General features: G+C 73.4%; 45 protein-coding genes and 3 pseudogenes (2 of these 48 cut by a window edge). 27 read left to right on the top strand and 21 right to left on the bottom strand.

All coding sequences use genetic code 11. The annotated features are described in order from the left end of the window. The 3 genes in view from AB0I21_RS22865 to AB0I21_RS22855 are tightly spaced (at most 54 nt apart) and all read right to left on the bottom strand, a layout consistent with a single transcriptional unit that may run on beyond the window. Window positions 1-2,225, bottom strand: partial view of an ABC transporter permease gene (locus tag AB0I21_RS22865; RefSeq protein WP_360563940.1) — the 5' portion only. Its footprint begins 268 nt before the window's first position; 2,225 of the gene's 2,493 nt are visible here — the first part of the coding sequence; it begins with the start codon at window positions 2,223-2,225; its stop codon lies beyond the left edge, outside the window. Then, window positions 2,222-2,980, bottom strand: coding sequence for an ABC transporter ATP-binding protein (locus AB0I21_RS22860; protein WP_360563938.1), 759 nt, complete (start codon window positions 2,978-2,980; stop codon window positions 2,222-2,224). The genes AB0I21_RS22865 and AB0I21_RS22860 overlap by 4 nt, the downstream gene beginning before the upstream one ends. A gap of 54 nt (window positions 2,981-3,034) precedes the next feature. Next, window positions 3,035-3,274: a hypothetical protein gene (locus AB0I21_RS22855; protein WP_360563936.1), complete on the bottom strand. Its 240-nt coding sequence runs from the start codon at window positions 3,272-3,274 to the stop codon at window positions 3,035-3,037. Between AB0I21_RS22855 and AB0I21_RS22850 the strand changes: the two genes are divergently transcribed. Further along, window positions 3,167-3,634, top strand: coding sequence for a ThuA domain-containing protein (locus AB0I21_RS22850; RefSeq protein WP_360563934.1), 468 nt, complete (start codon window positions 3,167-3,169; stop codon window positions 3,632-3,634). The two genes, AB0I21_RS22855 and AB0I21_RS22850, sit on opposite strands and share 108 nt — an antisense overlap. A 17-nt stretch (window positions 3,635-3,651) precedes the next feature. On the opposite strand, the gene AB0I21_RS22845 is transcribed toward AB0I21_RS22850, so the two are convergent. Together AB0I21_RS22845 and AB0I21_RS22840 are read right to left on the bottom strand one after the other, a co-directional pair. Beyond that, a complete protein-coding gene (locus tag AB0I21_RS22845) occupies window positions 3,652-5,970 on the bottom strand; it encodes an EAL domain-containing protein (RefSeq protein ID WP_360563932.1) in 2,319 nt (772 codons plus the stop codon). A 140-nt stretch (window positions 5,971-6,110) separates the two neighbouring features. After that, window positions 6,111-6,566 carry an NUDIX domain-containing protein gene (locus AB0I21_RS22840; RefSeq protein WP_360563930.1) on the bottom strand — a complete coding sequence of 152 codons (456 nt, stop codon included), beginning with the start codon at window positions 6,564-6,566 and terminating at the stop codon, window positions 6,111-6,113. An 85-nt stretch (window positions 6,567-6,651) separates the two neighbouring features. Here AB0I21_RS22840 and AB0I21_RS22835 point away from each other — a divergent pair, with 85 nt between their 5' ends. Further along, the gene (locus AB0I21_RS22835; protein ID WP_360563928.1) at window positions 6,652-7,203 is read left to right on the top strand and encodes a hypothetical protein; all 552 of its coding nucleotides are present in this window, start codon (window positions 6,652-6,654) and stop codon (window positions 7,201-7,203) included. Window positions 7,204-7,222: 19 nt separating this feature from the next. On the opposite strand, the gene AB0I21_RS22830 is transcribed toward AB0I21_RS22835, so the two are convergent. After that, window positions 7,223-7,630 (bottom strand): hypothetical protein, encoded by a 408-nt coding sequence (locus tag AB0I21_RS22830; RefSeq protein ID WP_360563926.1) that lies wholly within the window; start codon window positions 7,628-7,630, stop codon window positions 7,223-7,225. 467 nt (window positions 7,631-8,097) lie between these two features. Further along, window positions 8,098-9,186, bottom strand: a pseudogene (locus AB0I21_RS22825) (PLP-dependent aminotransferase family protein); the annotation flags it as partial. A gap of 209 nt (window positions 9,187-9,395) precedes the next feature. On the opposite strand from AB0I21_RS22825, the gene AB0I21_RS22820 reads away from it, so the two are divergent. The 5 genes from AB0I21_RS22820 to AB0I21_RS22800 all read left to right on the top strand — a co-directional run bounded on the left by AB0I21_RS22820 (window position 9,396) and on the right by AB0I21_RS22800 (window position 12,526). After that, complete coding sequence (locus AB0I21_RS22820) at window positions 9,396-9,905, top strand: SigE family RNA polymerase sigma factor (protein WP_360563924.1); 510 nt, start codon at window positions 9,396-9,398, stop codon at window positions 9,903-9,905. Continuing rightward, a complete protein-coding gene (locus AB0I21_RS22815; RefSeq protein ID WP_360563922.1) occupies window positions 9,902-10,987 on the top strand; it encodes a hypothetical protein in 1,086 nt (361 codons plus the stop codon). The genes AB0I21_RS22820 and AB0I21_RS22815 overlap by 4 nt, the downstream gene beginning before the upstream one ends. An 82-nt stretch (window positions 10,988-11,069) precedes the next feature. Then, window positions 11,070-11,411 carry a metalloregulator ArsR/SmtB family transcription factor gene (locus AB0I21_RS22810; protein WP_360563920.1) on the top strand — a complete coding sequence of 114 codons (342 nt, stop codon included), beginning with the start codon at window positions 11,070-11,072 and terminating at the stop codon, window positions 11,409-11,411. A 3-nt stretch (window positions 11,412-11,414) separates the two neighbouring features. After that, window positions 11,415-11,906: an SRPBCC family protein gene (locus tag AB0I21_RS22805; RefSeq protein ID WP_360563918.1), complete on the top strand. Its 492-nt coding sequence runs from the start codon at window positions 11,415-11,417 to the stop codon at window positions 11,904-11,906. Next, window positions 11,906-12,526 carry a dihydrofolate reductase family protein gene (locus tag AB0I21_RS22800; protein ID WP_360563916.1) on the top strand — a complete coding sequence of 207 codons (621 nt, stop codon included), beginning with the start codon at window positions 11,906-11,908 and terminating at the stop codon, window positions 12,524-12,526. The genes AB0I21_RS22805 and AB0I21_RS22800 overlap by 1 nt, the downstream gene beginning before the upstream one ends. 60 nt (window positions 12,527-12,586) lie before the next feature. Here AB0I21_RS22800 and AB0I21_RS22795 read toward each other — a convergent pair whose 3' ends face one another. Both AB0I21_RS22795 and AB0I21_RS22790 read right to left on the bottom strand, forming a co-directional pair. Then, window positions 12,587-14,335, bottom strand: a complete 1,749-nt coding sequence (locus AB0I21_RS22795) for an exo-alpha-sialidase (protein ID WP_360563914.1) — start codon at window positions 14,333-14,335, stop codon at window positions 12,587-12,589. 179 nt (window positions 14,336-14,514) lie between these two features. Continuing rightward, entirely contained in the window at window positions 14,515-15,255 is a 741-nt protein-coding gene (locus AB0I21_RS22790) for an FCD domain-containing protein (protein WP_360563912.1), read from the bottom strand. A gap of 209 nt (window positions 15,256-15,464) precedes the next feature. On the opposite strand from AB0I21_RS22790, the gene AB0I21_RS22785 reads away from it, so the two are divergent. From AB0I21_RS22785 to AB0I21_RS22725, 13 genes are all read left to right on the top strand, one after another. Then, a complete protein-coding gene (locus AB0I21_RS22785) occupies window positions 15,465-16,190 on the top strand; it encodes a FadR/GntR family transcriptional regulator (protein WP_360563910.1) in 726 nt (241 codons plus the stop codon). A 404-nt stretch (window positions 16,191-16,594) separates the two neighbouring features. Continuing rightward, window positions 16,595-18,205, top strand: coding sequence for an ABC transporter substrate-binding protein (locus tag AB0I21_RS22780; RefSeq protein ID WP_360563908.1), 1,611 nt, complete (start codon window positions 16,595-16,597; stop codon window positions 18,203-18,205). 109 nt (window positions 18,206-18,314) lie between these two features. Continuing rightward, window positions 18,315-19,277: an ABC transporter permease gene (locus AB0I21_RS22775; protein WP_360563907.1), complete on the top strand. Its 963-nt coding sequence runs from the start codon at window positions 18,315-18,317 to the stop codon at window positions 19,275-19,277. Further along, a complete protein-coding gene (locus AB0I21_RS22770; RefSeq protein ID WP_360563905.1) occupies window positions 19,274-21,217 on the top strand; it encodes a dipeptide/oligopeptide/nickel ABC transporter permease/ATP-binding protein in 1,944 nt (647 codons plus the stop codon). The genes AB0I21_RS22775 and AB0I21_RS22770 overlap by 4 nt, the downstream gene beginning before the upstream one ends. Next, window positions 21,214-22,272 (top strand): ABC transporter ATP-binding protein, encoded by a 1,059-nt coding sequence (locus tag AB0I21_RS22765; protein WP_360563903.1) that lies wholly within the window; start codon window positions 21,214-21,216, stop codon window positions 22,270-22,272. Before AB0I21_RS22770 ends, AB0I21_RS22765 begins: the two co-directional genes overlap by 4 nt. Then, a complete protein-coding gene (locus AB0I21_RS22760) occupies window positions 22,269-23,249 on the top strand; it encodes a dihydrodipicolinate synthase family protein (RefSeq protein WP_360563901.1) in 981 nt (326 codons plus the stop codon). Before AB0I21_RS22765 ends, AB0I21_RS22760 begins: the two co-directional genes overlap by 4 nt. Then, complete coding sequence (locus AB0I21_RS22755) at window positions 23,246-24,196, top strand: ROK family protein (protein WP_360563900.1); 951 nt, start codon at window positions 23,246-23,248, stop codon at window positions 24,194-24,196. The genes AB0I21_RS22760 and AB0I21_RS22755 overlap by 4 nt, the downstream gene beginning before the upstream one ends. Window positions 24,197-24,224: 28 nt before the next feature. Beyond that, window positions 24,225-24,914 carry an N-acetylmannosamine-6-phosphate 2-epimerase gene (locus AB0I21_RS22750; RefSeq protein WP_360563898.1) on the top strand — a complete coding sequence of 230 codons (690 nt, stop codon included), beginning with the start codon at window positions 24,225-24,227 and terminating at the stop codon, window positions 24,912-24,914. After that, window positions 24,911-25,861 (top strand): alpha/beta hydrolase, encoded by a 951-nt coding sequence (locus AB0I21_RS22745; RefSeq protein WP_360563897.1) that lies wholly within the window; start codon window positions 24,911-24,913, stop codon window positions 25,859-25,861. The genes AB0I21_RS22750 and AB0I21_RS22745 overlap by 4 nt, the downstream gene beginning before the upstream one ends. A 106-nt stretch (window positions 25,862-25,967) precedes the next feature. Then, window positions 25,968-28,358, top strand: a complete 2,391-nt coding sequence (locus AB0I21_RS22740) for a glycoside hydrolase family 3 C-terminal domain-containing protein (protein ID WP_360563895.1) — start codon at window positions 25,968-25,970, stop codon at window positions 28,356-28,358. Between the two features lie 99 nt (window positions 28,359-28,457). After that, window positions 28,458-29,477 carry a helix-turn-helix domain-containing protein gene (locus AB0I21_RS22735; protein ID WP_360563893.1) on the top strand — a complete coding sequence of 340 codons (1,020 nt, stop codon included), beginning with the start codon at window positions 28,458-28,460 and terminating at the stop codon, window positions 29,475-29,477. A 25-nt stretch (window positions 29,478-29,502) separates the two neighbouring features. Further along, complete coding sequence (gene gap / locus AB0I21_RS22730; protein WP_360563891.1) at window positions 29,503-30,513, top strand: type I glyceraldehyde-3-phosphate dehydrogenase; 1,011 nt, start codon at window positions 29,503-29,505, stop codon at window positions 30,511-30,513. A gap of 30 nt (window positions 30,514-30,543) precedes the next feature. Next, window positions 30,544-31,482 carry a hypothetical protein gene (locus AB0I21_RS22725; RefSeq protein ID WP_360563889.1) on the top strand — a complete coding sequence of 313 codons (939 nt, stop codon included), beginning with the start codon at window positions 30,544-30,546 and terminating at the stop codon, window positions 31,480-31,482. A 13-nt stretch (window positions 31,483-31,495) separates the two neighbouring features. Here AB0I21_RS22725 and AB0I21_RS22720 read toward each other — a convergent pair whose 3' ends face one another. After that, window positions 31,496-32,686: a cytochrome P450 gene (locus AB0I21_RS22720; RefSeq protein WP_360563887.1), complete on the bottom strand. Its 1,191-nt coding sequence runs from the start codon at window positions 32,684-32,686 to the stop codon at window positions 31,496-31,498. Between the two features lie 161 nt (window positions 32,687-32,847). Between AB0I21_RS22720 and AB0I21_RS22715 the strand changes: the two genes are divergently transcribed. Beyond that, window positions 32,848-34,248: a glutamate decarboxylase gene (locus AB0I21_RS22715; RefSeq protein ID WP_360563885.1), complete on the top strand. Its 1,401-nt coding sequence runs from the start codon at window positions 32,848-32,850 to the stop codon at window positions 34,246-34,248. 266 nt (window positions 34,249-34,514) lie between these two features. Here AB0I21_RS22715 and AB0I21_RS22710 read toward each other — a convergent pair whose 3' ends face one another. Together AB0I21_RS22710 and AB0I21_RS22705 are read right to left on the bottom strand one after the other, a co-directional pair. Further along, entirely contained in the window at window positions 34,515-34,964 is a 450-nt protein-coding gene (locus tag AB0I21_RS22710; RefSeq protein WP_360563884.1) for a DUF4440 domain-containing protein, read from the bottom strand. 262 nt (window positions 34,965-35,226) lie between these two features. Then, the gene (locus AB0I21_RS22705; protein ID WP_360563882.1) at window positions 35,227-36,153 is read right to left on the bottom strand and encodes an oxygenase MpaB family protein; all 927 of its coding nucleotides are present in this window, start codon (window positions 36,151-36,153) and stop codon (window positions 35,227-35,229) included. Window positions 36,154-36,391: 238 nt separating this feature from the next. On the opposite strand from AB0I21_RS22705, the gene AB0I21_RS22700 reads away from it, so the two are divergent. Next, window positions 36,392-37,219, top strand: a complete 828-nt coding sequence (locus tag AB0I21_RS22700) for a DUF1214 domain-containing protein (protein ID WP_360563881.1) — start codon at window positions 36,392-36,394, stop codon at window positions 37,217-37,219. Window positions 37,220-37,292: 73 nt separating this feature from the next. Here AB0I21_RS22700 and AB0I21_RS22695 read toward each other — a convergent pair whose 3' ends face one another. From AB0I21_RS22695 to AB0I21_RS22675, 5 genes and pseudogenes are all read right to left on the bottom strand, one after another. After that, complete coding sequence (locus AB0I21_RS22695; protein ID WP_360563879.1) at window positions 37,293-37,916, bottom strand: hypothetical protein; 624 nt, start codon at window positions 37,914-37,916, stop codon at window positions 37,293-37,295. Window positions 37,917-37,920: 4 nt separating this feature from the next. Further along, the gene (locus tag AB0I21_RS22690; RefSeq protein ID WP_360563878.1) at window positions 37,921-39,930 is read right to left on the bottom strand and encodes a hypothetical protein; all 2,010 of its coding nucleotides are present in this window, start codon (window positions 39,928-39,930) and stop codon (window positions 37,921-37,923) included. 36 nt (window positions 39,931-39,966) lie between these two features. Beyond that, window positions 39,967-40,275: pseudogene (locus AB0I21_RS22685) on the bottom strand (DUF6326 family protein); the annotation flags it as partial. 82 nt (window positions 40,276-40,357) lie between these two features. Next, window positions 40,358-40,786, bottom strand: a pseudogene (locus AB0I21_RS22680) (sensor domain-containing protein); the annotation flags it as partial. A gap of 49 nt (window positions 40,787-40,835) precedes the next feature. Continuing rightward, on the bottom strand, window positions 40,836-40,970 hold the full coding sequence (locus AB0I21_RS22675) for a hypothetical protein (RefSeq protein WP_360563876.1): 135 nt from the start codon (window positions 40,968-40,970) through the stop codon (window positions 40,836-40,838). Window positions 40,971-41,167: 197 nt separating this feature from the next. Here AB0I21_RS22675 and AB0I21_RS22670 point away from each other — a divergent pair, with 197 nt between their 5' ends. Together AB0I21_RS22670 and AB0I21_RS22665 are read left to right on the top strand one after the other, a co-directional pair. Then, window positions 41,168-45,451, top strand: a complete 4,284-nt coding sequence (locus tag AB0I21_RS22670) for a response regulator (protein WP_360563875.1) — start codon at window positions 41,168-41,170, stop codon at window positions 45,449-45,451. A gap of 101 nt (window positions 45,452-45,552) precedes the next feature. Beyond that, window positions 45,553-48,507 carry a fibronectin type III domain-containing protein gene (locus AB0I21_RS22665; RefSeq protein ID WP_360563874.1) on the top strand — a complete coding sequence of 985 codons (2,955 nt, stop codon included), beginning with the start codon at window positions 45,553-45,555 and terminating at the stop codon, window positions 48,505-48,507. Between the two features lie 43 nt (window positions 48,508-48,550). Here AB0I21_RS22665 and AB0I21_RS22660 read toward each other — a convergent pair whose 3' ends face one another. The 3 genes from AB0I21_RS22660 to AB0I21_RS22650 all read right to left on the bottom strand — a co-directional run bounded on the left by AB0I21_RS22660 (window position 48,551) and on the right by AB0I21_RS22650 (window position 52,201). Then, window positions 48,551-49,540, bottom strand: a complete 990-nt coding sequence (locus AB0I21_RS22660) for a hypothetical protein (RefSeq protein ID WP_360563872.1) — start codon at window positions 49,538-49,540, stop codon at window positions 48,551-48,553. A gap of 487 nt (window positions 49,541-50,027) precedes the next feature. Next, complete coding sequence (locus AB0I21_RS22655) at window positions 50,028-50,213, bottom strand: hypothetical protein (RefSeq protein ID WP_360563870.1); 186 nt, start codon at window positions 50,211-50,213, stop codon at window positions 50,028-50,030. 536 nt (window positions 50,214-50,749) lie between these two features. Further along, on the bottom strand, window positions 50,750-52,201 hold the full coding sequence (locus AB0I21_RS22650) for an alpha-amylase family protein (protein WP_360563869.1): 1,452 nt from the start codon (window positions 52,199-52,201) through the stop codon (window positions 50,750-50,752). A 166-nt stretch (window positions 52,202-52,367) separates the two neighbouring features. Here AB0I21_RS22650 and AB0I21_RS22645 point away from each other — a divergent pair, with 166 nt between their 5' ends. From AB0I21_RS22645 to AB0I21_RS22635, 3 genes are all read left to right on the top strand, one after another. Further along, complete coding sequence (locus AB0I21_RS22645; RefSeq protein ID WP_344500351.1) at window positions 52,368-53,390, top strand: putative sulfate exporter family transporter; 1,023 nt, start codon at window positions 52,368-52,370, stop codon at window positions 53,388-53,390. A gap of 59 nt (window positions 53,391-53,449) precedes the next feature. Further along, window positions 53,450-54,358, top strand: coding sequence for a LysR family transcriptional regulator (locus AB0I21_RS22640; RefSeq protein WP_360563867.1), 909 nt, complete (start codon window positions 53,450-53,452; stop codon window positions 54,356-54,358). 154 nt (window positions 54,359-54,512) lie between these two features. Beyond that, on the top strand, window positions 54,513-56,885 hold the full coding sequence (locus AB0I21_RS22635) for an Hsp70 family protein (protein WP_360563865.1): 2,373 nt from the start codon (window positions 54,513-54,515) through the stop codon (window positions 56,883-56,885). A 261-nt stretch (window positions 56,886-57,146) separates the two neighbouring features. Here the strand turns inward: AB0I21_RS22635 and AB0I21_RS22630 are convergent, their stop codons facing one another. After that, window positions 57,147-57,671, bottom strand: the 3' end of a protein-coding gene (locus AB0I21_RS22630) for a glycosyltransferase 87 family protein (protein WP_360563863.1). It continues 750 nt past the right edge of the window; only the last 525 of its 1,275 coding nucleotides appear in the window; the start codon falls outside the window, past its right edge; the stop codon is at window positions 57,147-57,149.

Here is a 57,671-nt window from a genome sequence, read left to right as displayed (position 1 = left end):
CGCAGGTCGGCGTATTCGCGGCGGCGGGCCGTGGCGGCGATCGCGAACGTGTTGACGACGGCGATCGCGGTGAACCCGAGCGAGATGACGACCATGAGCTCCCAGGCGCCCTGCTGGTTCGACGCGTCGCCGGGCGGCGCGGCGTCGAGCGTCGGGGTGATCCGCAGCCCTGGGAACTCGGCGAGGATCCGTTCGTCGGTGCCCGGCGTGTACCGGAGGCCGGCCGTGCGCACGAGCCCGCGCGGGTCGTGGGCGGCGACGAGGTCGGCCGGCAGCACGAGGTCGCCGAAGCCGCGGGATCGCCCGTACACCATGGAAAGGCGCAACCGTTGCTGCTGGCCGTCGGGAAGCCACAGCGGGACGAGGTCGCCGACGTTCCAGTTGTACTGCCGGACGAGTGCCGCGCTCGCCGCGAACCCGTCGGCGGTGTACGCGCCGGCGACGACGCCGAGGTCGAGGGCGGCGTCGGTGCCGGTGACGAGGAGGCCCTGCGCCGGGTAGTCCTCGGGCTTGCCGCCCTGCGCGACGATCACCCGGGTCGGCAGCTGCGCGGCGGCGCCGGTCACGCCGGGCACCGCGGCCAGGCGGCGCACGGCGTCCAGCGGCAGCCCGCCGGCGCCGGCGACCTGGGCCGTGGCGGGCGCCGAGCGGGCCACCTGCTCCTGCCCGGCCAGCCGGCTCGACAGGGCGCCGTTGAGCAGCATGACGGTGTTGATCGCGAACATGAGCACGAGCGGGACGGCGACGGCGGACACCCGGCGGTACTCGGCGCGGGCGACGAGCCCGGCCAGCCCGAACGGCCGGGCGACGAGCGTGGTCAGCAGGCGGACGAGCAGCGGGCCGGTGGCGGCGACCGCGCACAGCAGCAGGGCGGAGGAGATGAAGCTCATCCCCATGCCGAACGGCCCGTCCAGCGGCACGAACGTGAGCACCGCGACGGCGCCCGCGGTCGCGACCAGCGCGGCGAGCACCCGCACGACCAGGCCGCCGGTCGGGGCCGTCGCCGTCTCCACGAGGGCCTGGGTCGGCGCGATCCGGACCGCCCGCCGCCCGGCGATCCGCGCCGCGACGAACGTGACCAGGACCCCGGCGGCCGCCGCGAGCAGCAGCACCGGCACGCTGGCGCGGACCTCGAACTGGGCCGGCACCGCGCCGAGCGTCTGGAACCGGGCGGCGACGACCTCGGCGAAGAGCACGCCGAGCGGGGCGGCCGGCAGCGCGGCGACGGCGGCGAGGACGACGCTCTCCAGGCCGAGGACGCGGCGCAGCTGCTTCGGGGTGGCGCCGATCGCCCGCAGCAGCGCCAGCTCGCGCAGCCGCTGCCGGACGCTGAGCGTGACGGTGCCGGTGAGGACGAAGACGGCCGCGAACGCGGTGATGCCGATGACGAACCCGAAGATCGAGATCGGGCCGATGTAGTCCGGCAGCGCGCCGGGCAGGTCGGCGCGGACCCGGTCGGCGCCGGTGAGGACGTCGGCGGCACCGGCGGCGGCGCGGATCTGCGCCGGATCGAACGTGCCGAAGATCCCGACCGCGGTCGGCCCGGGCAGCCCCGACACGGCGGCGACATCGGCGTCGGCGAGGAACAGCGCGCCCTGCGCGGGCAGCCCGTCCCGGCCGGCGGGTGCCGCGACGCCGCTGACCCGCACCGTGCGGGCCCCGGTCCGGGTGGTGACCCGCAGCTCGTCGCCGACCGCGACGTGTCCTCGTGCCGCGAGGTCCGCGTCGATCACGGCCTCACCGGCGCCCGGCTTGTCGCCGTTCTTCATGGTGTACGGGGTGAGCACCGCCGACGCCCAGCCGTGCCCGATGACGGGCGCGTCGTCGGCGCCCCGCAGCGGGCGACCGTCCTTGGTCGTCGCCTGCACCGGGAACGCGTAGTCGGCGACGGTCGCGGTGACACCTGGCACGGCGCCGATCCGGCCGGCAAGGTCGACGGGCAGGGTGCCGGCGCCGGTCAGCCGCTCGGTCTTGACCTTGCGCTTGACCTTGGTCTTGCCTTCCTTCTTGTGCTTGGTGGTCACCGTCTCCAGGCTGATCTCCCGCTCACCCGCCACGACCGCCGAGGTGGCGGCGAACCGGTCCGCCGGGGGTTTCGCGGTGAGGACGGAGAACAGCAGCAGCCCGCCACCGGCGAGCAGCGCCACGGCGAGGAGCGCGGCGACGAACGTACCCACGAATGCGCCACGGTGCCGGCGCAGGGTGGCGATCGCGAGGCGGATCATCGGGCGCTCCCGGTCATCGTCGTGGCCTTGCGGTCGGTGACGGCGGTCATCTGGGCGGCGACCCGGGCCGCCGACGGGTTCGCCAGCTCGGTGACGATCCGGCCGTCGGCGAGGAAGACCACCCGGTCGGCCCGCGCGGCGGCCGCCGGGTCGTGGGTCACCATGACGACGGTCGTGTGCAGGCCGTCGACCGCCTCACGCAGCAGGTCGAGCACCTCCCGGCCGGTCGTCAGGTCCAGCGCGCCGGTCGGCTCGTCGGCGAAGATCACCTCGGGCCGGGCGGCGAGCGCCCGTGCGAGGGCCACCCGCTGCCGCTGCCCGCCGGACAGCTGCGCGGGCCGGTCGTCCTCCCGTCCGGCGAGCCCGACCCGGCGCACGACCTCCCGCGCCCACGCCCGGTCCGGCCGCGCCCCGGCGAGCCGCTGGGGCAGCAGCACGTTGTGCCAGACGGAGAGGGAGTCGATCAGGTTGTACGACTGGAAGACGAACCCGACCAGCTTCCGCCGGGCCTCGGTGAGCCTCGGCTCCCGCAGCCGCCCGATCTCCTGACCGGCCAGCAGCACCCGCCCCGAGTCCGCCCGGTCCAGCCCCGCCGCGCACTGCAGCAGCGTGGACTTGCCGGAGCCGGACGGCCCCATCACCGCGTTGAACGTGCCGGCGGTGAACGCCACCGACACCCCGTCCAGCGCCCGGACCCCGGCGCCCGGGTACGTCTTCGTCACGTCGAACAGCTCGACGGCCACCGTGTTTCGCATGGATCTCAGGGTGGTCGGCCGCGTCCGATACGGGCACACGGCCGGCCCTGATCTTCACGGTAGGGCTGTCCCTACCATCCCCGGCGGCGGGTCAACGGGTCCTCCAGTCGACGCGGCCCTGGTAGGTGAGGACGAGCACGGCCCCGGTGAGCGCGGCCGGGTCGAGGCGGCCGTCGCGCGTCCGTAGTGGCCGGGGTAGTCGTCGTCGAACAGCTTCTCGGACAGGTTGAACACGCACTCGCCGGTCTGGACGAGGTCGCGCAGGGCGAGCGGGTCGAGTTGGGCGAGCGACACGAGTGGTACGACTTCCAGACCAACCCCCGCGGTGCCGTGCACGTGCTCACGTCGGTCGACAACACGTCCTACACCGGCTCGACGATGGGCGGCGACCACCCCACCACGTGGTGCCAGAACTACGACGGCGGCCGGTCCTTCTACACCGCGCTCGGGCACACCGCCGAGAGCTGCACCGAGACCGCGTTCCTGCACATCCCGCTCGGCGGCATCCTCATCACCGCCGGCGCGGCCACCGTGATCAGCCTGCGGGCCCGGGCCGACAACAGGTATGTCACCGCCGAGAACGGTGGCGGCTCGCCGCTGATCGCCAACCGCACCGCGATCGGCCCCTGGGCGCAGTTCGACCTCATCGGCTGAGCCGGGGCGGGCGTCCGCTACGTCGCGGCGGCGGTCGCCGGTGCGGCGGTCAGCAGCCGGTCGACGGCGTCCGCGGACATCGGGCGGGCGAAGTGGTAGCCCTGCGCGGTCCGGTAGCCGAGCGCGGCGAGCCGCTGCGCCTGCTCCGGCACCTCGATCCCTTCCGCGACGACGTCCAGCCCGACCACCCGGGCCAGGGCCAGCACCGCGGCCGGCATGGCGCCGGCGCGTCCCGGGGCCGAACGCTGCACGAACGACCGGTCGAGCTTGATCTCGTCGACCGGCAGGTGCTGCAGCAGCGTGAGCGACGACTGGTCGGTGCCGAAGTCGTCGAGGGCGACGCGGACGCCCATCCGGCGCAGCGCCTCCAGGTGTGTGACGGCGCCGCCCAGCGCCACGGCGGTGCTCTCGGTGATCTCGAGGGTGAGCCGGTGCGGCGCGAGGCCCGTGTCGGTGAGCACCGCGGCGACCCGGTCGGTGAAGGAGGCCTCGGCGAGCTGACGCGCCGAGACGTTGACGTTGACGGCGGCCGGTGCCAGCGGGCCGTGCTCGGCCGACCAGGAGGCCAGCTGCCGGCACGCCTCGCGCAGCACCAGGTCGCCGACCGCCATGATGAGACCGGTCCGCTCGGCGACCGGGATGAACTCCGCCGGCGGAAGCGTCCCGCGGGTGGGGTGCGCCCACCGCACCAGCGCCTCGACGGCGGTCATCCGGCCGCTGTCCAGCGACACGATCGGCTGGTACTCCACGAACAGCTCGCCGTTGTCGACGGCCTGGCGCAGCTGGGCGCCGAGCGCGGCCGAGCCGGCCACCGCACCGGCCATGCCGTCGGTGTACGGCAGGCAGTTGCTGCCACCGCCGTGCTTGGCGGCGTACATCGCGATGTCGGCGCGGCGCAGCAGCTCACCGGCGTCGTCGCCGGGCCGGCCGCCGGCGATGCCGATGCTGGCGCGCACGAGCAGCTCGTGCCCGTCGGCCACGACCGGTTCGCCGAGGGCGGCGATCATCCGCTGCGCCACCTGCTCGGCGACGGCGGGGGTGACGTCGTCGAGGATCACCACGAACTCGTCGCCGCCCAGGCGCGCCACCACATCGCCGGGGCGGACGGCCGCGACGAGGCGCCGGGCCACGGCGAGCAGCAGCGCGTCGCCGGCCGCGTGGCCGAGCGTGTCGTTGACGGTCTTGAAGTCGTCGAGGTCGACGAGCGCGACGCTGACGCCGTGCCCGGTCGCCGACGACAGCGCCGCGGCGAGCCGTTCGTTGAACAGCGCCCGGTTGGGCAGCTGGGTGAGCGCGTCGTGGGTCGCGTTGTGGTCCAGGCGGGCGACCAGGCGGGCGTTCTCGCGGAACACCGTGATCTGCCGCCACACCACCAGCGCGGTCAACGCCACGGCGGCCACCGCCGCGAGGCGCTCGTCACCGTCGTCGGTGAAGATGGCGACCAGCAGCAGCGTGTCGACGGCGGCCACGGCGAGGTAGGGGAGGTTGCTCGACGGCCGGGTGCCCGTCTGGCGTCGCCGGCCCGGTGCGGGAGGCTCCTGCCACTGCCGTTTCGCCGCCGCCGTCGCGCAGATCATCACTACGGGGACGGTGATCTGGGACAGCCCCAGGTGCGGCTGGTCCACGATGAGCCGTTGCAGGAAGCCGCTGAGCGCGCCGCCGATCATGCCCGCGGCGAACAGGTGCAGCGCGCCGCGCGCCACGAACATGTGCCCGGAGAGCGCGACCTTCGCGATGGCGAACACCGCGAGCAGCTCCAGGACGAGGGTGAAGCTGGCCGCGATCAGCGACGGCGCCCGGTAGCTGCCGGCCTCGAGCAGCGGGCGGGCCTGGTAGTGCCACATGAACACCGTCGCCGCCACGAGCACCGTGCCGGCGTCCATGCCGATCCGCATCCGGTCCCCGCGGCTGGTGGTGCCCAGCGGCAACCGCCACAGACCCCACAGCAGCGTCAGCACGGCGCTGCTGTAGGCGGCCACGGTGACGGGGGAAAGGTCCTGGCTGGCGACGCCGCTGCCGAGCGCGTCGCGAGCGTTGGAGGCGACGCCGATCCCGGCCAGCGCCGCGCAGATGGCCAGGTGCTTCCAGAAGCGCCGGGTCGGTGCGGGGAACCGGGCCGATCGGGCGATCCTCGCCGCGGCGAGCACCGGCACCACCACCGACAGGGGTCCCGCCAGCCACAGCAGCACCAGCGGGGTCCGGGGACCGGACAGGTTGACGGCGAAGACGGCCACGGCGAACGCCGCCAGCACGGCCGAGGCGAGCGTCGACCCGCCCGCCTTCTGGGCACGACGCTGAAGCCGCCGTGACATCACCAGCAGCTTCCCGTCATGCATCGCGGCCTCCGATCGAACACACAGCACTGCCGTCACCGTCGGCGGTCGCGGTCCGGCGCTGAGCGGATTGCCCGTCCGCACCGCGATCGCAGCCCGACGGCAACGGCTCATCCAGACGGTCCCCAGCGGAGCAGCGCGTCTTATCCTCGGGTGTACTGGCCGTGCCGGTCGACGAACCGCCGGCCGTCGTGGCTGCGGACGGCGGGCGTGGGGTGTGCGCCGAGCGCGTCGAGGGTGCGCACGGCGAAGACCTCGCTCATGCCCGCGGCGACCTGGTCGGCGGTCCACCAGTCGACGGCGGCCGCCTCCTCCGTCGCCGCCGGGCTGCCCGCGACGAGACGGGCCCGGAAGACGAGCGCGACGATGCCGACGGTCACGGTCTTGTAGATGCCCGTCAGCCGCTCCGGTTCGATCTCCACCCCGGTCTCCTCGAGCACCTCACGGCGGACGCCGGCCTGCGGGGTCTCGTCCAGCTCCAGGATCCCCCCGGGAATCTCCCACGCGCCCTTGTCGCGTCGCTGGATGACGAGCACCCGGCCCCCCTCGTCGGTGACCACCGCCGCGACGCTGACCGAGTGGCGTGGGAACTGGGTCATGGCTGTCCCTTCCTGTGGCCGGTGGGTCTGTCGGGTTCCATGCGCTCGCTTGGTCAAGACGATGATCAATTCTTAGCATCTGGTCATGTCCTGGTTACCAAGGTTGTGGCACACTCTTCCCGCCGGCCTCGTGCTGGTGGGGACGATGCTCCCGGCCGGCCCGGCCGCGGCCGCCCCCTGCACCGGTGTGACGTGCGTCCGGTACTCCGCGGACATCACCGTCGCCGCGACGGTCGACCCGGCGGCGCCCGTCCTCGCCGGCGTGATCCACAGCTACACGGTCCAGGTGACCAACACGGGCTGGCGCGTCGGCGGGAACACCGCGCCGCGGCCGGGGATCGGCCCCGACTCCGGACCCGTGTACGTGCACCTCCGCCGGGCGCCGGGCGAGCTGGACATCCTCTTCACCAACGACAGCGGGGTGCCCTTCGACTGCTTCCGGTGGGGCAGCGGCGCCGGCCACGTGGTCTGCCACGCCGAGAGCCTCCCGACGGGCACGACCAGCCAGTTCACGTACTACTTCCAGACCCCGGCCGTGCCGGGCACCTACCAGTTCGGCATCGACGTCGACAGCTACCGGTGGACCGAGTACGACGAGACCAACAACGCGCTCACCCTGACCTACAGCGTCGGCTGACCCGGCGGGCGCAGGCGCATCACTGTCGCGCACCGGCATCAGGCGACCCCGAGCCACGGGGACGTCGTTGACCGACGTACCGCCCGGTGACGAAGATGGCCACAGTCGAGGCAGTGCCGGCGCCCATCACGGTCACGCCCTCGACCGGCGAGCCGAGCTCCGCGTAGTGCCACGCGAGCCACGCCATGGTCAGCACGCAGCCGAATCCGAGCACCACACCCGCGCACTGCTTCGCCCAGTCGGCCCAGGCCAACCGGTGGGCGTGACGGCGCTCCGCCTTCAGCAGCTCGATCAGCTCCCCGGCGGTGCCGGGCGACGCCTTCTCCCACTCGGCGAGCCTGTCCCAGGTGGCGAGGTCACGCCAGCCGTGATCCGCCGCGGCACCGGCGGGGTCGGCAGGCCGTGCGACAGTCCGGCGCTCGCTCACGACGTGCTCCTCGCGCGGTCGTGGGCCGTCGCGGCGGGCGGCCCGAGGCGGTGCAGCATCTGGTCGAGGTGCGCTTCCACCCGTGCCAGCGACTCGTCGACGGTGGCCTCGACGTCGGCGGGGGGCGCGGGCGGGGTGAGGTCCAGCGCGTCGAGGAACGCCGCCCACCCCCGCGACGCCCAACGCGGGAGCCGTCGGCGCCGGGCGGGTGGCTCGGGCGGGGGAGTGACGCGGGTCGGTGCCTCGCCGGTGTCGGCTGCCGGCGGCTCAACCGGCAGCTCGACCGGCAGCTCGACCGGCAGCTCGACCGGCAGCTCGACCGGCAGCTCGACCGGCGGCTCAACCCGCGGATTGACCGGCAGCTCGACCCGCGGCTCGACCGGCGGCTTGACCGGCGGGTCGATCGACGCCGGTCGGTGCTGGAACGTGCGGCCGGCCTCGGGCGTGCGCGTGATGGCGCCTGGTGTCCGCACCTCGGTGATGGCGTCCGCCAAGCGGCGGACCGCATCGTCGATGTCTTCGTCCAGGATTGATGAGAACGCCAGGCGCACCGCGTTCTCGCCGCCGTCCAGGAGGAAGTCGGTGCCCCTGACGAACGCGACCCCGTGCCGCTGCCCTTCCTGCCAGAGCCTGCCGGCGTCGATGCCGTCGGGCAGCTCCACCCACATGAAGTAGCCCCCGTCGGGCTCGGTGAACCTTGCCTCGGGGATGAGCTTGTGCAGCGATGAGGTAAGGGTCGCCGCCCGCTGCCGCAGCGCGGTACGCACGACCTCAACCGACCGGTCGAGGTCACCGTTGGCGCAGAACTGGTGCACGATGCCCTGCGACACCATGCTCGGCGACAGGTACTGGTTCGTGGCACGGCGTGCGATCGCCGCGACCAGGTCTTCCGGACCGATCAGGTAGCCGACCCGGACACCGGGACAGACCGTCTTCGTGAACGAGCCGACGTGCACGACGACGCCCGCCGTGTCCCGCGACAGCAGATCGGGCAGCGGTGCACCCCGGAACCGGAGCCGCGCGTACGGGTCGTCCTCGACGACGGTGAACCCGAACTCGGCCGCGAGCTCCACCAGGGCTGCTCGGCGCGGCTCTGACAGCGTCATGCCCGACGGGTTCTGGAAGGTCGGAATGACGTACACGAGCCTCGGCCGCAACCCTCCGTCGAGCAGGTGGCGCAGCTCGTCGACGTCGAGGCCGTCCCGGTCGAGCGTGACCTGATGCACCTTGGCGCCGAGCCCGCGCAGCCGCAGCAGCACCCGGTCGTAGGTCGGCTTCTCCACCACGACGTCGTCGCCGGGACGGACCAGATGCTCGAACAGCAGCGAGTCGGCCTGCAGCGAACCGTTGGTGACGAGGACCTGGCCGGGCGGGACGCCGTGCTGCCGGGCGATCCACTGGCGCAGCGGAAGGTAGCCGGTAGAGGTCCCATACGCGGTCATGCCGGCCGGGTCCATCTCGAACGCCCGCACCGCGGCCGCCTTGAGCCCGTCGACGTCGATGAGATCCAGGGACGGCGCGCCTCGCACGAACGAGAGCAACCGCGGCGCCGACATGTTGCTCAGCGTACGGAAGCGATACGCGGACAGATAGATCCCGCCGGGCAACGGACACGGCCGGCGGACCGCGCCGACGGATCGGCGAACCGGCCGCGCTGTTCGGACGCCGGCGACCGGCCGCCCGGCCCCGGACGGGCGGAAAATTGTCGCCGGGAGCGGCAAGGTTCCGCCGGTGCGCGGCGTATGTAGCGGCGGAGGTGCACTACGTGGATGCAGTGACCAAGTACGAGTTCACCGAGTTCGTGGAGCAACGAAGTCACGCGCTGTTCCGGTTCGCGTACGCGCTGACCGGTGCGCAACACACCGCCGAGGATCTACTGCAGGGTGCGCTGGCCAAGGCGCTCATGAAGTGGTCGAGCATCAACGACCACCCCGAGCCTTACGTCAAGCGCATCGTGTACCGCGACTGGGTCTCCGTGTGGCGGCACCGCAGCCGCCGGCCCGAGACGCTGATGGCCACGCCGCCCGAGGAGATCATCGCCGACCCGAGCGAGCGCTCCGACCTGCGGCTGGTGCTCCGCGAGGCCCTGCGGGTGCTGACCCCGCGGCAACGGGCGGTCATCGTGCTGCGCTACCTCGACGACATGACGGAGCAGCAGGTCGCCGACCTGCTCGGCTGCTCGACCGGCACCGTCGCCAGCTTGACGTCGCGGGCATTGTCCAAGCTGCGCGGCGCCGCCGCCAGTTTCCCGGCCCTGAATGGAGTACCGCTGTGAACAGTCCATTCGACACCGCGCTGCGGGGTGCGCTCGAGGATCTGGTGGACGAGGCCAAGCCGGTCGACCTCGCCGGACCGGCCGTGCGCCGGTACCGCCGGCTGCTGTGGCGGCGCCGCGCGCTGGTCGGGATGGCCGGGGTGGCGGCGGTCGGCGCGCTCGCGATCCCCTACGCCGTGCTGCCCGACGACACGGCGGCACCCGTCACGCCCGGCGCGGTCGCCAGCTCGGCGCCGGCGCAGCCGACGACCCAGCCGGCTTCCCGACCGGCGTCACCCAGCGCCCCGCCCACGCCGGGCCCGACACCGGCGTTCTCCGCCGGCCCGGTGGACGTCGGCGGTGGTCTCGTCATCGTGGCCGCGCCGGTGCACAACGGCATCCTGGTCCTGAACCGGAGCAAGGGCAGCTACCGCACCGTCCAGTACGGCACCGTCCGTCCGGCACCGTCCGGCGACCTCGCCGCCGTGGTCGACGGCCAGTCCGTGGGCATCCTGAACGTCGGCACCGGCAAGGTCCGCTGGGTCACCGGGCCGAAGATCGTCAGCGCCACACCGGACTGGTCCCCGGACGGCACGCAGCTGGTGTACGCGACGAACGGCACCGAACCGGACAGCATCCAGATGGTGGTCGCCGACGTTGCCGCGGCCACCGCGAAGAAGGTCGGCCCCAACATCGTGTGCCTGGAGCAGTGCGCGCCCGGCTGGCGATCCAACGGCACCGAGCTGACCCAGAAGCTCATCGACGACGGCACGGCCGTGTACTCGGTGGCGACCGGCGCCCGCGTCGGCGACACCGTGCCGGGCGCCGTCCCGGGCCGCCGTTCGTGGTCGCCGGACGGCAGGTTCGTCGTCGTCGCCCAGGGCGGACAGGCCGCGGTGATCGACCTGTCGACCCGGCAGCCCACGCTCACCCTGCACGACGACGCGCGCACGGTGTACTGGACGGGCGCTGACGAGCTGGCCGTGGCCCGCCCCGACGGCGTGGTCCTGCTCGGCCTCGACGGCGCGGTCCGCCGTATCACGCCGCTGCCCGCCGACGTGGTCCCGGACGAGGCCACCTCCCTGGTGCTCGGCCGCCCCTGATTCCCCGCTGCCCTGCGCGGCCCCGGCCGGGCAGGGCAGCGGCCGGACTTGACGCATGCCGTTATCGGAATATGATTACGCCGTGGCACGAGCAGCGACGACGTCGGACGCGTTCAACGCGATCGCCGAGCCGCAGCGCCGGGACATCCTGGCGCTGCTGCGGGCGGGTGAGCGGCCGGTGACCGACCTGGCCCGGGAGCTGGGGATGAGCCAGCCGGGGGCGTCCAAGCACCTGCGGGTGCTCCGGGAGGTCGGGCTGGTGCGGGTTCGTGAGGTGGGCAAGCAGCGCCTCTACGGCCTGGACGCCCGCGGGCTGCGGCCGATCCACGAGTGGGTCGGCGGGTTCGAGCGGTTCTGGAACGAGAGCTTCGACCGGCTCGACACCTACGTGCAGGAGCTCAAGCAGACACGGCAAGGGGATTGATCGATGGCAGTGGCAGGGCAAAAAGCGACATCCGACCGGGAGGTCGTGATCTCCAGGGTCATCGACGCCCCGCGGGAGCTGGTGTTCGAGGCGTTCACAGAGGTCCGGCACCTGTCGCGGTGGTGGGGGCCGGACGGGTTCACCACCACCACGCGGTCCTTCGAGTTTCACGAGGGCGGGGTCTGGGACTTCGTGATGCACGGGCCGGACGGGACCGACTACGCCGAGTGGATCACCTGGACCGGGATCGTCCCACCGGAGCGGATCGCGATGCTGCACGGTGAGTCCCGCGACGACCCGAACGCCTTCGAGTCGGTCCTGACGTTCGAGCCGGACGGCGCGGCGACCCGGATCGAGATGCGCACGGTGTTCCCCACGAAGGAACTGCGCGACGAGGCGGTCGAGAAGTACCACGCGATCGAGGGCGGCCGGCAGACCCTGGGCAACCTTGCTGCCTATGTCACCGAGCTCGTCCGGAAGGGAGCCGGGAGCTGATGGCCGGGAAGGTGTTCTTCAGCGTGTCGATGTCGCTGGACGGGTTCGTCGCGCCCGCGTCCGCCGGGGAGCTGATGGGGCGGCAGTGGATGGAGCTGCAGCGGTGGATCTTCCCGCAGCGGTTCTTCCGGGAGAACCTCCACCTGGGCGAGGGCGGCGAGGAGGGCCGCGACAACGACATCGTGCGGGAGACGTTCGAGCGCACCGGCGCGAGCGTGATGGGCAAGCGCATGTTCGACGCCGGCGAGCAGATGTGGCCGGAGGAGGCGCCGTTCCACACGCCGGTCTTCGTCGTGACGCACGAGAAGCGTGACCCCTGGGAGCGGCCGGGCGGGACCACGTTCCACTTCGTCAACGACGGCATCGAGTCCGCGCTCGACCAGGCCCGCGAGGCCGCCGGTGACCGCGACGTCCGCATCGCCGGCGGTGCCGAGACGATCCTGCAGTACGTGAACGCCGGCCTGGTCGACGAGTGCTCGATCGCGTTGTCGCCCGTGCTGTTCGGCTCCGGGATCCGCCTGTTCGAGGGCGTGGACGCGGCCCGCGTGGCCCTGGAGCAGGTCCGCTCGGAGCAGTCCCCGAGGGCGACGCACCTGACCTACGCCGTGCGCCTACGGTAGCTGGCCGGCGCGGCGGGCACGTCCAGGTCGGACGTGCCCGCCGCGGTGTCAGTCGGTGGGTCAGGCGCCGCGCACCCAGTCCAGGGAGAACCGGGTGAAGATGATGCCGCCGGTGTTGCCGATCTCGTACAGGTCCGCGACCTGCCCGTTGCCCAGCACCGCCATCGTGGAGTACCCGGCGGCGCCGGGCTTGAGCAGTGCCCGGGTCGGCCAGGTCGCCCCGTTGTCGGTGGACAGCCGCACGGTGAGGTTGTTTCGGGCGCTCGAGCTCGCGTTGTTGCTGAACAGCACGGTGCTGGTGCGGGCCGGCGCGCCGTTCGACCCGACGTCGGAGGGGCGCAGGTAGCTCATCTCGTCGGCGTTGCAGCCAGGGTCGGGCAGCAGGCTGCTCGCCGTCGCGGCACCGAAGGTGACACCGCCGTCGGTGGACGTGGAGTAGTAGCGGCTGCGGACGCTGTCGTGGCGCATGTTCTGCACCACGGCGCCGGTGCCGCGCTCGACGGCCTTGCTCTCGTTGATGGCGGCGCCGGCCGAGCCGCCCCGCCGCCATGTCGCGCCGTGGTCGTCGCTGTACACGTTGCCGGCGTTGCTGACGCCGTTCGCGTCACGGTAGGAGATGGGCTGGATCAGCCGTCCTGAGCTGGTCTGGATGCCGTGGCCGGAGGAGAAGAACACCTGCTTCCAGGCCGGGTCCTTCGCCTGCGGGTTGAGTTCGACCGATGCGCTCCACGTCGCGCCGTTATCGGTGCTCTTGATGTAGCGCAGGTGCAGGCTGTTGGGGTCGGTGGCGGAGTTGACGCCCGAGCCGGCCGACCAGTAGCTGATCCCGGGCCGCGGGGAGTAGGTGAAGAAGACGTAGACGGCTCCGGTGGTGCGGTCGACCAGCACGCTGGGGTCGCCGACCCCCTCGCTGACGGTCGCCGCGTGGTGGATGATGCGCGGCTGCTCGAAGCTCGCGCCGCCGTCGGTGCTGCGCATCATGGCGATCTGGATGTTGTTGTCGCCGCCGCCGAGGTCGTAGCTGCCGTTGACGCGGGCGTCGGCGACGGCGATCACGGTGCCGTTGTTCGTCACGGCCATGCCGGGGATCCGGACGGAGGCGACGGTGCCGTCGTAGGCGCCGTTCGGTCCGTTGAGGCCGCGGATCACGCTCTGGGTCGTCAGCACCGTGACGGCGTTCATCTTGGGGGTGCCGTCGGCCAGGCCGCAGGTGGCGGTGCCCTGGTTCGTCAGGTCGAATCCGGCGGCGGTCGTGCGCAGCGTGTACGCGGTGCCGGCCGGGACGGTCCAGTACAGCTGCGCGTTGCCGCCCGCCGCCACCGTCGTGGTCCACGGGGAGCCGGTCCGCCCCGGCCACGTGGTGGTGAACGTCGTCGCGGCGCTCGTGCGGTTCTCCAGCGTGAGTTGGAGCCGGCCGGCGGTGCAGTCCATGCTGGCCAGCGCGGACATGCCGGTGCCGCAGTGGAAGATTCCGGCGGCCGTGGTGTCCAGCCCGGTCGGGGTGGTGGTGCGCAGGTTGTACGCGGTGCCGGGGGTGAGGGTCCAGTAGTGCAGGAAGGAGCCACCGGCGGGGACGGTGCGCGTCCACGGCGAGCCGGACCGCCCCGGCCAGGTGACCGTGTACGTCTGTGCGGCGGTGCTGCTGTTGACGAGGTTCAGCGTCAACCGGCCGGCGGCGCAGTCGGCGCCGGGCACGGCGGTGACGCCGGCGGGGGCGGCGGCCTGGGCGGAGGTCGGCAGCACGGCGGTGAAGGTCAGCGCCGCGATCACCGCCGTCGCGGCTCGGATCAAAGCTCTCGGATGTGGCACATCGGCTCCTTCGGATGCATGACCACGGGGGTTGAGGTCATCGGACATACGATGTCCGATGACCATAGGGTGGCGTGGATACCCCGTCAAGGGAGGTCAGGCAGCGAGGTGGCGAGGTGACGCCTGGATGCCGAAAAGGCCGCCGGATGGATCCAGCGGCCTTTCCGGTCGGTGGTGGGTCAGGGCTGGGCGTGCTCCGCCGTCCGCGTGGCGGCGGCGATCCGCTGGCGGACCGGGGCGTAGTGCGCCACCACGGCGGCGGCGAAGGCCGCCGCGTCGCGCTCGCGGACCGCCTCGACCATGGCCCGGTGCAACTCGACGGTGTCGGTCTTCGCCTCGCCGTTGGCGATGCCCAGATACGGCGCGACGATCGCGTAGACGTCCCAGAACGCACCGTTGAGCTGGGTGATCAGCTGGTTGCCCAGCGGCTGCATGAGCAGGTCGTGAAACGCGCGGTCGGTCTCCACGAGCGCCTCGTCGGTGGTGCACCCCCCGAGCTGGTCGACGACCTCGTCCAGCTTGGACAGCTGCCCGTCGTCGAGCCGCTCGATGATCCGGGCCGCCATGCCCTCCTCGAACAGCTGGCGGATCTCCACCAGGTCGAGCAGGACCCGGAAGTCGTCCTCGGGGCTCAGCAGGCCCCGGAAGGTGAGGCTCTCCACCAGGGAGGACAGCGACAACCGGCCGACGAACATGCCGAAGCCGTGGCGGACCTCGACGATGTCCAGTGCGGCCAGGGTCTTGATCGCCTCGCGCAGGCTGGACCGGCTGGCGTTGAGCGCGTCGCACAGCTCCGCCTCGGTCGGCAGGGAGTCGCCGGGCTTGAGCCGGTTCTCGATGATGTACGCCTTGATCTGCTCGGTGACCGCGTGCCGCAGCAGCGCGCGGCTGGCGCGGGCCGGCTTGATGTCCGTGCGCATGGCGTTTCCGATCGTTCGCTGCCAGGGGTGCTGGCTATGCTACCAAGCGTCGGACATCAGACATCCGTCACTGCGCGTACATGGTGAGACCGGTGTCGGCGCGCCGCAGGCGTGCGAAATCTCTCGTCCAAATCCTTCCGGATGTCAGGCGTATGATGTCTGATGTCATGACGAGAGTGCCCTCGGGTGGGGGTAGGGAGGGTCAGTTCATGCGCGCGGACATCAAGCCGGTCCGGCCGGACCGCACCTTGCTACGGCAAGCGGTGACGGACCGCATCAAGACGTACATCATCGACAACCGGCTCCGGCCGGGTGATTCCCTGCCGACCGAGGCGGAGCTGTGCGACGCGCTCAACGCCAGCAGGTCGAGCCTGCGCGAGGCGATCAAGACGCTCGCCGCGCTCGACATCGTCGAGGTCCGCCACGGATCGGGCACCTTCGTCGGCCGGTTGTCGCTGTCTTCCCTGGTGGAGAGCCTTACCTTCCGGGGCCTGCTCAGTCCCGGGGACGACGTGCGGGCCCTGCGGGACCTCGTGGACGTCCGGCAGCTGTTCGAGGAGGGCATGGCGGCCCGGATCATCGAGCGGCTCGACGAGGCGCACGTGGCCAGCCTCGAGCGTGCGGCGTCGGAGCTGGAGCGCTGTGCGCCCGGTAGCGCGCCGCAGGTCGAGGCCGACCGCCAGTTCCATCGGCTCCTCATGGAGCCGTTGGGTAACCATCTCGTCAGCCAGCTCACCACCGCCTTCTGGGACGTGCACGCCATCGTGGCGCCGTATCTGGGCATGTCCAGCCCGCAGGAGGACGCCGAGGCCCTGGCCGCGCACCGGGCCATGGTGGAGGCGGCCCGCCGGCGCGACGTGGACGCGTTCGCCGCCGCCGTGGTGCAGCACTACGCGCCGGTCCGCCGGCGGATCACCGCCGCCGACACCGGCTGACCCCCGTCGGCCGGGCCCGGCGGTCCTCGCGCCGGTACTGCGCCGGTACTGCGCCGGTACTGCGCCGGTACTGCGGCGGTCTCGGTGCGCGCTATGGTCCGAGAGCATGAATACGCAGCGTGACGAATGCTCCGTTCGACGGCGGCGTCACGCGGTGCTGTCGTGCCCGCCGGCGGGCCGGGGCGCGGGTCGACCACGCACGCCGCCAGCAGGCATGTTGCGGCTTCGGCGGGGGTCGCCCGGATGGACGGGCGGTGTGTGCCCATGCCGGCGGGTCGCCGGAATCGATGTTGCGCATCCGTTACAGATGGTTCTCGCCACGGCCTTGACTCAGCCCTGTCAGGCTTCTAGCGTACCGCCTACATTGATCAGACATACGATGTCTTACAACCTCGGGAGTAGGCATGAAGAACAGCTTCGAAGGCGTGTCCAGGCGCGACCTTCTGCGGTACACGGGCATCCTCGGCGCGGCGACCGCCATCACCGCCGGCCTCGGCGCCTGCGGCGACGGCGACGGTGACAGCGGCACCACGAGCGGCGCCGACAGCGGCCCGGCCGGCAAGACGATCGAGGCCACTCTGGCCTTCACCCTGTCCAGCGCGTTCGACCCGATGAACGCCTCCAGCGCGGTCGCCACGGCCGTGAACCAGCACGTCTTCGAGGCGCTGATCGACCTCGACCCGATCACGCGCGAGCCCTACCTGGCTCTCGCGGGCGCGCAGCCGACGCCCAGCGCCGACGGCCTGACCTGGACCGTGACCCTGCGGGAGGGCGCGAAGTTCTCCGACGGCACCCCGGTGACCGCCGAGGACGTGGCGTGGTCGTTCCAGCGGGCGATGGACCCGGCCAACAAGGCGCTCATGGCGGGCTTCATCACCTTCCTCGACAAGGTCACCGCGAAGGACCCGCGCACCGCGGAGTTCACCCTCAAGCACCCGTTCAGCCTGTTCCCGCAGCGGATCGCGGTCATCAAGATCGTGCCGAAGGCGAAGACCGGCGACGCTGCGGCGTCCAAGGCGTTCGACACCGCGCCGATCGGCTCCGGCCCGTTCACCGTGGTCAGCGCCAACGCCACCGCCGGCGTCGTGATGGGCATCAACGCCGCCTACAACGGCTCGCGCCCGGCGAAGGTCGAGAAGATCACGCTGCGGACCAGCTCGGACGGCACCGCCCGGCTCAACGACCTGCGGGGTGGCTCCTCCCAGGCGATCGAGGCCGTGCCCTACCTCGACGTCAAGGCGCTCAGCGGCGGCGACCGCAAGGTCGAGGAGAAGCAGGCCTTCAACCACATGTTCCTGATGTTCAACTGCACGGCCGCGCCCTTCAGTGACAAGCGGGTGCGCCAGGCGCTGCACTACGCCATCGACAAGGACAAGGTCATCAAGACGGCGCTGCAGGGCTACGGCACGGCGGCGACGAGCTACCTCGACGCGGGCAACGCCGGCTACCAGCAGGCCGGCACCGTCTACAACTACGACCCGGACAAGGCCAAGAGCCTCCTCGCCGCGGCGGGCGCGAGCAACCTGTCATTCGAGCTGCACACCACCGACGCCGCGTTCATCAAGGACAGCGCCCCCATCGTCATCGACGCCTGGAAGGCGATCGGGGTGAACGCCACGCTCAACACCATGCCGTCCTCGGCGATCTACGGCACCGTCGTGCCGGGCCCGAACTTCCGGGTCCTCGCCGCCTCAGGCGACCCGACGACCTTCGGCCCGGACGTGGACCTGCTGCTGCGCTGGTTCTATCTCAACCAGACGTGGACCAAGGACCGGCACCGCTGGACCAACGACCAGGCCAAGCAGTGCGCGCAGCTCATCGAGTCGGCCGCGAAGGCCTCCGGCGCCGAGCAGAAGGCGATCTGGAAACAGGCGCTGGACATCATCGCCGAGGAGGTCCCGCTGTACCCGGTGTTCCACGTCAAGATGGTGACCGCGCACGACCCCAAGAAGCTCAAGAACTTCCAGGGCGCCTCGACCACCGGCCTGTACTTCCTCAACACGTCGCGGGCGTGAAGCCTCGCCCCCTGAGGTTTGAGCGAATGCCGCCGGACGCCGGCCGGACCCGTGATCCCGGTCCGGCCGTGACTCCGGCGGCGCACCCCGACAACGGAAGGAGCGGCGGGTGAACGCAATCCTCGGCATCGTCCTGCGCCGGCTCTCGGCGCTCGTCCCGCTGATGCTCGGCATCATCCTGTTCATCTTTCTCGTCATGGCGCTGTCACCGAACAACGCGGCGATCTCCGTGCTGGGCAACCAGGCGACGGCAGAGCAGATCGACGCGTTCAACAAGGCCAACGGCCTGGACCGGCCGCTGCTCGTGCGCTACGTGGACTACCTGTGGTCGCTGCTGCAGGGCGACCTCGGCAACACCTTCTCCCTCAACGTGCCGATCAGCTCGGTGATCTCCGAGGCGCTGCCGGTCACGTTGCAGCTGACCTTCCTCGGCGTCCTCGGCGCGATCGTGGTGGCCCTCGCGCTCGGACTGACCGGAGCGCTCTACCGGGACCGCTGGCCCGACCAGCTCACCCGGCTGCTGTCGATGGCGGGCATCTCCATCCCGTCGTTCTGGCTGGCGATCCTGCTCATCCAGCAGCTGTCGACGATCGGCGGCGGATCGCTGCCGAGCGGGCACTACGTGCCACCGTCCGAGTCGTTCAGCGGCTGGCTGCAGCACATGATCCTGCCCGCCGTCGCACTCGCCGTGCCGGTCGGATGCGCGCTGGCCCGGGTCGTGCGCACCTCGATGGTGGAGGAGCTCGACAAGGACTACGTGCGCACCGCGATCGGTGCCGGTCTGCCACCGATCGTGGTGGTCGGCCGCAACGTGCTGCGCAACGCCCTGCTGACCCCGATGACCGTCCTCGGCCTGCAGGTCGGCTACCTGATCGGTGGCGCGATCATCATCGAGGCCATCTTCACGCTGCCCGGCATGGGCACGCAGATCATGAGCGCCGTGCAGCAGAACGACATCGGGCTGGCCCGAGGACTGGTGATCGTCATCGCGCTCGGCTTCGTCATCGTGAACCTCGTCGTCGACCTGCTGTACCTGGCGGCGAACCCCCGACTCCGAGGAGCGCACGCATGATCGCGCGGGTCGTTCACGCCGCCGGCGCCGGCGTCCGCCGGCTGCCGCTGCCGGCCAGGATCTGCCTCGGGCTGCTGCTGGTGGTCGTCGCGGTCGGGGTCGCCGCGCCCTGGCTCGTCCGGCACGACCCCACGCAGGTCGCCCTCGCCGCGCCGTCGACCGGCCCGAACGGCGACTTCTGGTTCGGCGTCGACCGGCTCGGCCGGGACATCTTCTCCCGCCTGGTCGCCGGCACCCGGCGCTCACTGATCGTCGGCTTCTGCTCCGCCGGGCTGGCATTGCTCGCCGGGGCGGTCCTCGGCGCGGTCGCGGCCACCAGCCGGCGCGCCGTCGACGAGATCATCATGCGGGTCCTGGACGTCGTGATGGCGTTCCCCACCATCGTGCTCGCCGCGATCCTGGTCGTCGCGTACGGCAACGACAGCCTCCCGGTCCTCGTCGGCGCCATCGGGTTCGTCTTCACCCCGCAGATCGCGCGGCTGGTCCGGGCCAACGTCGCCGCCCAGTACCACGAGGACTACGTCGCCGCCGAGCGCGTGATCGGCGCCGGGCGCTGGCACATCGTCGTGCGGCACGTCGCCCGCAACTGCGCGGCGCCGATCCTGGTGTACGCCACGATCATGGTGGCCAACGCGATCGTCTTCGAGGCGTCGCTGTCGTTCATCGGCGGCGGTCTCCAGCCGGAGGCGGGCCCGTCGTCCTGGGGCAGCGTCATCGCCTACGGGCAGCAGCTGCTGGCCAGCAAGGGCTGGTGGGCGACCTTCTTCCCCGGCCTGCTGATCCTGCTCACCGTGCTCAGCCTGAACATCCTGGCGGAGGGCATCTCCGACGCCTGGGCGGCACCGGCCGGCCGGCGCCGCCGCGGCTCCGGCGAGCCGCTGGACAAGGCGGTCGCGGACCGCACGCCGGTCACCCTGCCGGGCCTGGCCGAGGCGGCGGCCCGGATCGCCGCCGCGGCCCGCCCGCCCGTCACCGCGGCGCCGGTGCTGTCCGTGCGGGACCTCCGCGTCGGCTTCCCCGGCAGCCACGACGGCGTCGACATCGTCGACGGGGTGAGCTTCGACGTGCGCCCCGGCGAGGTGCTCGGACTCATCGGCGAGTCCGGTTGCGGCAAGTCACTCACCGCGCTGACGCTGATGGGCCTGCAGCCGCGCGGTGCCCGGATCGGCGGCACCGTCGACTTCGCCGGCACCGACCTGCTCACCCTGCGCGGCGCCGCCCGGCGGGCCGTGACGGGCCGGCAGGTCGCGATGATCTACCAGGACGCGCTCTCGGCGCTCAACCCGTCGATGACCGTCCGGGCGCAGCTCAAGCAGATCATCCGCCGCGGCGGCACCCGCACGGCGGCCGAGCTGATGACGCTCGTCGGGCTGGACCCCGACCGGACCCTGTCGTCCTACCCGCACGAGCTGTCCGGCGGGCAGCGGCAACGCGTCGTCATCGCGATGGCGCTGGCCCGCGACCCGAAGCTGGTCGTCGCGGACGAGCCGACCACCGCGCTGGACGTCACCGTCCAGGCGCAGGTCATCGAGCTGCTGCTGCGGCTGCGTGCCGAGCTCGGCTTCGCGCTCGTCCTCGTCTCCCACGACCTGGCACTGGTCAGCGACGTCTGCGACCGGATCGCGGTGATGTACGGCGGGCACATCGTCGAGCACGGCGCCACCGCGGCCGTCCTGGCCGCGCCGGCCCACCACTACACCCGTGGGCTGCTGGGCTCGGTGCTGTCACTGGAGTCGCAGGCGGCGCGGCTGGTGCAGATCAGCGGCACGGTGCCCTCACCCGCCGACTTCCCGGCCGGCTGCCGGTTCGCCGACCGTTGCCCGAGCGCGACCGAACGCTGCGACCGGCAGCGCCCGGTGCTCGCCGAGCTCAACGGTCACCTGGCGGCCTGCCACCACCCGGCACCACACGACAACGATGTGAAGGTGGCTGTCCAATGACCGCACCGTCCCCCGTGAACCCGGGGAGCCTGGCGGAGCTGCGTGAGGTCAGCGTCGAGCACCGGGCGCCCGGCGGCTCGCTGCTCAACCGCGACCGCGTGCACGCCCTCACCGGCGCGGACGTCACCGTCGCGCCCGGCGAGACGGTCGGCGTCGTCGGCGAGTCCGGCTGCGGCAAGTCGACCCTGGTGAAGGTCCTCGTCGGCCTGCAGCGGCCGACCGCGGGCACGGTCCTGCTCGGCGGCCGCGACATCTGGCGGCTGGGCACCACCGAGCGTCGCCGGCACATCGGCCGGACCGTCGGCATGGTCTTCCAGGACCCGTCGACGTCGCTCAACCGCCGCCTGCCCGTCGAGCGGATCATCGCCGATCCGCTGGACGTGCAGCGGTGGCGCAGCCCGCGGGAACGGCAGCAGCGCGTCGGGGAGCTGCTGCACCTCGTCGGCCTGCCGTCCTCGGCGCGCGACGCGCTGCCCGCTCACCTGTCCGGCGGGCAGCGGCAGCGGGTGGCGATCGCCCGGGCGCTCGCCCTGGAGCCGGCGCTGCTCGTCGCCGACGAGCCGACCTCCGCGCTGGACGTGTCGGTGCGGGCGCAGATCCTCAACCTGCTCATGGACCTGCGCGAGCGGCTCGGGCTCGCCATGGTGTTCGTGTCGCACGACCTGCAGACGGTCCGGCGCGTGTCGGACCGGATCGTCACCATGTACCTCGGCCGCGTGGTCGAGGAGCTGCCGGTCGCGCGCATCGAGCGGGGGCGCCACCCGTACACGCAGGCGCTGTTCTCAGCCACACCCGGACTGCTGCGACCGATGCGTCCGATCCCGCTGACCGGCCCGGTCCCGTCCGCGGTGCGCCCGCCGTCGGGCTGCCCGTTCCGAACCCGGTGCTGGCGCGCCACCGACACGTGCGCCACTGCGATGCCGCCGTACGCCGAGGACAGCGCCGACCCGGCCCAGCGGTTCCGCTGCTACCACCCTGTCACCGATTACTCGGATCTGCACCGCGCCGCCGGCTCGGCGGACGATGCCGGCCGATCCACTGAGGAGCACGTATGACCAGCACCATCACCTCCACGACCGCCGCGGCGGCCACCGCGGGATCCGCGGGGCCCCGGGGGCTGACCGGCGTGGTGCCGCCGGTGTGCACCCCGCTCACCCCGGACCTGGAGGTGGACGTCGCGTCGCTGCTGCGCCTGGTCGACTTCCAGCTGGCCGGCGGCGTGGACGGGCTGTTCGTGCTCGGCTCCTCCAGCGAGGTGGCGTTCCTGCCGGACCGGCACCGCGCCACGGTCGTCGACGCGGTCGTGCGGCACGTCGCCGGGCAGGTGCCGGTGCTGGTGGGGGTCATCGACATGACGACCCTGCGGGTGCTCGACCACGCGCACCGGGCCGTGCGCGCCGGCTGCGCCGGCATCGTCGTCACCGCGCCGTTCTACACCCGGACCCACCCGGCGGAGGTCGAGCTGCACCTGCGGCGCGTCGCCGAGCAGTGCCAGACGCCGGTGTACGCCTACGACCTGCCGGTGTCGGTGCACACCCGGCTCGACCCGCAGATGCTCCTGCGGCTCGCCGCCGACGGGGTCCTCGCCGGGCTCAAGGACTCCACCGGCGACGACGCCGGGCTGCGGGACCTGCTCGCCGCGCGCGACGACGCCGGGCTGTCCACGTTCAGCGTGCTCACCGGCTCGGAGCTGACCGTCGACAACGCGCTGCGGATGGGCGCCGACGGGGTGGTGCCGGGCCTCGGCAACGTCGATCCGCACGGGTACGCGACGCTCTACCGGCACGCGGTGGCCGGCGAGTGGGACCTCGCCGCCCGCGAGCAGGAGCGGCTGCTGCGGCTGATGCGGATCGTGCACGTGGGCTCGCCGGCGCGGATGGGCCGCGGATCCTCGGCGCTGGGCGCGTTCAAGGCGGCCCTGCGGCTGCGCGGCGTCATCGACCACGCGGTCACCGCGCCGCCGCAGATCCAGCTCGACGACGCCGAGATCGACGCCGTGCGGCGCACGCTGGTGGCGACGGGGCTGCTGTGACCGAGGGCACCACTGACCGGCGCCGCGCGTGGATCGCGGTCGACATCGGCGGCACGAAGATCGCGGCGGGGCTGGTCGAGGACACCGACCGGGTCCTGGAACGCACCCAGGCCGGCACACCGAGCGGCGGCCCGGCGATCCTCGACGCCACGGCGCGGCTCGTCCGGGAGATGCGCGGGCACGCCGAGCGGTGGGGGGTCGAGGTGGGCGCCGCCGGCGTCGGCGCCCCCGGCGTCATCGACCCGGCGACCGGGACGGTCCGCTCGGCCACCGACATCGTGCCCGGCTGGGCCGGGACCGCGGTGAGCGCCGAGCTGACCGCCCGCACGGGCCTGCGGACCACCGTCGCCAACGACGTGCGCGTCGCCGCGATGGGCGTGGCGCGGGACCCGGCGGTCGCGCCGTTCCGGGACGTCCTGCACGTCTCGATCGGCACCGGTGTCGGCGGCGCCCTGCTGCGGCACGGTGCCGCGGTGGCGGGCCCGCACGCCAGCACCGGCGAGCTGGCGCATCTGCTTGTCCCCGTGCGCGGCGCGATCCCGTGCGGCTGCGGGCGCATGGACCATCTCGAGGCGGCGGTCGCGGGCCCGGCGATCGCCGCGGTGTACGCACGGCACCTCGGCGTCGACGTGCTGCCGCTCACCGAGGTCGTGGCACGGCTGCGTGCGGGCGACCGGGTCGCGGACATCGTGGTCCGCGGCGCGGGACGCCTGCTCGGCCGTGCCCTGGCCGGCCTGGTCGCCGCCGTGGACGTCGACGCGGTGACCCTCGGGGGCGGGGTCGCGCTCAACGTCGCCGAGTTCAGCGGCGCCGTCGGCGAGGCGTTCCGCGAGGAGGCGCTCCCGCCGCTGCGGTCCGTGCCCGTCCTGGTGCCGGCCACCGGTGCCGACACCGTGCTGCTGGGGGCGGCGCACCTGGCCCGCACCGCCGCCGCCGCGCCCCGCTGAACCTTTCGCCATCCGTACAGGAGCAAGTGTGTACCTCACCGAATTCATGACGGCGATCCGCGGCGGACTCGTCGTCTCGTGCCAGGCCGGGCCCACGCATCCGTTGCGGGACACGGCCACGATCCGCCGCCTCGCCGAGGCCGCCGTGCTCGGCGGCGCCACCGCCGTGCGGTGCGGCGGGGTCGGTGGCCTGGCCGATGTCCGTGCCGTCGCCGACGCCGTCACGGTGCCGGTCATCGGGCTGACGAAGCGCGGCGGCAGCGGCGTGTTCATCACCCCGACCGTCGCCGACGCCCTGGAGGTGCTGGCCGCCGGGGCGGACGTCGTGGCCACCGACGCCACGGCCCGGCCCCGGCCGGACGGCGCGTCCCTGCGCGACACCGTCCGGGCGGTGCACGACGCCGGCGGGCTCGTCATGGCCGACGTGTCCACAGTGGCCGAAGGGGTCGCGGCGGCCGCCTGCGGCGCGGACCTCATCGCCACCACGCTGTCGGGGTACACCCCGTACAGCAGGCAGGACGGCGGGCCCGACCTCGCCCTCGTGCGCGAGCTGGCCGCCGAGGTGCCGTCCGTGCCGGTCGTCGCCGAAGGGCGCTACCACCGGCCCGAGCACGTCCGGCAGGCCCTGGACGCGGGCGCGGCCGCCGTGGTCGTCGGCACCGCGATCACCGACCCGGCCTGGATCACCAGCAGGTTCGCCGAGGTGACGGACCGGTGACGATCGTGCGCCCCCCGTTCGACCCGGCCGTCGGCGCGGTGCTCGAGCGGATGCGCGCCGACGGCACCCTGGTCTCGGTCACCGCGGACCAGATCGCCGGGCGTCGTGCGAGCGCGGTCCCGGAGGACCTCTCGGCGTTCCCGGTCGAGCGGCGGGACCTGACCATCGCCGGCTATCAGGGCGCGGCCCTGGAGGTGTCGGTGTTCAGCAGGTCCACTGTGGACGGACCGGCACCCGTGGTGCTGCACTTCCACGGCGGCGGCATGATGCTCGGCGACCGCTTCGCCGGCATGTCCGCCGTGCTGCCCTGGGTGGTCGAGCACGGTGCGGTGGCCGTGACCGTCGACTACCGGCTCGCCCCCGAGCACCCGGACCCGGTCCCGGTGGAGGACTGCTACGCGGCGCTGCTCTGGGTCGCCGGGCACGCCGCCGAGCTCGGCGCCGACCCGGACCGCATCGTGCTCGTCGGGGCCAGCGCCGGAGGTGGCCTGGCGGCCGGCACGGCGCTGCTGGCCCGCGACCGCGGGGGACCGGCGCCGCTCGGGCAGCTGCTGATCTGCCCGATGCTCGACGACCGGGACCAGACGGTGTCGATGCGGCAGTTCGACGGCGTCGGCGCCTGGGACCGGGTCAGCATCCGCACCGGCTGGACCGCCCTGCTCGGCGACCGGCGGGCCACCGGCGACGTGTCGATCTACGCGGCACCCGGCCGCGCGACCAGCCTCGCGGGCCTGCCGGCGACGTTCATCGACGTGGGCTCGGCCGAGGTCTTCCGGGACGAGGACGTCGCCTTCGCCACCCGGATCTGGGCCGACGGCGGCGTCGCGGAGCTGCACGTGTGGCCGGGCGGCACGCACGGCTGGGACCAGCTCGTCCCGCGGTCGCCGATGGCCCGCCAGGCCGTGCGGGCCCGTGACGAGTGGATCGCCCGGCTGCTTCGGCGGTGACCGGCAGCGCCGGGCACCGCGGGCGTCAGGCCCCGCATGGTCACCGCGCCGTGCGGAAGGCATGCTGGACGCGCCCGCCGCTCGAACGACCCCGCCTGGAGCGTCCATGACCGCGCTGCCCCGTGCCGCCGCGCTGACCCTCGCGCAACGGATCCGCCTGCTGTCCGGCGGTGACGTGTGGCGGACCCGGGCGCTGCCCGAGGCCGGCGTGCCGGCCGCCGTCCTGAGCGACGGGCCGCACGGCCTGCGGTTCCAGGCCGACGCCGGCGACCACCTCGGCGTCACCGGCAGCGAACGGTCCACGTGCTTCCCGACGGCGGTGACCATCGCCAGCGCCTGGGACGAGGACCTGGCGGAGCGGATCGGGCAGGCCCTCGCCGTCGAGGCGCGGGCCCTGGGCGTCGACGTCGTGCTCGGGCCCGGCCTGAACATCAAGCGGCACCCGCTGTGCGGCCGCAACTTCGAGTACTTCTCCGAGGACCCGCTGCTCAGCGGCCGGCTCGCCGCGGCGATGGTGACCGGCCTGCAGCAGCACGGGGTCGGGGCCTGCCTCAAGCACTTCGCGGTCAACAACCAGGAGTCCCACCGGTTCGTCGTCGACGCGGTCGTCGACGAGCGGACCCTGCGCGAGCTGTACCTGTCCGGCTTCGAGCACGCGGTGAAGACCGGCCGGCCGTGGCTGGTCATGGCGGCGTACAACAACGTCAACGGCCACCCGGCGACCCAGCACCACCGCCTGCTCACCGGCATCCTGCGCGACGAGTGGGGCTTCGACGGCCTCGTGGTGAGCGACTGGGCCGCCACCAACGACCGGGTCGCGGCCGTCGCCGCCGGCATGGATCTGGAGATGCCCGGCAGCCACGGCCTGTTCGACCGTGAGGTCGAGGAGGCGGTCACGTCCGGGCGGCTCCCCGACGAGCTGGTCACCGAGTCCGCCCAGCGGGTGCTCGACCTGGTGGCGAGGTCGGCGCGCACCCGGGGTCCCGCGATCCCCGTCGACGACCACGACGCCCTGGCCCGCCGCGCCGCCGCCGAAGGCACAGTGTTGCTCACCAACGACGGCGTCCTGCCGCTGGCCCCCGGCCGCTCGGTCGCGCTGATCGGCGCGTTCGCGGAGCATCCCCGGTACCAGGGCAGCGGCAGCTCGCAGGTCGCCCCGACCCGGATCAGCACCGCCCTGGACGAGCTGACCCGCCGCGGCGTGACCGTCACCTACGCGCCCGGGTACGACCCCGTCCACGCGCGCCCCGACCCGGCCCTGATCGCCGAGGCCGTCGCCGCCGCCCGCGCCGCCGACGTCGCCGTCGTCATGGTCGGGCTGCCGCCGGCCAAGGAGAGCGAAGGGTTCGACCGCACCGACCTCGCGCTGCCCGCGCAGCACGACGAGCTCGTCGCGGCCGTCTGCGCGGCCAACCCGCGCACCGTCGTCGCGCTGTCCAACGGCGCGCCGGTGCTCATGCCGTGGAAGGACGCCCCGGCGGCGATCGTCGAGTCCTACCTCGGCGGTCAGGCCGGTGGTGCGGCCCTCGCCGACGTGCTCTACGGCGACGTCGAACCATCCGGGAGGCTGGCCGAGTCGTTCCCGGCGTCGCTGGAGGACGTCGCCGCGGACCCGTACTTCCCCGGCGACCCGCACCAGGTCGAGTACCGGGAAGGCCTGTACGTCGGCTACCGGTTCCACACGACCGCACAGCGCGAGCCGCTGTTCCCGTTCGGGCACGGGCTCAGCTACACCACCTTCGAATGGGACGGCATCGGCGTGGACCGCGCCACCGTCCAGGCCGGTGACGACGTCACCGTCACCGTGACCGTCACCAACACGGGGGCGCGGCCGGGCGCCGACGTAGTCCAGGTCTACCGGCACGACCGCACCGGGGTCGTCGCCCGCCCCCGCCGCGAGCTCGCCGGGTTCGCGAAGGTCCACCTGGAGCCGGGGGAGCGGCGGACCGTCACCGTCACCGTCGCGGCCAGGGCGTTCGCGTTCTACGACGTACGCGTCGCCGGCTGGCGGACCCCGCCGGGCGCCCACGACCTGGAGGTGGCACGGTCCAGCGCGGACGTGGTCGGCGTGGTCACGATCGCGGTGGAGGGCGGCGTCAGCACCGCCGCCGAGCCGGTCGGCGCGCCTCTGGTCGCCGCCGACGACGAGCAGTTCGAGCGGCGGCTGGGGCACCCGGTCCCGCGGCCCCGGCCGGTGCGCCCCTTCACCCGCCAGTCCACCCTCGACGAGGTCGGCACGACCCGCCCCGGCCGGCTGCTCAAGGCGATCCTGTGGCGGATGGCCCCGATCGACGACGACGTCCGGGCGGACCCGGCCGCGCTCGCCATGTACGAGCACGGCATCAACGAGCTGCCGCTGCGCGGCGCCGCCATCTTCTCCGACGGCCGCCTGCGCCTGGGCACCGTCGACGCGCTCGTGCACCTGTTCAACGGGCGACCGGGCCGGGCCGCCGCCCGCGCGCTGACGTCGCTCGCCGCCGCGGTGCGCCGGCGGTGACCGGCGCGATGGCGAGAAACTTGTGGTACGTGGCTTTCCCGCCACTGTCCGGGCGGCCCGTGCCGATGTGACGCTGCACGGGTGAGAGGAGGGGCAGCCGTGACCGACGGGGTGCATCGAGTCGTGGTGCTCGTGCTCGACGGGGCCAAGCCGCTCGACGTGGGCATTCCCGCGCAGGTGTTCACCAACCGGCCGAGCATGCCGTACGCGGTGCACGTGTGCGGGGCCGCGCCGGGTCTCGTGGCCGGTGGGGACGGGCTCGCGTACCACGTCGCCGAGGGGCTCGACGCGTTCGACGCGGCCGACACCGTGTTCATCCCCGGGTACCGCAACCCGGATCGCGAGGAGCCGCCGGCCGAGGTCGTCGCCGCGCTCCGCGCCGCCCACGCGCGCGGGGTCCGGCTCGCCGCGATCTCGACCGGGGCGTTCGCGCTCGCCGCGACCGGGCTGCTGGACGGCAAGCGGGCCACCACACACTGGCATTACACGCGTGAGCTGGCCCGGCGCCATCCGGCGATCCTCGTCGACGAGGACGTGCTGTTCGTGGACGAGGGGGAGGTGCTCACCTCGGCCGGGGCGGCCAGCGGGATCGACCTGTGCCTGCACCTCGTGCGCCGCGACCACGGGGTCGCCCTGGCCAATCACGTGGCGCGGCGGCTCGTGGCGGCACCGTACCGCAGCGGGGGACAGGTGCAGTACATCCCGCGCAGCGTGCCGGAGGCGGTCGGCGAGCACTTCGCGGCGACCAGGCAGTGGGCCCTCGAACGGCTCGACGAGCCGCTCGCGCTCGAGGACCTGGCCCGCAACGCGAACGTGTCGGCGCGGACGCTGTCGCGGCGGTTCGTGGAGGAGACCGGGTACACGCCGACGCAGTGGATCCTGCGGGCGCGGGTGGACCGGGCGCGGGAGCTGCTGGAGCGCAGCGGGCTCGGGGTGGAGCAGGTCGCGGCGCGGGTCGGGCTCGGGACCGGGTCCAACCTGCGGCTGCACTTCCAGCGGATTCTGGGCACCTCGCCGAGCGAGTACCGCAAGACGTTCGCCCGCCCGAACGGCTCGGTGGCGGCGCGGTCGGGTGGCGGGATCCTTGCGGAGACTGGCGAACCATCCGCTGTCGGCTGACCTCGCAAACCAGCACGATTAGCACATGACAGGACGAATTGCCATCAACGGGTTCGGTCGCATCGGGCGTGGCGTGCTGCGCGCGATCGTCGAACGCGACAGCGACCTCGAGGTCGTCGCCGTCAACGATCTCGCCGCGCCGGCGGCGTTGGCGCAGCTGCTGAAGTACGACACCACGCTCGGGCGCTTCGGGCGCATCGTCGCGGTCGACGGCGACGACCTGCTCGTCGACGGCCGGCGCATCCACGCGCTCGCCGAGCGGGAGCCGCTCAAGCTGCCGTGGGCCGAGCTGGGCGTCGACATCGTGCTCGAGACCACCGGCCGGTTCACCGCCGCCGACGCGGCCCGCGCGCACCTCGAGGCCGGCGCCGAGCGGGTGCTCGTCGGCGCGCCCTCGGCCGGGGCCGACGTGACGCTCGCGTACGGCGTGAACACCGAGGCGTACGACCCGTACCGCCACACGATCGTGTCGAACGCCTCCTGCACCACCAACGCCCTCGCGCCGCTCGCCGCCGTGCTCGACGGGCTGGCCGGGATCGAGCACGGGTTCATGACCACCGTGCACGCCTACACCCAGGAGCAGAACCTCCAGGACGGCCCGCACCGGGACCCACGCCGGGCCCGGGCCGCCGGGGTGAACATCGTGCCGACCACCACCGGCGCCGCCAAGGCGATCGGGCTCGTCCTGCCGGGCCTGGCCGGGCGGCTGTCCGGCGACTCGATCCGGGTGCCGGTCCCGGTCGGCTCGCTGGTCGAGCTCAACGCGACCGTCGAGACGGAGGTGACGCGCGACGCCGTGCTGGACGCCTACCGGAAGGCGGCCGAGGGTCCGCTCAAGGGCGTCCTGTCATACTGCACGGACCCCATCGTCAGCGCGGACATCGTCGGCGACCCGGCGTCGTGCATCTTCGACTCGGCGCTGACCAGGGTCGACGGCCGGCACGTCAAGGTCGTCGGCTGGTACGACAACGAGTGGGGCTTCGCCAACCGCGTCGTGGACACCCTGACGCTGATGAGCACGAAGCGGATCGCCTAGAACGGGGGACGGGTACTAGGTTCGGTACCCGTGGGTGCACTCGGGCGGGTCGGCGGAGCCTTCGTGGCGGGACCGGAGTTGTCGCTGCTGGACGGGCGGCTGGGAATCGCGCCGCCGGACGGGGCCCGGGTCGAGGCACGGCCGCAGTCGCTGATGGGGGTGGCGGCGTCGGCGCGGACCGAGACCCGGGTGGTGTACGACGTGGACGGCGAACGGCTGGTGCTGCTGGCGACCGAGCTGTTCCGGACGGTGGCCGGTGATCTCGGGGCGGCCGTCGGTGCGGTGGCCGCGTCCGGGCCGCTGCCCGCCGGTCAGCGGCTCGTCCCGATCCCGGTCCCGGGCGACGCGGTGGCCTACGGTTTCCAGCCGCTGGACACGACGCGCCAGGCCGTGCCGATCGCGGACGCGTTCGTGCGGGCCGGGAACGAGAGCGTCGTGCGGGTGCAGCTGTTCGTGTCGCCGAACGCCGCCGACGACCCGGACGGTCTGGCCGGGCTCGCCGAGCGGATCCTGTCCACCGTCACCCCGGGCGGGCGTAAGCCCGGCGCGGCGGCCGGCACGAGGACGCTGGCCGGGCTGGACGGCCGGCCGGTCCTGGCCCTGGACGCGCCGGCCGGTTGGGTCGCATACCAGGAGTTCGGCCTGTCGTTCGCGGTGCTGCGCCTGCGGCGGCTGACGCCGCTGGACGGGCCGTACGTGGCGGGCAGCGTGTACCGGGGCAGCGTACCGTCGCTCGTGCACACCGCCTTCCCGCAGGACGCGGTGACCCGGACCGGCGGGCGGCTGCTCGGGCTGCCGACCGACTGGATCCACGTGTTCCCGAAGGACGACGGCACCCCGCCCCGGCACCTGCGGGAGGCGCTCGTCGAGGACGGCGGCGGGCAGTTCGTCCACGCCATGGCCGAGACCGGGGACGTCACGTACGAACCGGAGATCGACGCGCTGCTGGGCTCGTTGAGGCGTTACTGACCGGCCCTGGGGCTCAGGCGGGGGTGACCTCCACCGGCAGCTTCGTCGGGGACAGCATCACCCACGGGTTGCGGAACATTGCCGCTCCGGTGTCGACGGCGATCGTCCGGTACCGCCGCAGCAGCAGCTCCATCGCGATCCGCGCCTCCAGCCGGGCCAGCGGCGCGCCGATGCAGAAGTGGATGCCGTGCCCGAAGGTCAGGTGCGGGTTCGGGTCGCGCCGGATGTCGAAGCGCGCCGGGTCGGCGAAGACCCGGGCGTCGCGGTTGGCGGCGGCCAGCCAGGCGACGACGACGTCGCCCTCCGGCACGGTCACCCCGCCGACGGCGGTGTCGGCGGTGGCCCGCCGGGCCAGGCGCGGGAACGGGGTGCGCAGGCGCAGCACCTCCTCGATCGCGTCCGGCACGAGCGCCGGGTCGGCCCGCAGCTGCGCCGCCGCGTCCGGGTGCTGGTCGAGGGTGGCGACCGTGTTGCCCAGCGTCGCCGTCGTCGTGATGTGCCCGGCGAGCAGCAGCAGCCCGACGAAGCCGATGATCTCCTCGTCGTCGAGCTGCTCGCCGTCGGCCTCCGCGTGGACCAGGCCGCTGGTGAGGTCGTCGCCGGGGGCCGCGCGCCGCGCCCGCACGTGCCGCAGGAGGTACTCGTTCATCTCCCGCAGCACCGGTGCGACCGCGCGGACCCGCTGCTCGTCCATCATCCGGGTCAGCGGATCGTCGGGGCCGATCTCCGGCCGCTCGAACAGCGCGTCGGCCCACCGCCGGAACACCGGCCGGTCCTCCGCCGGGATGCCGAGCAGCTCGGCGATGACGATGACGGGCAGCGGGTACGCCAGGTCGTCGACCAGGTCGAACCGCCGCGCATCGGCGACCTCGCCGAGCAGCTCCTCGGTGACCGCGGTGATGCGCGGGGCCAGGCCGGCCACCACCCGCGGCGTGAACGCCCGGCTCACCAGCCGCCGCAGCGAGTCGTGGCGGGGCGGGTCCATCTGGACGAAGTTGCCGCGCCGGAACAGCTCCAGGTCCTCCTGGCGGGGCAGCAGGTCGCCCAGGTCGGAGGAGAACCGGTGCGGGTCTCCGAGCACCGCCGTGACCTCGGGGTGCCCGAGCACCAGCCAGGAGCGTTGCCGCTCGTCGTAGTGCACGTCGCCGGCGAGGCGCGCGTGCTCCAGCCAGGTGAACAGATCGGGCAGCGTGCGGGTTGTCATCTCCGGTCACTCCCCTCGCGGGTACGCCGGTCGCGGGCTACCCGCCGGACGGACCCGCAAACCGTGCCGTGTGGTCCTCGACAGCCCCGTGTCGCGGCCCCGTCAGCGGGTAGGCGGGCTCCCGGTGCGGACGGTGCCGCCGCCGGCAGGAGGGAACGACGATGGTGCTGCACAGGGCAGGCTCGCCACGGCGGCCGCAGGTCGCGGACGGCAACCCGTTCGCGACGGTCGCCAACCCGGCGCTGGCCGAGCAGGTGACCGGTCCCAGCGACGCGCTGGCCGAGGATCCGGTGCCCGCCGACACCGCCTGGCAGCTCGTGCACGACGAGCTCATGCTCGACGGCAACGCCCGGCTGAACCTCGCCACGTTCGTGACGACCTGGATGGAGCCGCAGGCGGTCCGCCTGATGACCGAGTGCGTCGACAAGAACATGATCGACAAGGACGAGTATCCGCAGACCGCCGAGTTCGAGCGGCGCTGCGTCAACATCCTCGCCGACCTGTGGCACGCCCCGGACCCGGCCGGCGTGGTCGGCTGCTCGACGACCGGGTCCAGCGAGGCGTGCATGCTCGCCGGCCTGGCCCTGAAGCGGCGCTGGTCGGCCGGGCGCGCGGCCGGCGAGGTCCGGCGGCCCAACCTCGTGATGGGCATCAACGTGCAGGTCTGCTGGGAGAAGTTCTGCAACTACTGGGAGGTCGAGCCCCGGCTGGTGCCGATGGAGGGCGACCGGCTGCACCTGACCGCGCAGGAGGCGGTGGCGCACTGCGACGAGAACACCATCGGCGTGGTCGCGGTCCTCGGCTCGACGTTCGACGGCAGCTACGAGCCGGTCGCCGAGATCGCGGCGGCGCTCGACGCGCTGCAGCGGCGCACCGGCTGGGACATCCCGGTGCACGTCGACGGCGCCTCGGGGGCGATGATCGCACCGTTCCTGGACCCGGACCTGGAGTGGGACTTCCGGCTCGGGCGGGTCGCCTCCATCAACACCTCGGGACACAAGTACGGCCTGGTGTACCCCGGTGTCGGCTGGGTCCTCTGGCGCGACCGCGACGCCCTGCCGGAGGAGCTCATCTTCAACGTCAACTACCTCGGCGGCAGCATGCCGACGTTCGCGCTGAACTTCTCCCGGCCGGGCGCGGAGGTCGTCGCGCAGTACTACACCTTCTTCCGCCTCGGCCGCGCCGGCTTCCGCGCCGTCCAGCAGGCGTCCCGCGACGTGGCCCTCCACCTCTCCGGCGAGATCGCCGCCATGGGCCCGTTCCGGCTGCTGACCCGCGGTGACCAGCTGCCGGTGTTCGCGTTCACCACGAACGCCGACGTCGAGGCGTTCAACGTGTTCGACGTGTCCCGGCGGCTGCGCGAACGCGGCTGGCTGGTCCCGGCGTACACCTTCCCCGCCGACCGCACCGATCTCGCCGTGCTGCGGGTCGTGGTCCGCAACGGCTTCACCCACGACCTGGCCGACCTGCTGCTCGCCGACCTGCGCCGGCTGCTGCCCGAGCTGGAGGCCCAGCCCGGACCGCTGCACACCGCCGGCGACGCCACCGGATTCCACCACTGAGGGCTGCTACAGCTCACCCGCTCACTCACCCGATGCCGGCACCGGCCGGGCGTAGCATGGGACTTGCCTGCGAGACGACCGGGCGAAGCTGGTAAAACAGTGGAGCCGGATAGCATCGGGAGATCGAGAGGTCGATCGGTGTTGTCGAATACCTGAACCGGTAGCGCCGGGGAAGGTAGATCGCCTCGCAGGTTAATTTTGCGTCCTCAGACGCGTCCCCAGGCAGCGCCCCGGCACGGGCCCAGCACTGGGCCTCGGCGCGCCGTTCAGGCGCCGAACGCCCCGCGCGGCATGTCGCCCCAGCCGGCCTGGATCATGCTGGTGAAGCGCCACTCGCCGCCCGTCTTGGCCATCACGTCGACGTATCGCATGTGCTGCACCTGCTCGCCGGTGGTGACCGTGCTGTCGGTGACGACGACGGCCAGGTCGGCGTTGAGGAACACGGGCCGGCGGTGGTTGTCCAGCCGCGGCCGCGGCTCGCCGACGGCGGCGCCCATCGCCTGGATGAACGTGGCGCGGTCCCACTGCTGCGTCACGCACTCGCCGGCCGAGTCGTTCGTCGTCACCGTCAGCGGGAACAGCGCGACGTCGGCCATGCGCTCGACGTCACCCCGCTCGGCGAGCGCGTCGTAGGCGGCGAACCAGTCCAGCAGTCGCGTGACGTCCTCGTCCTCGGGCGTGTAGGCGGCACTGGTGATCGGGCTCTGGTCTGACAACGTCACTCCCTGGTCGATTTCTCTGTACAGCGTAGAGAGTAACTGTGCGTCGACACCTTCCGCAACCCGGATCGTGACCGGGCGGCCCGTGCCGCGTCAGCTGGTCCGTTGCCGGAACTCGGCCGGGTACTGCACCTGCCAGCGGTCGTCGCAGCGGCAGAGGACGGTCACGTTCCAGTCGTGCCCGGGCAGCAGGACGAACGGTCCCTTGGCGGACCGGACGTCGCTGTGCCAGATCGGCCACGGCAGGTGCGGCGGCGCGCTACCGCGGCAGGTCCTGCGGGTCCGGTGCCGGGTCTCGGCGCAGCCACCGCTCGTCTAGCGACGCCGGCGGGGCGGGGGCGCCGAGGTCGGCCGGGCGATACCCGGTCGGGTAGCCCGGGTAGGTGCGGTTGTGGGGTGACGTTCCCAGCTTCGACACCCGCCGGGGCGGCAGGAGCAGCCGCACCGCCGCCGCCCGAGCCCGCAGCGTCGCCCCGGACAGGGCGGTCAGCCAGCGTGGGGCGGGGCGGAAGCCGAACGCGGCGAGCATCGGCGGGTCCAGCATCGCGCGGACCCCCAGGCGGGCCATCGGCCGCAGCGGCGCCGGGAACCAGCTCGCGAACAGCCCGACCGTGTATTGCCCGACCCGGGCGTTGGCGTCGCTGTAGCGGAAGTTGGCCGCCTCGTAGTCGCGCTTGAACGCCCGGAACTCCTCGAAGTCCGACGGGATGTCGCGGATCGCCATGCGCAGCCCGACCTGGCGGTAGAAGTGGAACGCGGCGAGGCGCTCGTGCTCGGTGAGCGGCCGCCAGCCGAAGCGGTCCAGCCAGTCGATCGGGTCGTAGACGAACGTGGCCAGCACATACCGCATGTCGTCGTTGTCGATGGCGTACCGGCCGTGGGCGCGGTTGATGACCCGCAGCGCCTCCCTGCCTCGGGGCGAGTCGTAGCCGTGCGCGGCCAGCTCCGCCATGAGCAGCTGCGTGTCGTCGTAGCGGCGCTGTGGCCGGTCCCGGAACTCGCCGGTCGCGTCGAGCAGGGCCGAGATCGACGGCACGCAGTACGTGCGGAACAACGCGAACTCGAGCGCCCTCGTGTAGTCCCAGGGGAACTCGTGACCGGCGGAGATCCGGTAGATCTCCTCGTGGTCGCGCGCCGGGTCCAGTTGCTCGATCCGTCTGCGCCAGCGCATCCGGTCAGCGACCACGGCACCCACCTCCGCCGTCAGCGTGCCACGGATCCGCGGCTGCCGGAAGCCTGGTGGCCGCGACGTCGTCCCCCCCTTTTACCGTGGGTGATGCCGTTCCCGCCCTCTGTGACGCAAAGCCGACCCGGCGTATCTGCCCGGCCCCGGCGGCCGTCCTCCCCGCAACCGTGTAGGCCCATTGCGAGGAGGACCGACGTGAACGCTTCGGAAGCGGCGTTGAGCAGGCACGTCGGTGCGGATGACCACGCTGCAGAACTACCTCGTCTGTCCGAAGGCCGGCGCGACTGAGATCCTCAAGCTGTCGAACTTCGCCATCAGCGTCAAGAAGGAAGCCGACGACCTCGCGCAGGACGACCCGAGGGCGCTGCTGGACCTGATGCAGCGTGGCGTGAACGACCTGAGCACCTGGCCCATGAGCCGGGACGACCGGCAGCTCGCCCAGCAGTTCGACGACATCTACCTGGCGGCGAAGCTGGCGGACCGCGACGGCGACGCCCGCCCGATGAAGACGATCACCGAGGCCGTCGGTGCGGCCTGGACGAAGATCCAGACGAACTGGACGAGCAGCGCCAGCACGACGGGCTGGATCCACCCGACGAACTTCGCCGAGTGGGGGACCGACTATCTGGACCGGGCGTCGGGCAACGAGTTCATCCAGTACGGCAACAACGCGGTGGCCGCGGGCTACTGGCACGCCTTCGTCGACGGGCAGCGCAACCCGTTGCACGGCAAGTACAGCTATGTGCTCAAGTTCAGCAAGGACCAGGTCCCGGACGCCGCCCGGTTCTGGTCGCTCACCGCGTACACCCCGGACACCATCGAGCTGATCCCCGGCCAGAGCAAGTTCGTCGTCGCGCGGTACACGCCGGACCTGTACACGGCGCCGGACGGCTCGATCACCGTCTACATCGGACGCAACCGGCCCGCGAACGCGCCCGCGGCGAACTGGTTGCCGGTGTCCGATGCCCCGTTCAACATCATGCTGCGGGTGTACGGGCCGGAGGACAACACCGACCCCGGCAACAACCCGCCCTACAACCCGCCGCCGATCAACCTGAGCAACTGAGGCGGCCGGGTGTCACCGGCCCGGCGGCGACCGGGCCGGTTTCCGCCTGACCGCGGCTGGAGTCGCTGGGCGCTCAGTCCCACCATGCGGCGGTGCCGACAACGGCCGCCGCGGGGCTGGTCCCGGCGAGCGTCTCGATGGCCCCGGCGAGGCCGGTGATGGCGGCGAGGCCGATGCGCCGGTCCTGGGCGTCGAGGCCGGTCCGTAGGACGAGCACGGCGGTCCGGGCGGTCGCGGCACCGGGCTGTGCGTCGAGACACCGGCGGGCCCGGCGGGCGACCGCCAGCATCGCGTGCGCGGCGTGGTCGCTGTGTGGGTCGACGGCGGTGCCGGCCGCCGCGGCTGCGGCCCGGGGCAGCAGCGCCGCCGGCAGGTGCGGGGCGATCTCGGCGACGGCGTTTGCCCGGGCCTGTCCGTGCCACTCTCGCCGAGCGCGGACGGTGTCTGGTTCGATGGCGATCGCCTCGGCGGCGTCCAAGGCCTGGGCGCCGGTCTCGACGCGCTGGTGCTCCGGAAGGACGGGCAGCAGCCGGCTGAGGGCTCTCACCCGGAGTTTGCGGTCGTCGACCTCGGCCGCGGCCGCGAGAGCGCCGGCGACGGCGTCGTCGCGGGCGGGTGCCGGCAGGTGGGGCGCGAGCCAGGTCAGGGCGAGAGCCCGCGGGTACGCGCCGGACATCCCGGTCGCCGCCCGCAGCACATGGTCACGGCGGTGCGCGGGCAGGTGCGGTGCGAGGCGGCCGAGCTCCCGGGCTCGGGAGTGCTCGTCGTCGATGAGCAGTGCGCTGTCGACGGCCTGGTCGAGCAGGTCCGCCTGTTCGGTGGGGGGTGCCGGGGACGACCTGTTCCTGGCCGCGCACGTCGGGGCCCCGGTCAGGGGCGCCGTGCTCTGGGCTGCGGGCGCCGGGCTCGCGACTGGGGACGTCGTGCTGTGGGCTGTGGGTGCCGGCGTCCCGGTCGGGGGCGCCGTGCTCCGGGCCGGTGGTGGCGGGGTCTCGGTCTGGGGCGCCGGTTGTCCGGTTGAGAGCGGTCGGGGCGAGGGCGGCCTGGGCGCGGGCCCGCCAGTCGTGGTCGCCGACGGCCGTGACGGCGGCCACCGCGCGGCGGAGGATCTCCGCGCGCACGCCGGCCGGGAGGTGCGGCGCGAGCGCGGTCCAGACCCGGGCGCGCAGCGTCGGGCTGTGCAGGGTCGGCACGGTGGCGAGGCCCTGGTCGGCGCGGTCGGCCGGCAGGTGGGCGACCAGGGCCTCCAGCGCGTGGGCGCGGTGCACCTCGTCGTGGATCGCGGTCGCCGCGGCCAGCGCGGCGTCGATGTGGCGGGTCGGCAGGTGCGGGGCGAGCCCGGCGAAGGCCGCCGCGCGCTCCTGTTCGTCGGCGATGGCAGTGGCGATGTCGAGGGCGCGGTCGGTGAGCCGGTCCGGCAGGTGGGCGGCGAGGCCGGTCAGGGTGGGGGTGCGCGCCGACCCCGGGCCGGTGGCGGCGGCGTCCAGAGCGTGCCGGACGGCGGCGGCGCGGACCGTGTCCGGCAGGTGCGGCACGAGCGCGGTCAGGGCCTTGGCGCGCAGCCCCGGGTCAGTCATGGCCTTGGCGGCGGCGAGCGCGTGCGGCAGCAGCCGGTCCGGCAGCCGCGGGGCGAGGGCGGCGAGCAGCGCGGCCCGGGGGGCCTCGAAAGGGTGACCGAGGGCGAACGCGAGCACCCCGGCGAGATGCTCGGCGGGCAGGTGCGGCACGAGCGGCGTCAGCGCGTCCGGCTGGTGGAGCCAGTCGAAGTCGGCGGCCGCCTCGACGGCCCGCTGCAGTTGCGCGGCGTCCAGGTGCGGGGCGATGGTCGCGAGGGCCAGGCCGCGATATCCGGCGTTGAAGATCGTGGCGGCCGCCGACAGCGCTCGGGCGATGGCCTCTGCGCGCCGGTCGGGCGGCAGTACCGGCACGAGCGCGGACCACGCGAAGACCTCGTGGAGGCCGGGGTTCTCGATGGTGGCGAGGGCGTTCAGCGCGGCCGAGGCCTGCCCCGGATCCAGGTGCGGGGCCAGGTAGTCGATCGCGGTGCTGCGCCAGTGGTTCCCGTCGTCCGCCAGCGGGTCGGGGTCAGGCACGGGGGGCCGGAACGCGAGCGTGTACTCAAGGGTGTCGGCGATCAGGGCCGGGCGGTCGCCGGACGGGACGTCCGGCAGTATGTGCGCGACGATCTGCACCCGGTAGAGCTCGTCTTCGGCACTCGCCCGCCTGAGCCAGTAGTCCACCCGGTGGGGTGTCTCGTGGCGCGCCAGCCGGTCGACGGTGCCGATCCCGGCCGCGCGCAGCCGGGCCGCGACCTCCGCGGAGGCGCGGTCGCGGCGGCTGTGGACGCTCGCCGCGACCAGGCCCAGCCACACCTCGTCGACGAGAGACGGTGCCGGGCCGCCGTCGGCGAGGGCGGCGTCGGTCTCCGCGGCGGCGTGCCGGCGGGCGAGGCCGACGTCGGCGAGGAAACCTTCCACGTGGTCGTGGGTCTCGTGCGCCTCGAACCAGACGTTGCCGAGCGTGCCGGTGAGCAGCAGGCGGCGCAGGTCGCGGTGGCGGCCGGCGGCGGCGAGGCCGGCGGCGAGGGTCCGCAGCGGGGCGAGGTCGTCGACGCCGGCCAGCTGCGGGTCGGCGGCGAGCGCCGGCAGGCCGGCGTCCAGGCCGCCGAACAGCGTCAGGTAGCGGTCAGGGGAGAGGTCCGGGCCCGTCACGCCGATCATGATGGCGTGCCGGGTCAACCCGCACGCTCAAGCCGTGCGCCACGTCCAGGCGTACCAGACGATGAACGCGGTGCAGCCGATCTCCACGACGCTGTACAGGACGTAGTACGTCGCCGGTGTGCCGACGGTGAGGGAGACCGCCTGGACGAGGGTCATCACGGCGCCCGCGGCGATGTTGGCCCAGCGGGCGGCCCGTTGCGGCAGTACCCGTGACAGCAGCACCATCCAGATCGGCAGCTGCATGAGGAAGCCGGCGCCGAGGAGGAACCCCGGGCTGATGCGCATGCCGTCGACCTCGCCGTCGAGCAGGTCGGTCAGCACGGCCGAGTCCATGTGGCCGAGGACGTCGCGACCAGGCCGTCCCGGCGGCGCCGACCTCGATCCGGTCGCTCATCCGGTCGGCCAGCGCGACCAGCGGCCAGAGCACGAGCAGCGGCGAGGCGGCGTACAGCAGCACGACGGCGGCGCCGAGCGGCCCGCTGACGGCACGGACCAGCGTCCAGGCCAGCACCCGCCAGCTGTGCGGGTCGCGGACCGCCGCGGCCGTCCACCGCCACGGGTCGACCAGCCGGCGCCACCGCGGGTGCCGCGGATACACGGCGCGCCGGAACCCGATCGGCGCCGGCGCCGCCACGTCCTGCCCCAGCAGGACCCGGGCCAGGAGCCGCTCGAACCGCCCGATCGGCCGCAGCAGCAGATGCGCGGCGAGCAGCAGCACCACGGTCACCGGCGCGAACCGGGTGACGATGCCCGACAGGTACAGCGAACCGACCAGCGCCGCCCAGAACACCCCGAAGACGGCGCCGAGCAGGAGGTACCCCGCTTCCCGCAGCTCCCGGCCGGTCACGAGCACATCGTGCCAGCCGTGCCGGTGCCGCCGCGCCGGGTGGCCCGGGTCATCGACGCCGGTCCCGCCGGGCCCGGGCCTTGCGTGGCCTGCGCATGGCGAGCACCTGGACCAGCGTCCCGATCGCGGTGATCAGTCCGATCACACCGGTGACGAGTTGGGTGAGTTCGAGCAGTACAGGCATCGGACGTCCATTCATCGAGGGCCGGCCACCGTTGCGGTGGCGTGGACCAGAGTCCGGCGGGCGGGCCGCGCCGGGGTGTGCGGTGCTGTCCCGCATGCCGGATCTGCGCCCGGGCGCGGGTCGAGGCGCCGGCTTCGTGCGTGGCTGCAGGACAATGACGAGACGGCGAGAGGACAGCCCGGCCGGCAGGAGGTCGCATGGGTCGCGGTCACCCGATCGACAGGTCCGCGTGGCCGGTGAGTGGTCCGTTCCGCGCCTGGCTCGAGTTCCTCGACGGCGTACACCGGGCGAACGGTCTTCGCAGCCAGCGGACCATCGCGCGGGACATGGGGCTGGCCGCGCCGACCCGGGCCGGCCAGCTGCTCCGTGGCCTGGCGTGGCCGGCGGACACCGACCAGGCCCGGCGGCTGATCATCGCGCTCGGCGGGTTGGACGGCGAGGTCACCCGCGGCCTGCGGCTGCACCGCGATGCGTGCGGCGCGCGGGAGGCCGAGCTCCGGCCCGATCAGGAGCCGTCGTGGTGGTCCCGCTCCGGCTATGTGGACCAGGTCCGTGACATCGCACCCGGCCGGCTGGTCGGGCGGGAGCCGGAGCTGGCCGAGCTGGCGTCCTTCTGCGCCGGTGACGAGGGGTACGGCTGGTGGCAGGCCGAGGCCCGGGCCGGCAAGTCGGCGTTGATGTCGTGGTTCGTGCTGCACCCGCCGCCCGGAGCCTGGGTGGTGTCGTTCTTCGTCACGGCCCGGCTGGCCGGGCAGTCCGACAGCGTCGCCTTCACCGATGGCCTGTGCGAGCAGCTGGCCGCCATCGTCGGCGAGCGGCTGCCGGAGATCGCGTCGGCGGCCGGACGGGACAGGCTCCGCCGGCAGCTGCTGTCAGCCGCTGCCGCCCGGGCCCGGCGCGCCGGCCAGCGGCTCGTCCTGGTGGTCGACGGGCTGGACGAGGACTGCGGGGTCCGGCCGGGTTCGGGGCTGGCGAGCATCGCGTCGTTGCTGCCGAAACGCCCGGACGAGAGCCTGCGGGTGATCGTCGCCGGGCGGCCGGATCCGCCGTTGCCGGGAGACGTCGACGAAGATCATCCGCTCCGGGCGGCCCGGGTGCGGGCCCTCGCCGCGTCGCCGTATGCGCGGCAGGTCGCCGAGCTGGCCCGGCGTGAGCTCGACGGCGTCCTGGCGGGCGGGCCGGGCGGGTCCGGTGCGCTCGGCCGCGACGTGCTCGGCCTCGTGACGGCGGCCGGCGGCGGACTGACCCGGGACGACCTGGAGACGCTGACCGGGCGCCCCCGGTTCGAGCTGGAGGGCCTGCTGCACGGCGTCGTCGGCCGGACCCTCGCGAACCGGCCCGACCCCGATGCGGCCGGGCGGCAGCAGGTCTTCCTGTTCACGCACGAGACGCTGCGGGACGACGCCGCGCACCGTCTGGGCCCCCAGACGCTCGACCGGTTCCGGGACCAGATCCACGCCTGGGCCGACGACTACCGGCGGCGGCGCTGGCCGGCGGCGACACCCGGCTATCTCCTGCGTGCCTATCCCCGGATGCTGCGGGACGTCGGCGACGTCGAACGCCTCGTGCGGCTGGCCGGCGACCCGGTCCGGCACGACCGCATGCTGCAGATGATCGGCGGGGACAGCGGCGCCATGAGCGAGGTGATCGCCGCCCAGGAGCTCCTGGCGGCGCAGGACCGGCCCGACGTCGGCACCGCCCTGCATCTGGCCATGCACCGGGAGGCGCTGCACGAACGCAACGCCAGCATCCCGGTCGAACTGCCCGCCGCGTGGGCCCGCCTCGGGCAGGTGTTCCGGGCGAGCGCGCTGGCGTACGGAATCTCCGACCCGGCCCGCCGGGCGGTGGCGCTGGCGAGGCTCGCCGTCGTGGTGGCCGCGACCGGTGACCTGGGCCAGGCGCGACTGCTGTGCGGTGCGGCGGAGTCAGTGGCCCGGTCGACCGGGCACCAGTGGCAGCTGCGGATCCTTCCCGCGCTGGCCGCGGCCACCGCGGCCGTCGAGGGCCTCGCGGCGGCGGAGCGCTCGGCGCGGGACGTCACCGAACGAGCGGTACAGACCCGGATGCTGGCGGCGCTGGTCGAGCCGGCGGCATCGATCGGCGACCTCGACCGGGCCGAGGCCCTCGCCTGGGAGGTCGTGCTCGAGGTGCCGCGCTCCCGGGCGCTGGCCACGGTCGCCGAGGCGGCGCTGGCCCGTGGCGATGCGTCCCGCGCCCGGGCCCTCGCCGACGCGTTGGCGCTGCCGGAGCTGCGCCTGCGGGTCCTGGCGGGGTTGGCGGGCGGGACCGGAGGGGCGCACGAAGGCGTCTCGGTGGAAGAGATCCGATCCGCGGCCGAGCGCACCCTCGATCCGTTCCATCGCGCCCGCGTGCTTGCGGTGCTCGGCGAGTCCACCCTGTCCGAGACGGTGTTCGAGGCCGCCATGAGCGCGGCTCGTGACGTGGCCGAGCCGCGGCGGCGGGCCGAGGCGGCGGCGGCCGTCGCGGCGGCGGCGTTCCGGGCGCGGCGGCCGGAGCTCGGCGTGGTCGCGGCCGACGTCGCCGAGGACGTCGCACTCGCGATCACGGACACCTACCGGCAGGCCGAGGCGTTGGTCGCGGTGGCCGGGGCCTCGGCCGGACCCGACCGCGAGGCGCGCGCCGTGCGGCTGCTGGAGTCGGCCGAAGCGGCCGCCCGCCGGTCCGGCGCCGGCGCGTGGCGGTCGTCGCTCGGCACGATGGCCGCCCTGCTCGCGCCCGGCGCCGCCGGCGCTCGTGTCCTGGCCTTGACGGATGCGATGGAGTCGCCGGCCGATCGGGCGTCCGTGCTGGTCCAGATCGTCGTTGCGGCATCCGGACGCGGCGACGGAGCCTGCTTCGAGACGTTCGTCGCGGCCGCGGACGAGGCCGTGGCGCTCGCCCCGGGCAACGGCCGGCTCGGCCGGGACCTCGCGGTCGCCGGCACCCGGATGGGACGGCGCCACTACGCGGAGGCGCTGCTCGACGCCTCCCGCGAGCAGCCGTGGGACCGGCTCGGGCTCCTGACCGATTTCAGCCGGGCCGCGAAGGACGGCGGGGACCTGGAACTGGCGGAGACGCTGGCGCGTGCGGCCGTCGCCGAGGCGCGCCGCCACGCTGCGGAGCCGGACGGGGTTGTGCTGCGCCAGATGGTGCTGGCCCTGGCCCAGGCGGGCGAGCACGACGAAGCCCTCATGCTGGCAGGCGCCATCGACGAGCCGGAAGACCGCGCCGAGGTGCTCGGCGAAGCGCTGAAGCACGCCGATCCGGCCGGCTGCCTGCTCCTCGCCCCCGCCGCCTTCGCCGCGACCGAGCAGCTGCGAGGGTACTACCCGAAGCACACCACCGTAGGTTCGGCGGTCGACGCGCTCATCCGGACCGGGAGCATCGGCGAGGCGCGGCGACTCGTGGCGGGTCTGACGGATCGCGAGGTGCGGGCCAGGACCCGGATCGACCTCGCCGAACACGCGGTGAGCCTGGGCCTGATGGACGAGGCGGCGACGGCGGTCGCCGCCGCGGTGCTCGACGTGGACGACGCCCCGGTGCCCGCGATCAGCCCGCCGCACGTCGAACTGGCCGTGGTGATGGCCACGGTCGGCGGCATCGGGTCGGCCGAGGGCATCATCGACCGCATCCCCGACCCGGACGATCGGGTGCGGGCCTGGTCCGGCATCGCGCGGGCGCGGGCCGCGGCGGACGGGCAGGCCGACGCTCGAGCGGCCGTCCGCCGGGCGCTCACGATCGCTCACGGGGTCGAGCGGCCGTGGCAACGCGACCGGCTGCTCGCCGAGCTTGTCGCGGTGACGGCGGACAGCATGGACGTGGGCCAGGCCGAGGCGCTGGCCCGGACGATCGAGGACCAGGAGGAGCGTGGCAGGGCGTTCGTGGCGCTGGCCGAACGCGCGGCCGCGGCCGGTGACGGTTCCCGCCATGCCAGCCGCGCGCTCGCCGAAGCTCTGCTGATCCGGCGCTGGGCGTCGCTGCTGGAGACGATCGCCCGGGTCGACCCCGCTGCGCTGGCTGTCGCCGGGGACATCCTCACCGAATGGGCAAGGCGGCGGCCGGCGGCCGGCGATCACACCGGCAGCCGGGTGTTCGTGGTGGAGCCGGAGCCGCTGATCTGCCTGGACTTCCGGGAGATTCTCGCCGAAACCGGGTTCGAGGCGACCGGTTTCGAGGACCGTCGAGCGGCGCTCGAAGCCGCGGCCGTCGAGCGACCGGACCTCGTGGTGCTGGACATCAGTCTGTTCGCACGCGACGGCTGGTACACGCTGCACCGGTTGCGGTGCATGACCGATGCACCCATTCTGCTGACGAGCACCCAAGCACAGGTGGAGCACGTGGTCCGCGCCCTGCGGCTCGGAGCCGACGGCTACCTGGTGAAACCGATCCACGCGGCCGAGCTCAGGTCCGCGGTCGAGCGGCTGCTGCAGGCGCGCGACACCCCGCCGATCTGGACTCCCCGGGCGTCAGCGCTGCCGTGAGTGCCGCCGGCAGGCCCAGCGCCGCCCGGATTGTGCCGAAGGGCCCCTCAGGTAGATGCATAGCGTTACTGTGCGATTACCTGAAGTGTCTGGAGTGGTGCATGAAATTCGTCCGACAGGCCGCGGCGGTCCTGGCCGCCGCGCTCGGAACGGGCGGTCTCGTTGCCGTCTCGGCGACGCCGGCCTTTGCCGCCACCACGACGTTCACCTACACGGGCGCGGTCCAGACGTACACCATCCCGGCCGGCACCACGAAGCTGCAGGTCGTGGTCAAGGGTGCCCAGGGTGGCGGCGGCGTGGGTGGTGGCGGCGGCACCGTCACCGCCGTCATCACGACCCCCGCCGGGCTGGGCAACAAGATCCAGGTCATGGTCGGCGGCACCGCCGGCTTCAACGGCGGCGGCCTGTCCGCGCCGGGCGGCGGCGACGGCGGCGACGCCTCCGACATCCGCCAGGGCACCTGCGCCGCCACGGACTCCTGCGGGTTGAGCGACCGCACCGTGATCGCCGGCGGTGGCGGCGGCGGGACGGTCTATCCCGGTGGTGGCGGCGGCAAGCCCCCGTCGCCGGCCTACGCGTCGAACACGGCGGGTAGCGGCTTCGCCTTCCCGGGCGGCGGCGGCACGCAGAGCGCCGGTGGCGCGGGCGGCGCTGCGTTCGGTGCCGCGTCCCCAGGTGGCTCGGGCAGCCTCGGCTACGGCGGCAACGGCGGCCCGAGCGGCTCGAAGAGCGGCAGTGGCGGTGGCGGCGGCTACTACGGCGGCGGGGGAGGCGGCGCCACCGCCAACCCGTCGGCCGAAGGCGGCCCGGGCGGCGGCGGGAGCAGCTACGTCGACCCGGCTCGGGAGGACTCGCCGTCCACCTTCGCCAGCGACGACAACTACGGTGCGGGCTCGATCTCCTTCACCACCCTCGGCCCGCCCGAGCCCGACAACGTGAGCGCCCAGGTCGCCGCGGGCACCGGCAACGTCGCGCTCGACTGGGACGCGCCCAGCGGCGGCGCCGACTCCTACGTCGTCTACCAGAGCCTCAGCAGCGGCGGGTCGTACACCGCCGTGACCACCGGCGACTGCTCCGGCGTCACCGGCACCTCCTGCACGGTCGGCGGCCTCACCCCGGGCACGGTCTACTACTTCACCGTCGCCAGCGTGCTGAGCGGCGCCGAAGGTTCACCGTCGAGCCCGGTCAGCGTCACCGCCATCGGCCCGCCGGCCGCCCCCACCGGCGCCGCGGCCGCCGTGGCCGGCGACGGCACCCTCACCGTCACCTGGGCCGACCCGGCCACCACCGGCGGACCCACGACCAACTTCCAGGTGCTGGTGTCGCTCGGCGGCGGCACGTACACCGCGGCCACCGCCGGCACCTGCACGGCCGGCACCATCACCAGCGGCTGCACCGTCACGGGCCTCACCGGCGGAGGCAGCTACCAGTTCAAGATCGTGGCGGTCAACGCCGCCGGCAGCGGACCCGCGTCGGACCCGTCGACCGCCGTCACCGCCGTGGCCGCACCGTCGGCGCCGACGCCGGGCGCTGTCACGGTCACCGGGTCGGGCACCGTCACCGTGGCCTGGACCGGCCCGTCCGGCAGCGTCACCGGGTTCAAGGTGTACGTGTCCAGCGGCGGCCCGTACACCGCGGCCGGCTCGGGCACGTGTGCCGGCACGCCGGCGAGCAGCCCGTGCACCGTCACCGGACTGACCCCCGGCCAGGCGTACCGGTTCAAGATCTCCGCCGTGGCGTCGGCCATGGAAGGCAACCAGTCCGTCCCGTCGGTCGAGGTCACCGCCGTCGCCGGCCCGCTGGCGCCCGGCACGCCGGTGCTGACCGTCGCCGGCGACCGCAGGCTGCGCGTCGCGTGGACCTACCCGACCAGCAGTGCCACACCCGCGGCGCGCTTCACCGTCGAGCTCTCGAAGGACGGCGGCGCGTACACCGCCGTCACCAGCGGCGACTGTGCCGGCCCCACCGCGAGCCCGTGCGACGTCAGCGGCCTCGACGCAGGCGCCGGCTACCGGGCCCGGGTGACCGCGGTGAACGCCGCCGGCACCGGCAGCCCGTCCGACGGGTCGGCCCCGTTCACCGTGGTCGCCGCGCCGGGCATCCCCACCATCACGAGCGCGGAAGCGGGCGACGGGCAGGTCACCGTCACGTGGACCGCCGGCCTGCCCGCGACCGCGGACACCTACCACGCGGCCGCGTACCCGGCCGGCTCCAGCACCGCGGCGTCGGACTGCCAGGCCACCGCCCCGGCCCTCACCTGTGTCATCCACGGCCTGACCAACGCCACCGCTTACACGATCAAGGTGTACGCGTCGGGAGCCGTGGACTCGGACCCGAGCCAGCCGGTCACCGCGACGCCGAGCGCCGCACCGGACGCCCCGACGGCGACCGCGACCGGCGGCGTCGCCTCGATCACCGTGCAGTGGACCCCGCCCGCGGCCGGCTCAGGCATCGGCGGCTACCTGCTGACCGCGGACCCGGGACCCGCCACGTGCCACGCCAAGGCCACCGACACCAGTTGTGTGCTGGGCGCGGTCGCGGGCACCTCGTACACCGTGAAGATCGTCGCGGAGGGCACCTTCGGCCGCGACTCGGCGCCGGCGGTCACCAACGCGGCGACCGCGACGTCGCCACCCGTGCCGGCCGGCACCCCGACCCCCGACGCGACCCTCACCACCGACCAGGGCGACATCCACACCGCCACCCCGGGCCAGCAGGTCACCGTCGTCGGTCACGGCTTCGCCCCGCACTCGACGGTCACCATCGCGATCTATTCGGCGCCGGCGCTGCTGGCCACCGCGGTGGCCGACGCGCAAGGCGACGTGCACCAGCCGGTGACGGTGCCGGCGAGCCTGGCGAGCGGCGAGCACACGGTGGTGGCGCTGGGCGTGGACCGGTCGGGCGTGACACACACGCTGGCGTTCACGGTGACGGTCCAGGCGGCGGGCGCCGGCCTGCCGGTGACCGGCCTCGCCCTGACCTGGATGCTGCTGCTCGGCGTCGCCTCGGTCCTGACCGGGGCCACGCTGACGGCCGTCGGCCGCCCGCGGACGTGAACCCGGCCGGATCGCAGGGCCCGGCCGGGCGGGAGTGGGGCCCTCAGCCGGGCGGCACCGCCACCGGAAGCCGGGTCCAGCGCAGCCCGTCCGGCGACGTGTACAGCGCCGTCAGGTCGTTGGTCAGGTAGCGTCCCGGGGCCGTGGTCAGGACCGGCCAGAACCCGTCGTGGTCGGCGAGGCCGGTCACCGGCGCGGGCGCCCGGTAGGTGCCGCCCTTGCCGGCGTACCACTCGGCAGGCTTGTCGTGCACCGTGCGGATCACGTGGGTGCCGTCGGCGGCGAGGTACGTGTCCTGGCCGTGGTCCTTGTACGGCACCGTGCGCTCCGGATCGGCGGTCGTCCAGGTCTGGCCGCCGTCGGTGGTGCGGTACATCAGCACCCGGCGCGGCTGGCCGGTCGTGACGACGGCGTAGGCGCTGGTGCCGTCGACGGTGGCGACGGAGACGATGCCCGAGTCGGCCGGGTCGGTCTCGTCGAACAGGCGCGTGCGCCAGGTCTGCCCGCCGTCGTGGCTGACCGCGAGACCGAGACGGCCGTCCGGCGCCGTCCCGCCGACCCACAGCCCGGCGCCGACCGGCGTGGACAGCACCGAGTCGGGCTGCATGCCGGGCTGGTTCGCCAGCATCCGGGCCTCGCCGGTCCGCGGGTCGACGCCCCGCAGTCCGCACCTGTACGGGCCGGTGGAGTCCTGCTCCCTGCGCTCGTCCGTGCAGATCGCCCAGCCGCCGGCCGGCACCGTGCCCACCGTGCCGTCCACCGGCCGCACCAGCTTCCACGTCCGCCCCCCGTCGGCGCTGACGTGCTTGACGTCGACGGACTCGCCGTCGAAGTGGGCCAGAACCACGCCGGGCGCGGGCGCGGTGATGTCGTCGACGATGCCGCTGTACCGCGCGGTCCAGGTGGCGCCGTCGTCGTCGGACCCGAGCAGCCGGCCGGGGCAGCCGTACTTCGACATGTTCTCGCACCCGAACGGCGCCCACTGCACGTACAGATGCTTGCCCTCGCCCGCTACCGGCCCCTGAATCCCCACTGCGGGGACGGCCGTGGTGCCGGGCGCCGACGGCCGTGGACTTTCCGTGCCGGCCGGGCCGGACTGCGGCGAAGTAGTCGTCGAACCCTGGCGGTGGCACAGGTTCTCTCGGCATGGACACCTCCCTACCAGTTAGGTCAACGGCGGGCGGGCATCCGGTTTACCGGCGACAGGGAATTCCCCTGTAGCGCTTTGCGCGGCCGGGTCGCTGGCGCGGATCTCCAGGCCGCTCCCGCGGATAAAATAGACGCGTGCGTATCGACACGCGCCGACCGGCGGTGCGGTGGCTCATCGCCGGTGCTGTCCTCGTGGCGGTCGTCATGGTGGTCGTCGTCGCGGCGATACTGGTCGTCGCTTCACGATCCGGCCCACGCAAGCTGCCCGAGCCGACGATCCTGCGGTACTGCTCCGAGCCGGCCAGTCGCCCGCCGGCGAGTCGCTGCGCCGGCCTGCAACCCACCGGCACCTTGCGATTGCGCGACACGCCTCAGAAGCCCAGAACCTGCCTGGCTTCGGCCATGACCTGCGCGGACGCGGCGTGGGCCCACGAGGTGAACAGCGAGCGGAAGTCGGCGCCGCGCTGCTGCGCCACGGCCGGGTCCTGCTCGACGACGTCCAGTTCGTTGACGATGCTCAGGTCCAGCCATGCCCGCATGTCCTGCTCGGCACTCATGCCACGACCCTAGGACCATCTGTCCGCGTCGATAGGCCGTCGGGCCGGCTGGTTCGTCACAGTCCTTCGCCCGTTGCGTGGTTCGGATCGTTCAACTCGGTGAGAACATGTCGCGTGGCGACCGTGTCCGAGTGATCCGGTCCAGGCTCTTCATCTCCCTGAGCGAGCCGGAGATGTCCTGGGTCATGAGTCGCAGACGGGCCAGCTGGCCACGGGCCTCCAGTGTGACGACATCCCTGGGGCCGAACTCGCGAACCAGGTCGGTGACGAGTCGCTCGCCGGCGACCCTCGCCGCCTGACTCATCCCAGTGGCGTACATGCTCCAGATCTGGAGGAACAGCAAGACATGCGGAGGGCGCAGCAATGCGGTGGTGGTGACCTTGCGTAGGATCGCGCCGTTGCTACGGAGCGTGGGGACGACCTCGATCTCGTCCTTCTGGCCGGGCAGCGTGCGGGATCGAACGCGGTCAAGATCCCGGCGCGGGAGGTTGCCGCAATTCCGTTCGGTCGTTCGCCTGCTGACGGCGGACGGGAGGTCAGGAGATGCGGGCGCCGGTGTGGATGGCTACAGCGTCGTGGGCGGCGACGTCCGTGCGGAACCAGCCGGTCGCGTCGACGGTGATGACCGGGCCGGTGCAGGTGGTGCCGCTCTTCTCGCCGTGGATGACGTCGCAGTAGCGGCCGGCGGGCATGTTCGTGTGGTACGAGCGGCCGGTGACCGCGAAGTCCTCGTCGTTGATGGTGATGTAGCCGGCGCTGCCGCGGCCGAACGCGATGTGCTGGAAGCCGTTGTCGTACCAGTTGACGACGCCGGTGCCGGTGACGGCGTTGCGGAAGGCGACCATGTTGGCGATGGCCTGCCAGCGGTGTTCGCAGCGCCAGCCGCCGGTGAAGCAGGTGCTGTTGTTGGTGCGCCCGGACGCGTCCGACGGCGGGCCCTGGTTGCGGTCGGTGAACTCGTAGCTGGACATCACCGTGGGGGAGCCGTACGGCCACGCCAGCATGAACGCGTTGGCCAGGGCGTAGATGCCGTTGTCGCGGTAGGTCAGGGTGCCGGGGACGTCGCGCTGGGTGTCGTGGTTGTCGACGAACACGTTGGCGACGTTGCTCGGGATGTACCCCCAGCCTTCGCCGAAGTTGGAGAGGTACGCGAGCCGCTCGTTGCGGAACACGCGGGCGAGGTCCTTGCCGTACCGGAACTCGTGCACGTCGCCGTTGCCGGTGTACTCCTGCGGGGTGATCGGCTCGCCCGCGCCGTAGATGACCTCCTGCACCATGTACACGGACCGGGACAGCCGGGCCTTCAGCGCGGCGATGTCGGCGGCGGGCATGTGCTTGCTGGCGTCCATCCGGAAGCCGTCGACGCCCAGCGACAGCAGGTCGTTGAGGTAGCCGGCGAGCCGGTCGCGCACATAGGTGGCGCCGGTGTCGAGGTCGGCCAGGTTCGCCAGCTCGCAGTTCTGCACCTCGTAGCGGTCGTTGTAGTTGACGATGTCGTCGTTGCCGTTGCGCCCGCAGTGATGGAAGTCCTGGGACTGGTACGTGCCGGGGTAGTCGTAGTGCGTCCAGGCGGATCCGGCCCAGCCCGGGCCGCTCTTGTCGGTGTTGGCCATGTGGTTCACGACCGCGTCGACGATGACCTTGACCCCGGCGGCGTGGCAGGCGCTGACCATCGACTGGAACTGCGCCCGGGTGCCCTTGCGTGACTCGATGCGGTAGCTGACCGGCTGGTACGCGACCCACCACTCCTGGCCCCGCACGTGCTCCTGCGGCGGGGAGACCTGGACGTAGCCGTAGCCGCGCGGCCCGAGGAACGAACTGCACTCGGACGCGACCGAGGTCCAGTTCCACTCGAACAGGTTGGCGATGACGGTCTTCGGCCCGGCGGTGGCGGCCTGGGACGGTGTCGCGACGGTCGCCACGGTGGTGGTCAGCGTCGCGAGCACAACGGCGGACAGGACGGCAGCCAGGGGCCGGCAGCTCGGCATGGGGTGCTCCAATGACAAGGCGGCGGAAACCCAAGTATCGATAACCGTGCCTGCTACCGGCAACCTCGACGCGGCCGGTGTACCGGCGAGGTCATAGGCGATGTCTATGACCGTGGTTCCGGATCGGCCGCTACCGGAGCGTTCCGCCGGGCCGGAGCCTGAGTTGGTGATCGTTCTTGCTGAGGCTCGTGGGCGTCGCGTGCCGGTGCACGCCGCCGGGCTCGGTGCGGCCGTCGTGCTCGGTGCGGCCGCGGCCGCGCTCGGCGCGCGGGTGCCCGTGCTGGGCGCGCCGGTCTTCGCCGTCGTCGCCGGCGTACTGCTGAGCCCGCTGGCCCGGCGCCGGTCCGAGGTGCTGCGACCGGGGCTGGACCTGGCCAAGGGGCCGGTCCTGCAGATGTCCGTCGTGCTGCTGGGTGCCCAGCTGTCGCTCGGCGAGGTGCTGCACGTCGGCGCGGGGTCGCTGCCGGTCATGCTCGGCACCCTGGCGGTGTGCCTGCTGCTGGCCTGGCTGGCCGGCCGCCGGCTCGGGGTGTCCGGCGACCTGCGCACGCTGATCGGTGTCGGCACGGGCATCTGCGGCGCCTCCGCCATCGCGGCGACCACCCCCGCGCTGCGGGCGAAGGGCGGCGACGTGGCGTACGCCATCTCGACGATCTTCGTGTTCAACGTCGCCGCCGTGCTGGTCTTCCCGCCGCTCGGCCACGCGCTCGGCCTGAGCCCGCACGCGTTCGGGCTGTTCGCGGGCACGGCGGTCAACGACACCAGCTCGGTGGTGGCCGCCGCGGGCGCCTTCGGTGGCGACGCCGACCGGTACGCGGTCGTCGTCAAACTGGCCCGGACGCTGATGATCATTCCGGTGGTGCTCGCCGTGACCGCCTGGACCCGCCGCCGTGAGGAGCCCGTGCGGACGTCGAAGGCGCGTCTGGCGGCCTCCCTCGTCCCGTGGTTCCTGATCGCGTTCCTCGGTGTGGCCGCGCTGAACACCGGTGGCCTGATCCCGGCCGGAGGGCAGGAGGCGCTGCACCGGCTGGCGCTGCTGTGCATCGCGATCGCCCTCGCCGGGGTGGGCCTGTCCGCCGACGTGGCGGCCATGCGCCGGGCCGGTGTCCGGCCGCTGCTGCTCGGCCTCATCCTCTGGGTCGCGGTCAGCGCGACCAGCCTCGGGCTGCAGCACCTGCTCACCGGATGACGGACCGGTCTCACCGGATGACGGACCGGCCTGGGGGCGGCTGTGACAGACTGCGCACGATGCCGCTGCCGCCCTGGATGAACGATCTGCCGGCGCTCGACCTCCTGGTCTCCGTCGCCGAGACCGGCAGCGTCGGGCGTGCGGCGCAGGCGCACGGGATCACCCAGCCCAGCGCGAGCGCGCGGCTGGCGAAGCTGGAGCGCCGCCTCGGCGTGTCCCTGCTGGTGCGCTCCCGGCGGGGAAGCCTGCTCACCCCCGCCGGCGAGGCGGTCGTCGCCTGGTCGCACGGCGTCATCGACGCCGCGCACGCCCTCGCCGACGGCGTGCTGACCCTGCGCGCCGACCGGCAGGCGCGGCTGCGCCTGTCGGCGAGCCTCACCGTGGCCGAGCACCTGCTGCCGGGCTGGCTGTTAAGCCTGCGCCGCACCCATCCCGGCCTCGACATCGCCGCCGACGTGGCGAACAGCCAGGGCGTCGTCGAGGCCGTCCGCCGCGGCGTGGCCGACCTCGGCTTCGTCGAGTCGCCCGACATCCCCGCGGACCTCGGCTCCCGCGCCGTCGGTGAGGACCGGCTCGCCCTGGTCGTCGCCGCCGGCTACCCGCTCGCCGCGCACGCCTGGCGCGAGCTGCGGCCCAGCGACCTCGCCGACCAGCCGCTCCTGCTGCGGGAACCGGGCTCCGGCACCCGCGACACCTTCCTGAACGCACTCGAACAGGCGCTCGGCTTCCCGCCTGTACTGCCGCACGCCATCAGCCTCGGCTCGACCACGACGATCCTCGCCACGGTCCGCGCGGGCGGCGGCGTCGGCGTGATCAGCGCCCGCGCCGCCGCGCCCGCCGTCGCCGCCGGTGACCTGGTCGAGCTCCGGGTGGCGGGCCTGCACCTGTCCCGCCCGCTGCACGCCTTGTGGCTCGGCCGCGCCCCGACCGCCGTGGCGGCGGAACTGCTCGACATCGCGGCGCGGTGAACGCCGCGACGAGCACCCGATTCCGCGCGCCGGAAGTACGCCCGGCCGTGAAGTGCACTGACTGAAAACGATGGGTCGTTCGGCCGACGAAACCGTCCGGACGTCGTGATCTTCCGTCCCGAAATCGTCGTAGGGCTCCCTTAAGCTCTGCCCCGTGGCGTACCCGCAAGCACAGTCATGGCTGGCCATCGACTACGGCACCTCCAACACCGTGGCCATGTTGTCCTGGCCGGACGGCCGGGTGCGGCCGTTGCTGTTCGACAGCTCCCCGCTGCTGCCCTCCGCCGTCTGCGTCGACGACGACGGCCGGCTGCTGACGGGCCGGGCGGCGCAGCGCAAGGCGCGGCTGGTCCCGCAGGCCTATGAGCCGAACCCGAAGCGGCGCGTCGACGATCTGGAGCTGCTGCTCGGCGAGCAGTCGGTGCCGATCGTGACGCTCGTCGGCGCGACTCTCGGCCGGGTGTGGCAGGAGGCCGTGCGGGCCCTGTCGGAGCCGCCGGCGAAGGTCGTCATCACCTGCCCGGTCGAGTGGGGCCCCGCCCGCCAGTCCGTGCTGCTCGACGCCGCCCGGCACGCCGGTCTGCCCGAGGTGACGCTGCTGCCGGAGCCGACGGCCGCGGCGACCTACTTCGCGACCGTGCTCGGCCGTGAGCTGCCCCAGGGTGGCTGCCTGGTGGTCTACGACCTCGGCGCGGGCACGTTCGACGTGTCGGTGGTGCGCCGCGGTCCGGAGACGTTCGAGCCGCTGTCGTTCCGGGGCCTCGACGACTTCGGCGGCCTCGACCTGGACGAGATCGTGCTGTCGATCGTCGGGGACATCGCCGGCCGCACCGCCCCGGACGAGTGGCAGCGGCTGCGCAACCCGAGCACGACCGCGGAGAGCCGGGCGTTCCGGACGCTGTGGCAGGACGCGTCGGAGGTCAAGGAGGCGCTGTCCACCCAGTCGTCGGCGGCGCTGCTCGTGCCGCTGGTCGACCAGGACGTCCTCGTCACCCGCGAGCAGTTCGAGGAGCTGGCCCGGCCCCGGCTCGCCGACACCATCCGGATCACCACGCAGTGCATGCGGGAGGCGCGGGTCGCGCCGGAGCAGGTCGGCGCGGTGTTCCTGGTCGGCGGCGGGACACGGATGCCGCTGATCGCCACCATGCTGCATCAGGCGACGGGGATCGCACCGACGGTGCTCGACCAGCCGGAGCTGGTGGTGGCCGAGGGGGCGCTGCGGTCGGTGGCGCACCTGCCGGCACCGGCGTTCGCCACGTCCGCCGGGCCGGTCTCCCCACCGTTCGCCCAGCCCGCCGCGCCCGTCACCCCGGCTGCCGCGCCGGCGGCGCCCGCTTCGCCCGCTGCCGCACCGGGCGCGCAGGGGTTCCCGCACGGAGCGCCGGTCGCGCCCGCCTCACCGGCTGCCGGGCCGGTGTCGCCCGCGGTCTCGGTGCCGGTCAGCGGGCCGTTCGCCGCGCCGGTCAGCGGGTCGTTCGCCATGCCGGTCAGCGCGCCGTTCACGCCGCCCGGGTCGCCGGCGGTCGCGCCGGTCAGCGGGCCGAATGCGCCGGTGTCGGCGCCGGTCGGGATGGACTCGCCGGTGAGCGGAGCGCTCCAGACATCGGCGGAGTGGCCGGCCGGACCCTACCCGCCGCAGCCGGGACTCGGCACGGGCTACCCAGGTGTGCCGTCGGTGCCGTCGGTGCCGCCGCAGGGCAGCAGCCGCCCGGCCGAGTTCATCACGATGCCTGCCGGGACCATGGTGCAAGCCGTGGTGCTGACCGTGATCGGTATCGCCGCCTATCTCCTGGGCATCACGCTCGCCGCCGACGAGGCGCGCACCTACTACAGCTCCTACTCCTACACCACCTCGTTCTACGGTGAGGAGGAGGCGGCCAGCGCACTGCTGTTCCTGTGCCTGCCCGGGTGCCTGATGCTCGTGGCGGCGGCATCTGCGGTGGGCGGGCTGCTGCGGCGCCGCCAGCTGCACGTCGACGGCACCGGCCTGCGGCTGCTCGAGCAGGACCCCGGCCCGGACCTGCGGCTCAAGGCGTTCGGCTGGATCGTGCCGTCGCTCGCGCTGGCCATCGGGTCCATCTGCTTCGTCGAGTACTGGTTCGAGGACGGCGACCAGGGCTGGCTGCTCATCCTGCCGTTCCTGGCCGGGCTCGCCGGGCTGGCCCACGGCGTGCTCAAGCTCCGCCGGATCGAAGCCGGGCGCCACCGGTGGCTCGGACAGCTCCGCCAGGCGCCGCCGTCGGCCGCGGGTGCGCGCATGGCGATCGAGACGGATGCGTACCGCTGGGCGGACGTGCACTCCGTCACCGTGCAACGGGTCGGAGCCAACCGGCACCGTTCGGTCGTGATCGTGCCGGCCGACCGCAGCGAGCTGCACAGCCCGGCCTCCGCGCACCGCCGCATCCTGTTCAGCGGGACCGCGTTCGTGTTCGCGGACCTGGACGCCGCCGGGATGCCAGCACGACGGGTGACCGCCGCGATCGAGCAGGTCAGCGGCGGCAAACTGGGCGGCGCCGTCGGTCGCTGATCGCACGGCGGCCGCCGCCGGGGCCCGGGGCGCTGGTCGCCACTGGGCGCGGGAGTGCCGCCATCGGTCAAGGCCGCCGTCGGGCCGGGGTGCCGCCGTTGGTCAAGGCCGCGGTTGGGCTCGCGGCGCCGCCGTCATGGGCGCCGTCGGGCTCGGGGCGCTGCCGTCATGGGGCGCCGCTGGGCCGGGGTGCCGGCGTCGTTCAAGGCCGCGGTCGGGCTCGGGGCGCCGCCGTCGTCGGACTCGGGGTGTCGCTGTTGGTCAAGGATGTCGTTGGGCTTGGGGCGCCGCAGCCGTCAAGGCCGCCGTTGGACCCGGGGTGCCGCCGCTGGCCTTGGCCGTTGCTGGGTCTGGGGCGCCGTCGCCGGACTTGAACGCCGCTGGGTTCGGGGTGCTGCCGGCAGCCGAGGCTGCCGGCGGGTGCGGGGCGTCGCCGGTCTCGGTTGCCGTGCGCAGCAGTGCTGCGAACAGTGCCAGGCTCGCCAGGACGTAGACGTTGCCGACGACCGCGGCCACGATCGCCCGGTCGCCCTCGGTGGTCCAGATGAGCCGGCTGCACAGCACCGTCCAGGCCCCGCCCGCGACGGCGACCGCGCCCGCCTCGGCCAGCACCACCAGCGCGGGGATGAGCCACACCAGGTGGTGGCCCCAGCTGATCGGGCTGCACAGGCAGCCGAGCGCCCCGGTGAGCGCGAGCCCGAGCCGCACGTCGCCGGTGCGGCGCACCGCCCAGCACCAGGCGGCGGCGAGGACCGCCGACAGCACCACCCACGCCGGCACGGCGGC

Origin of the sequence: Dactylosporangium sp. NPDC050588, assembly GCF_040654975.1 — a bacterium.
Lineage (GTDB): Bacteria > Actinomycetota > Actinomycetes > Mycobacteriales > Micromonosporaceae > Dactylosporangium > Dactylosporangium maewongense.
Note: the sequence above shows the minus strand (reverse complement) of the source record. Positions and strands in the feature narration are given on the sequence as shown.

Coding starts and splice junctions, on each gene's coding strand:
- AB0I21_RS22860 (WP_360563938.1), bottom strand. CDS start 2,980: ATGCGAAACACGGTGGCCGTCGAGCTGTTCGACGTGACGAAGACGTAC.
- AB0I21_RS22845 (WP_360563932.1), bottom strand. CDS start 5,970: ATGCATGACGGGAAGCTGCTGGTGATGTCACGGCGGCTTCAGCGTCGT.
- AB0I21_RS22840 (WP_360563930.1), bottom strand. CDS start 6,566: ATGACCCAGTTCCCACGCCACTCGGTCAGCGTCGCGGCGGTGGTCACC.
- AB0I21_RS22835 (WP_360563928.1), top strand. CDS start 6,652: ATGTCCTGGTTACCAAGGTTGTGGCACACTCTTCCCGCCGGCCTCGTG.
- AB0I21_RS22805 (WP_360563918.1), top strand. CDS start 11,415: ATGGCAGTGGCAGGGCAAAAAGCGACATCCGACCGGGAGGTCGTGATC.
- AB0I21_RS22800 (WP_360563916.1), top strand. CDS start 11,906: ATGGCCGGGAAGGTGTTCTTCAGCGTGTCGATGTCGCTGGACGGGTTC.
- AB0I21_RS22790 (WP_360563912.1), bottom strand. CDS start 15,255: ATGCGCACGGACATCAAGCCGGCCCGCGCCAGCCGCGCGCTGCTGCGG.
- AB0I21_RS22785 (WP_360563910.1), top strand. CDS start 15,465: ATGCGCGCGGACATCAAGCCGGTCCGGCCGGACCGCACCTTGCTACGG.
- AB0I21_RS22780 (WP_360563908.1), top strand. CDS start 16,595: ATGAAGAACAGCTTCGAAGGCGTGTCCAGGCGCGACCTTCTGCGGTAC.
- AB0I21_RS22770 (WP_360563905.1), top strand. CDS start 19,274: ATGATCGCGCGGGTCGTTCACGCCGCCGGCGCCGGCGTCCGCCGGCTG.
- AB0I21_RS22765 (WP_360563903.1), top strand. CDS start 21,214: ATGACCGCACCGTCCCCCGTGAACCCGGGGAGCCTGGCGGAGCTGCGT.
- AB0I21_RS22760 (WP_360563901.1), top strand. CDS start 22,269: ATGACCAGCACCATCACCTCCACGACCGCCGCGGCGGCCACCGCGGGA.
- AB0I21_RS22740 (WP_360563895.1), top strand. CDS start 25,968: ATGACCGCGCTGCCCCGTGCCGCCGCGCTGACCCTCGCGCAACGGATC.
- gap (WP_360563891.1), top strand. CDS start 29,503: ATGACAGGACGAATTGCCATCAACGGGTTCGGTCGCATCGGGCGTGGC.
- AB0I21_RS22720 (WP_360563887.1), bottom strand. CDS start 32,686: ATGACAACCCGCACGCTGCCCGATCTGTTCACCTGGCTGGAGCACGCG.
- AB0I21_RS22715 (WP_360563885.1), top strand. CDS start 32,848: ATGGTGCTGCACAGGGCAGGCTCGCCACGGCGGCCGCAGGTCGCGGAC.
- AB0I21_RS22700 (WP_360563881.1), top strand. CDS start 36,392: ATGACCACGCTGCAGAACTACCTCGTCTGTCCGAAGGCCGGCGCGACT.
- AB0I21_RS22675 (WP_360563876.1), bottom strand. CDS start 40,970: ATGCCTGTACTGCTCGAACTCACCCAACTCGTCACCGGTGTGATCGGA.
- AB0I21_RS22670 (WP_360563875.1), top strand. CDS start 41,168: ATGGGTCGCGGTCACCCGATCGACAGGTCCGCGTGGCCGGTGAGTGGT.
- AB0I21_RS22665 (WP_360563874.1), top strand. CDS start 45,553: ATGAAATTCGTCCGACAGGCCGCGGCGGTCCTGGCCGCCGCGCTCGGA.
- AB0I21_RS22655 (WP_360563870.1), bottom strand. CDS start 50,213: ATGAGTGCCGAGCAGGACATGCGGGCATGGCTGGACCTGAGCATCGTC.
- AB0I21_RS22650 (WP_360563869.1), bottom strand. CDS start 52,201: ATGCCGAGCTGCCGGCCCCTGGCTGCCGTCCTGTCCGCCGTTGTGCTC.
- AB0I21_RS22640 (WP_360563867.1), top strand. CDS start 53,450: ATGCCGCTGCCGCCCTGGATGAACGATCTGCCGGCGCTCGACCTCCTG.